We start from the raw sequence: 57,671 nt of genomic DNA, 5'->3' as shown, positions 1-57,671 counted from the left end.
TGGAACGATTCTTCCTTGCAGACCCGGATCATCGCGCGGGCATAGGGGCCGTAGGAGCAGCGGCACAGCGGGATCTGGTTGATGATGGCCGAGCCGTCGACCAGCCAGCCGATCGCGCCCATGTCGGCCCACGACAGCGTCGGGTAATTGAAGATGCTGGAATACTTGGCCTTGCCCGAATGCAGCGCCGCCAGCAGTTCGTCGCGGGACACGCCCAGCGTCTCGGCGGCGCTGTACAGGTAGAGCCCGTGGCCGGCCTCGTCCTGGATCTTGGCCAGCAGGATGGCCTTGCGCTTGAGCGTCGGCGCCCGGGTCACCCAGTTGCCCTCCGGAAGCTGGCCGACGATTTCCGAGTGCGCATGCTGCGAGATCTGGCGGATCAGCGTCTTGCGGTAGGCGTCGGGCATCCAGTCCTTGGCCTCGATCTTGACGCCTTCGTCGATGCGCTGCTGGAACGCCCGTTCCTCGGGACTGAGGTCTTCGCGGCCCTGCACCTGCTTGAGGCCGGTGTCGACCATCTGTGCATACATAGCTGTTCTCCGGTGTCGGCGCTTTGGGGCGCCTCGTTTCGCTACCGGATGCAGTATATGATACTGATCCTGGAAATCAACGTTTATTTTTGTATCGCTTTCAGGACGCTGGCCTGCCCGGCCTGTATCATTCGCCGGACCGCAAAACGCCCTGCCCGCGGCATGGAAAGCCAGAACGATGACCGAGAAAGCCACTGCCGCAGCCTGGATAGCGGCGCAGAAAAACGCCGAGCCGCCGCGCGCCAAGTCGCTGCTGATGACGCTGTTCGGCGACGCCATCGCGCCGCACGGCGGCACGATCTGGCTGGGCAGCCTGATCGAACTGATGGCCCCGTTCGGCGTGAGCGACCGGCTGGTCCGCACCAGCGTGTTCCGGCTGACCGAGGAAGGCTGGCTGGCAGCGGCGCGCAATGGCAGGCGCAGCGCCTATTCGATCACGGATGACGCGCTGAAGCGCTTCGGCAAGGCCTACCGGCGGGTCTATGCGCCGCTGGAGCCGGCCTGGGACGGCCAGTGGGTGCTGCTGCTGGCGACCCATGCCGACATCGCGCCGTCGGAGAGAACGCTGTTTCGCAAGCAGCTCGCCTGGGAAGGCTTCGGCATGATGGCGCCGGGCGTCTATGCGCATCCGGCGCCGGACGAGGACGCGATTCCCGGCCTGCTGGAGCGCTTCGGCCTGCAGGAGCAGCTGTTCGTGGTCACTGCGCGCGACCTGCCCGGCGCGGGCGGCAAGCCGCTGCGCGAGGCGGTCGGCGAAGCCTGGGCGCTCGACGAGGTGCGCGACGGCTACCTGCGCTTCATCGAGCGCTTCGCGCCGCTTGCGCGCATCGTCGACGGCGGCGCGGTCAGCCCGGAGCAGGCTTTCCGGATACGCACGCTGCTGATCCATGCGTTCCGCCGGGTGCAGCTGCATGACCCCAAACTGCCGTCCAGCCTGCTGCCCGGCGACTGGCCCGGCAATGCGAGCTACGCGCTCTGCCGCGACATCTACCGCAAGGTCTGCGGCCCGGCGGAGGAATGGCTGCTGGCCGCGCTGCGGCGCGAAGACGCGAATGCCGCGGAAGCCGCCCCCTATTTTTATGAACGCTTCGGCGGCCTGGGCCAGGCCACGGCGGCAGGCGCCGTTTCCCCGCAGGCATCGTCCGCTTCCGCGCCACTCTCGCCGCCCTGAACGCGGCATGCCGTGCGCGGGCATCCTCTGATCTGCGCCAACAAGCACAAGCGCACCGATTGACATCGCAAAGGACGGCGCGCAGGGTACTGGATGCCCGGCCGTCCTGGCCTGACCTCGTCCCTCCCGGCATTTCTGCCCTTCAACTGGAAGAGGAAAATCATGCTGCAATCGATGCGTCCCGATCCCACGTTCCATCCGTCCGCGCAATTGGCGATGGAAGCAGAACCCGAACATATCGCCTACACCGTGCTGCTGTCGCCGGACCGCTCACGTCCCGACGCGCTCGCGGTGATCGATGTCGATCCGCAGAGCGCCGCCTACGGCACCGTGATCAACCGGCTGGACATGCCCTGCACCGGCGATGAATTCCATCACTTCGGCTGGAACGCCTGCAGCTCGGCGCTTTCCCCGATGTCCGGCCATGCCTTCGTGCAGCGCCGCTACCTGGTCATCCCCGGCATCCGCTCGTCACGCATCTACATCGTCGACACCCAGCCCGACCCGCGTGCGCCCAAGCTGGTGAAAACCATCGAGCCGGAGGAAGTGATGCGCAAGACCGGCTACTCGCGGCCGCACACAGTCCACTGCGGGCCGGAAGGCATCTACATCAGCACGCTGGGCGGCGGCGGCGCGGACGGCACGCAGGGGCCGCCGGGCGTCTTCATCATGGACTGCGAGAGCTTCGAGATCCTGGGCCGGTGGGAAATCGACCGCGGGCCGCAGAAGCTGCATTACGACTTCTGGTGGAACCTGCCGCGCGACTACATGGTGTCGAGCGAATGGGGCCTGCCGCCGCAGTTCGAGAACGGCATCGTGGCCGAGGACCTGCTCGCCAACAAGTATGGCCATGCGCTGCACTTCTGGAACCTGCGCGAGCGCACGCACCTGCAGACCATCGACCTCGGCGCCAATCACCAGATGGCGCTCGAAGTGCGTCCGGCGCATGACCCGACCAAGGAGTACGGCTTCCTGGGCGTGGTCGTCGACACCACCAACCTCGAAGGCTCGATCTGGACCTGGTACCGCGAGAACGGCACCTTCCATGCGAAGAAGACGGCGACCATCCCGCCGGAACCGGCCGATGCCGGGCAGCTTCCGGCGCTGCTGAAAGGCTTCGGCGCCGTGCCGCCGCTGATCAGCGACATCGACCTGTCGCTCGACGACCGCTTCCTCTACGTCGCCTGCTGGGGCACCGGCGAGCTGCGGCAATACGATGTCACCGACCCGATGAAGCCGGCGCTGGCCGGCAGCGTGCGCATCGGCGGCATTGCGCAGCATGCGGCGCATCCGGGCGGCAAGCCCTTCGGCGGCGGGCCGCAGATGACCGAGATCAGCCGCGACGGCAAGCGCGTCTATTTCACCAACTCGCTCTACAGCACCTGGGACCAGCAGTTCTATCCCGACGGCGTGCCGGGCGCGCAGGTGATGTGCCATGTCGGCGCGCAGGGTGGCATCACGCTGGACCCGAACTATTTCGTCGACTTCGGATCGGATTACGGCGCGCACCAGATCCGCCTGCAGGGCGGCGACTGTTCGACCGATTCATTCTGCTATCCGTCGGCTTGAGCAATGCCGCGGCGCTCTGGCTGACCGTCGTCGCGCTCGGGCTGTACCACGGCCTGAACCCGGCGATGGGATGGCCGCTCGCGGTCGCGAACGGCATGACGGATAGGCGCGCCGGCTCGCTGCTGGCCACCATGCTGCCGCTGGGCGGCGGGCATTTCGCGGCGATGGCCGTGGTGCTCGCGCCCTTCGCCATGCTCGGCTGGTACATGGAATGGAACCGCGCGATCCGGCTGGTCTCGGGCGCGGCCGTGCTGCTGTTCGGGCTGTTCAGGCTGGTCAGCCGCCGGCATCCCCGGGCGATGGCCCGCATACCGCCGCGCCGGCTTGCGCTGTGGTCCTTCGTGATGGCGACCGCGCATGGCGCGGGCCTGATGCTGGTGCCGTTCATGCTCGGCCTGTGCGCGGCGCCGGTCGACGCACCCGCGCCGGAAGACGCCGGCCATGCCGCGGTGATGGCATTCCTCGCACGTGCCAACCTGGGCACCGCGGTGGCGGTTGCCGCGGTGCACAGCCTGGCTGCGCTGGTGGCGGGCATCGCGATGGCCCTGCTGGTCTACCGCTACCTGGGCCTGCGCTTCCTGCGGCTCGCCTGGCTGGACCTCGACCACGTATGGGGCGCCAGCCTGGTTGTCGCCGGCGCGGCGGGCATGCTGCTCGCCGCCTGAATGCCGGATTCCTTCCCGTTCACCACAGCGCAAGGTTGGCTCGCGGGCCGGGATGCGCGCAAAGCTTGTGCGTATCGTACCCCGCCTGCCACCCGGCTTGACACGCGTGTCGACGCCGCTAACCTTGCTCAATCGGCATCTCCTGCAGATGACGGAACGCACGATAAAACAAGGCAGTCCAACGAAACAAGGAGGCATCAATGGCATCACAAAAGCTCAGTCCCGAGATGGAGCAATGTCTCGAAAACTGCATGGCCTGTCACAGGATGTGCACCGAAACCGCCGCGCACGTGCTGCATGGCGGCCATGTGCATAGCGAGGCAAAGCACCTGGTGGCGCTGCTCGACTGTGCGCAGATCTGCCTGACCCATGCCGACTTCATGGTCCGGCGCTCGCCCCACCATGCGCACCTGGCGGGCGAATGCGCCGAGATCGCCAGGGCGTGCGCCGCGCTGTGCGAAGAGCACGAGGACCCGGACGGCGAAATGGCTGCATGCGCGAAAGCCTGCCGGGCCTGCGCGGAAAGCTGCTCCAAGATGCAGCCAGCCTGATGGTTGACGCATCAATCGATTGATCGATCGATTGATTTCTTGACTGGATTACCGAGCGACGAGTGAAAGGAGAAGATCATGCCCCAGGGCGATAAATCAGCGTACACCGACAAGCAGAAGCGGCAGGCCGAGCATATCGAGGAAGGCTATGAGAAGCGCGGCGTACCGGAGAAGGAAGCGGAACGGCGCGCATGGGCGACCGAGAACAAGATCTCCGGCGGCGGCAAGAAGTCCGGCTCAGGCAAGAAGTAAAGCCGCATCAGGGTTGAAGCGGCGCTAGTAGCCGGGAAGAGAAACGGCTTATTCCGGCTACGCCCGTCGTTCCCGCCTGACCTGCTCGGGAGCGGTCGCCCGGCAGCAGTCATTCAGCATGCCCGGGCGGTTGTTCGATGTACCGCCGCGCCGGCCACATCCCCGCATTCGGGCCGTGCGCTGGCGCGGCGATGAAATGGGGGTCCTGCGCTGCCGCAGGACGCCACGTTACCGGCTACCCGCCGTGATACCCCTTCAACACATCTTCCTCAGGCTTGTCCGGGTCGATCGTCGAGTCGTTCGTGCGGGTCGACGAATCGAGCTTCTTGCTCTCTTCCTCGGCCTTGTCGATTTTCGCCTGCGACTCTGGCGGCGGCGTTGGATTTGAATTGGTCAGATCTGACATGAAACCTCCGGTGGTTGAAATGGCATGCGGAAACTGGCGTGTCCGCGCATTAAAAATTTAGACAGGACAACACGGGCTGCGTTCTCCTGCCGGAATACTTTCAGCCGCATCAGGCCATTCCAATCAATGCATGGCGCGGACATGCGTCGCCGGTATCCACGCGCAGGGTAGCCGCTATCGTCCCTAACCCGGTCCCGCGCTGTCGCAGCGCTTGCGCGCGCTCAGTCCGCCGTGCGCCCGCTTGAGTTCGGACAGCCGGTAATGCGTGCCGCGCCATGCGATGCCGCCGCGGAATACGGCAAGCAGGCAGGCGCGCCACCAGATGGCGATTTCCATCAGCGGCACGACGGGCGCGAAGACCAGGCAGCGCAGGCGCCATTGGCGCGCATGCAGCAGGTCGACATACAGCGCCAGCGTCGCGCAGACGGTCGCCAGGTTGATCCACCAGGCCGCGCCGCCCGTGACCAGCAGCGCAAGCCACGGCCAGACCCGGACGGCCAGCATCAGCAGCGTGACGCCGGCCAGCGTGCCCAGCCGATAGTCAAAGCCGGAAAACACGTTCTTTTCCAGGCCGCGCACCAGGTCCGGCGTGCTGCGGTACCACTCGATCGAGACCATTTCGACGCCCGACAGTACATGCTGGGTATAGCCGTGCGTCTTGATGCGCCGGCCCAGCTCCATGTCGTCCAGCACCGCCAGGGGCATCGCGGCATGGCCTCCCGTGCCTTCGTAGGCGCTGCGGCGCAGCAGGTTGAAACCGCCGACGCCGACGAAGTGCCGCGCTGAGACCGCGACCTTCCACGGCTTGAACCGGGCCATGAAGGCGGCGCCGAAGCTGACGACCATCAGCCGCAGCAGGCCGCTGCGGGCCTGCAGGTCGAAGAACAGCGTCAGGTGGTCGACCGCATGCGCAGTGCAGTAGGCGACCGCGCGGGACACGGCGCTCGGCGCGAACACCGCGTCGGCATCGGTGAACAGCAGGTAGTCGCCGCTCGCAATGGCGGCGCCACGGTGCAGCGCATGGTTCTTGCCCAGCCAGCCGGCCGGCAGTTCGTTCACATGGACCACCCGCATGCGCTGCTCGCCCGCCGCCACCCGCTCGATGATGCCGGGCGTGCCGTCGGTCGAACGGTCGTTGATGACGATGATCTCGAGATCGGGATAGTCGATCGCCAGCAGCGAGCGCAGCGCCGGTTCGACGGTCGCGGCCTCGTCGAGCGCGGACACGATCAGCGACACCCGCGGCTGCAGGGCGCCGGACGGCACGGCGACATCCTTCAGGTGGCGTATGCGGCGCCAGCCCAGCGCCACCTCCAGCGACGAGAAGGCAACGGCAATGAAGGCGGCCAGCGACAGCCAGAAAGCAAAGGTCATGAAGGGCCCGGGAACACGATGGCGCCGCCATCATGGCGACGCCCCTGTGTCGGGCATTCTATGGCAATGCGCGGCCGGCTGCCGCGGCCTGCTAGATCACCATTGCGGCAACGCTACGGGCCAGGCCAAGCGCCTCCAGGTCCGCCACTGCGTCCGGTCGCGCCGATATGCCCCTGGCCTCCGCGCGGATGCGGCCCGTCAGGGGCACGGCAAGGTTGGCGTCCCATAACTGGTTTGCCATCGTGCGCACCTCGCCGGCCTGGCGGGACAGCTCCTTCGTGTTGGCTGCGCCGAAAGCCTTGGCGCGCAGGGCTTCGGCTTCCAGCAGGGTGGCCAGGGTGCAAAGGTGTTCCGAAATGGTCCTGCTGCTGATGCTGTTCATCGTGCTGACTCCTGTGTGGACCGCGCCTGGGCGTGGTGCATTCGGTGCGTGGTTCTGGCAGCGCTTGCGTCATGAAGGTACATCATGCGCGTTTGCCGTGCATAGTGGAGGCATGGTCCCGGCAGCTGCCGGGTTGCGGAACTTGGTGCAAATACCATGCCGCTTTCCCACAGGAATCTCGCCCGCCGCCGCTGCCGAATGTACCCCCGGGCACGAACCACTCAATAGGGACCATGCTTTCTGTTTGTAAAATTCCACATGCAAAATCCTCCCGTTCAAGATATGACTTCCCCAAGCACAGCAACCGTCGACCAGGCCGCAGACGACCGCAGCCGCATCTACGCCATCGTCGCCGCCTCATCCGGCAATCTCGTCGAGTGGTTCGATTTCTATATTTACTCATTTACGTCGCTTTACTTTGCCCACGCGTTTTTTCCGTCGGACAATCCCACCACGCAGTTGCTCAACACTGCCGGCGTCTTTGCCGCCGGCTTCCTGATGCGGCCTATCGGCGGCTGGATGTTCGGCCGCATCGCCGACAAGCGCGGACGCAAGACCGCGATGCTGATCTCGGTCTTCATGATGTGCGGCGGTTCGCTGCTGATCGCCTGCCTGCCCACCTACGCCACCATCGGCGCGCTGGCCCCGGCCCTGCTGCTGCTGGCCCGGCTGCTGCAGGGCCTGTCGGTCGGCGGCGAATACGGCACCAGCGCGACCTACATGAGCGAGGTCGCGCTGAAGGGCCGGCGCGGCTTCTTTGCGTCCTTCCAGTACGTGACGCTGATCGGCGGGCAACTGCTTGCCGTGCTGGTGCTGGTCGTGCTGCAGCAGCTGCTGACGACCGAGCAGCTGCGTGACTGGGGCTGGCGCATACCGTTCGTGATGGGCGCGCTGGCCGCGCTGGTCGCGCTCTACCTGCGCCGCACGCTGTCCGAAACCTCGACCGCTGAAAGCCGCGGCCGCAAGGAAGCAGGCACTTTCGCCGGCCTGATGCTGCACAAGGGCGCATTCATGACGGTCGTCGCGTTCACCGCCGGCGGATCGCTGATTTTCTATACGTTCACCACCTATATGCAGAAGTACCTGGTGAACACCGCGGGCATGAATGCGAAGACCGCCAGCCTGGTCATGACCTGCGCGCTGTTTGTCTACATGCTGATGCAGCCGCTGTTCGGCGCCCTGTCGGACCGCATCGGCAGGCGTACGTCGATGCTGTGGTTCGGCGGACTCGCGACGCTGTGCACGGTGCCCATCCTGCATGCGCTGGGCGGCGTGACCAGCCCCTATGCGGCCTTTGGGCTGGTCGTGGCGGCCCTGGCCATCGTCAGCTTCTATACATCCATCAGCGGCCTGATCAAGGCGGAAATGTTCCCGCCCGAAATCCGCGCGCTCGGCGTCGGCTTCTCCTACGCACTGGGCAATGCAATCTTTGGCGGCTCGGCGGAATACGTCGCGCTGTGGCTGAAGTCGGCCGGCATCGAGACCAGTTTCTACTGGTATGTGACGGCGATGTGCGCGATTGCCTTCATCGTCTGCATCCGGATGCGCGACCCGTCCAAGGTCGGCTACCTTCGCGACGCTAACTGATCGAGGCGTGGCCGGCGATGGCGAGGCAGCCGCTGCGACGGCTGCCTTGTACGGCCCCGCCACGATGCAACAGATCCTTCGATCGCGGCGGCATACGGCCAATGCGCGGCAGCCATTCCGCCACGTTTGCGCCGCCGCTGCGCGGCGCATCCCACGATAGCCAGGGCCCGCGCCCGGTGGCGCGGAAGCGCTAGGCGTGCGGCCGGCCCAGGTGCCGCCTGAACCAGGCTATCGTCCTGTCCCACGCCAGCTTCGCCGCGGCCTCGTCGTAACGCGGCGTGGTATCGTTGTGAAAACCGTGGTTGACGCCTGGATAGACATGCGCTTCGTAGGTCTTGCCCGCTGCTTTCAGCGCGCTCTCATAGGCGGGCCAGCCTTCATTGATGCGGGTATCGAGTTCCGCGTAGTGCAGCAGCAGCGGCGCCCTGATGCGCGGCACATCCTCGGGCCTCGGCTGGCGTCCATAGAAGGGCACGGCCGCGCCCAGCTCGGGATAGGCAACCGCTGCGGCGTTTGCCACGCCGCCGCCGTAGCAGAAGCCGGTAATGCCGACCTTGCCGGTCGTCGCCTTGTGGCGCATCAGGAATTCGATGCCGGCGAAAAAGTCGTTCATCAGCTTGCCGGCATCGACCTGCTGCTGCAGTTTCAGGCCCGCCTCGTCATTGCCCGGATAGCCGCCGACCGAGCTGAGGCCGTCCGGCGCAAGCGCGACGAGGCCGGCCTTGGCCACGCGCCGTGCAACGTCTTCGATGTAGGGATTCAGCCCGCGGTTTTCATGCACGACCACCACGCCCGGAACCGGACCGGCAACTGCCGCCGGCCGCACCAGGTAGGCCCGCACGGTCCCATGTCCATTGGGCGACGGATAGCTGATGTATTCGGCGGCGATGTCCGGATCGTTCAGGGCGACCTGCGCGGCCAGCGCATAATTCGGGCTGAGCGACGCGAGGATGGCGCCTGCGGTGAGGCCGCCGACGGCATAGCGGCCGGCGCGGTCGAGGAAGTCGCGCCGGCTGATTTTTCCATGCGCGTAATAGTCGTAAAGCTCCAGCAATTCAGGGTGGAAATCTTTCGCAGTCAGGCGGCTCATCCGTTGTCCTTGGTTTTTATCGTCGCGGTTTATTCCATGCAGACCGTGATGGAGAGCGCACAGATTAGCAAAAAGACCCGCGCCGGGTGTATGCGGGCTTTGCGCTGCCGATTTGGTGCTGCAGGTTTGGTGCTGCGGGTTTGGTGCCGCCGATTTGATGCCGTCTATTTCATGAAGTAGTTCAAGATGGCTTCAGGAGTTTTCCCGTTGTCCCGTGCCAGGTCCTGCACCGTCGCCGACGCGCCCCGCACTGTCAGGCCATCCGCTTTCATCGATGCGTAGACCCGGTCGACATCCTGGCCCAGCGTCCTGGCGACATCCGCGGCATTTGCCTGCGCGAGCTTGCGCACGATGGCCTTCGGACTGACGCCCTGCCCTTTTTCCTGGGCTGCGAATGTGAAGAACGCGACCAGCACCAGCACCGGTATCAGCAGCAGGTAGACCCGCTTGTCCTGCAGATGTCTTTTCAGCGGGCGCCAGTTCTGGAAGATGTGGAATGCCGCCGCAGCGACCATGGCCACGCCCAGCCAGCCATGGATTTCTTCAAGCAGCTTTGTCTTGAAGAAGAATTGGAAAATCACGCCGGTGGTCCCGACTACCAGGAAGGTGAATGCCACGCCGGAGGTGAAGAATTGGCGAAATTTATGCATGCTGCTCCATATGAATAACCAGGCGGAATGGTCTAGCGCCGGTTGAGGACGGACGACCCGTTTTACACGTCGTCCCTGCCGAGCACCGCTGCGGCATCCCGGCCCGATACGCTGCATGCGCGTTCGCCGGGCACTCTTCCGCGACAGGCCGCCCCTACGGGCCAACTAGAAAAACTCCTTTTTCAGGAAATCCTCAAGCCCGGCATTGTCTTCGCGTCGCGCCGACAAGGTCACGACGCGGCCGAGGCGCTTCGAGTTCCAGTTGAAATCGGCGGGCTGATACTTGCGGATAATTTCTATCATCTTGCGCACGATCGCGTCCTCGACATTGCCATTGGGACCCGCATCCACCTGCACCATTTCACGCAGTCCGGCGCGGCTGTCATTGTCCCAGCCGCGGAACAGGAAGGATGCCTCGCGTGTGCCCTTTTGCGTGATCTGGAAAACTCCTCCGGCGCCGCTTCGGCCACGGGCCTGGGCAATGCTGCGGGCAACGTTGGCACGGGCGACTTCATCTCCCTGCGGCTGCGCCGTCTCGTCACGCTGCATGTCATCCGGGGACGGGATCCCCTGCGCGCGTCGCCGCGCGCGGGATGCGGCTATCATCTCCGACATATCCGTTGCGGGAGGGGCCTTTTCGGGAGCGGCCAGGACCGGCGGCTCGGATGGGATGCGCGGCGTCTCCGATGGCCTCCGCGGAGCAGCATCCGGGCGCACCGCCGGGGTTCGGCGCGCTGGCTCCCGTTTCACGACCGGCCTGTCCGGCTTCGGCTTCTGCTTTGCAACGGGCGGTGGCGGAGCCGGCTGCGGCCTTGATTGCGGCGCAGGCGTGGGCGCCGGGACTGGCGCTGCGGCAGGCGGCGGCGCAGTTTTGGCACCCAGCGGCTGGCGGTTCAGTTCAACCACCAATGGCTGCCGGCTTTCGCTGCCGGTGGACTCCGTCGGCACAGGCATGTGGGACCGGAACAGCAGCAACAGCAAGGCGTGAAGCAGCAGCGAACAGCCGATGCCGACGGCGGTGCGACGTTGTTCCGGATTGAGATTGAGCGAAGACTTCATAGGCATAAGGCGTGGCGTGCCGGCATTGCTGCGAGAACGCCTGACGGGACGCCATTGTCGCAGCATTTGCGCGATCCATCAGGGACCTGCCCTTTTTGCTAAGCCGCATTGGCGCGCCGCTGCCGAGGTCGTGTCAAAGCCGCCGCATGCCAGATCGCCTCCAGTTCGGCCGCGCGGGGCGTCGTCACGCGCTCGCGGGAGTTGCAGGCGCGGCAAAGTGTTTGAAGACGGCCCTTGCACGTAATAAAGAATTCCGCGTCGGCCGGCCAGAATTCGCCGCATCGGCGGCACGCCTGTTCTGGTCCCAGTTCTGTGTTCAAGGTCATTGCGTGGTTGGCATCGCCAGCTTCCCGGCAAGCGGTGGCGGGTTGCGATGTGAAAAGTCCGGAAGATGCCTCGGATCTTAGCGGCGGAATGTATCGGGAATGTTTCGGATTGAGGCGACGAGGTAAGCAGATGCGTTACAGCGGGAAGGGTGCTGGATACGTTCGGATGGATCCAGTGGCCAGTGACCAGTGACCAGTGACCAGTGACCGAAGCCCGAAGCCGGAGTCCGGAGTCCGGGCACCGGTGTGGGGTATGGGGTGCGAGGAGTGGAGTGCCCACCGACTAAGCGACGGCTTTTCAACTGCGCTTCGATAGCTTTTCGCCATCTTTTCGACGACTATCGCGTGCTCGCCTACGTGGTTGCTGAACTGTTCCCTGCTTATGGATGGCCCAACATCTTCGCCGTTACCCAAAACATAAATCGGTGCTTGATAATCCCTATTATCAATATATCGATTTTTATGTCTGAAAATCGCCGCTAGTATTCGACAGCAGCCATTTTTCGAAGAAAACGCTGAAGTATCAGTGGGTTAAAGGTGCTCGCTTTTTGCGGTGCTGGGCGATGTATCGTGGAAAAACGCTTAAGCCTACTGAGTCTGATGGTTAAACTATTGGAACAGCCAGCTTACCTTTTTCAGCTAGCTATTTTCCAATCCCTGCTAAGTCTCACCTTTCGCATTCTAATTAGAGACTGATGGATATCTTGTCAGTAAGTCATAGTGAAGTGCTTTATTACATTCTTGCATCAAGGATCGATTGCCAACTTCGAACCATGGAATTTTTCACGGTGAAAAATCCTCAGGTCGAGTTATACGGTAAGCATTGTTGACGTCGTTGTACCGTTTTATAGATCTGGAAAAGCGCGCTCCCCTTCCCCTTCCACGTCGCTTTTAATGGTTGTTGATTTTCTGGCTGGACAATCCACAGATGTCATCCCGTTCTACTTGAAGTGAAGTTCATAGACCGTTATTGATTTCGCCGCCAATTCCGCGACGACGTCACACATTCAGTCGCCGTATGATTGGCTGCGATATTTTACGGCTCGGTTTTCTGGATTAGGCGGCTCGCAAGTGGAAGATTGGATTTTTATGGCGCATCTAAGTGAGACAAATTCAAAGCAGGCCAAGATCGGGTGCTTTCGCGAAAGGTGAGCTTCAACAGGAACCTATCAGGACGAAATCCTGGCGCAAGCACGAATGGGCTGGAATTTGCGAAGAGATCTGCATAGGAGCAAACCAGGAGAGGATTGGAACGGACCAGGAGTATCGATATGTTAAGTAAATGCCGGAGCTAGGGTCGATTACCAAGCTTCACACGATTACTTCCTGAGAAACAAGCTGGATCCAGAAAAAGCGTCGGCCGACATGAGCGTTCATTTATTGCCGCTCGCTGTCATGCACTGAAGTTCATTCAGGTACGCTTCACGCATCGAGAAAATTTTCCGAGCAACGTTCGACGACTACGCATGTCCGGTCCGCTTCAATTAGACGCTTCCGTCGCAAACATTGACTATTAAAGCGGCGTAATGCGGATCATACTTCGCCAGCACTTACATCGGCGCGACACTTTGCCCTGTCCCAGAGCTTCCCTGCGACCCTAAATACACGGCTGTGCTCCCCAGCCAAGATTGGACATGGCTAAATATTCTAGACCAGACCCAGCCACATATCAGCCAATTGGGTAAAGCTGGCCAGCGCAGGCCAATAGTTTAAGACGAAGCGCTTGGTTACGAAGTGTCCCCTTAGTCAATACTGACCGTAATGGATGGTCTGGTTTATCGCGTGCAACCGACTAAGCACCGGGCCACAGGGCGCTGCCATAAGCATTGACCTAATTTACGATCATCTCCCAGTAATGGTTCTGTCTCAAACAATCTAACAACCTAATTCGCGGCGTCATATATTCCAGACGGCGAGGATATCAGAAGCCATTGAACGGAGGCCATGCAAGCGTTCCATCGACCGGCGACTAAGGCGCACAAAATATCTTCATCGTTAATTCGGGATGGCTAGTCCTTGACTCTCAGGGCCGCGTGTTTTCGAGTGACATCCTGGGGGTAGGGTATCCAGCACCTGTTTGTTATTGTTTTTAATAAGCTTAGAAACGCGTCCCAAAGTGTTCGTTTATAGGGGCACGTTACAACACCGTTTGGATGATGTCATTCGCCGCGAGTTACTCGTAGCGTCCTTCATACCCATTCAAGTTAGCAGCTCTGGCATAGAAAATCGGGAATGATCTTAGCCTTTAATTGCATCATTGCAGAGCTTGTCGGTTGAAAAAGGAACCTACGGAAATCTTTGTAGAGCCAACGCGTTGCAATACACAACTTCAGCCTAGTCGATCAGCCGCAGAAGGCCGTTGTTCGACGTCTGCCCCTTTCGACGTTACGAATCTAGAGGGCCAGGCATCAAAGAGAATTCTTATCCTTCAAACTGCTTGGCGCCTGTCATGGTTCGCTACAAGAACACCGTAGGGGAATAGCCAAGCATTTAAAGCACGTTGCCCGGCTATTCCCCTCGCAAAAGAAGTGCGTTTAACCTGGCGTGACATAACTCATAGACCTCAGTTACCTTTGAAAGCTCCGTTTTCCGTTTCAACACAACTGATAAGCAGCGCCCACCTACACACGTAACTATGCAGAGCGCCCAATTTTTCACCGTGAAAAATTTCCGCCACGGATCCGAAAATTATTGCTATTTTAGCAATTCCTGCAACTTGCTAATCAGTTCATCTGGGCTAAATCCATTCTTGCAGCTGATGACTACACGGCTACCGTCCGCGACCACATCGCCGATATGCCGACCGCCGAAATTCAGTGCGACGGCTTCCCGCGCCGACTTGCTGATCTTGTTGACTTCTGCCGTTGCCCAGTTTACCCCCCCCTGTTCCGATGCGCCGTCCTGGCCGATTTTCTTCAAAGCCTGCAGCACGATTCGACCATGTCCCCGCTTCGCCAGCGTGGCCAGGATCGCAGCATTTTTTGCGCCAATGAGATTGGGCTTTGCATCCAGGAGATCGAGCGCGTCCGGGGGGAGGTCGAAAAACGCGAGGCATCTGCTTACGGTCGCGTCGGAAACGCCAATACGTTTCGCGAGCGAACCCTGCGTAATCGGCTTGCCTGTCTCGGTTTGCATTTCGAGCGCACGCTTGTAGGCTTTTCCGCGTTCGTAGTCGCAAAGCGACCTTTTTGCATCGTTGTCGGCCAATGCGCCGATTGCCGCGTCGGTTGCCGTAATGTTGGGAATGACAAACGCGGGAATCGCTTTTCGTCCAAGGATCTGATGTGCACGCAACCGTCGTTCGCCCCCGATCAACTCGTAACGGCCGTTTTCAAGTGGGCGCACGGTAATCGGTGAAATCAGCCCCGATTCCTCGATCGAACTGGCGAGCGTGTCGATCGCTTCCGGATCGAATATCAGGCGTGGCTGATGCGGACTTTTATCGATTAATTCAATCGCAATATCCTGGCCGACAGCGTTCGATTGCGGTGCTGGCAAGCTGCCTGCCTGCACATCGGCTGATGGCGCTGCGTCCTCCACCGGGGCTGCCGCGCCGCTCGGGGAAGCGATGTCTTCTGGCTGCGCATCGTAGGCCTTCAGCGACGCCAGTGGCATACGTGGGGCGAGTCTTTGCTTCATCAGGCGGCCTCCGCTTTCGTTGTCCTGGTCTTCTTCTGATTTCGGGTAACTACCGACAACAGGAACTCGGTGAATAAACGGTATTCGCTGACTGGCGCCGCGGTTGGCATCTGCAGTGTAAGCGGCAGGTAATTCTCCTGCGTCTTCGGGAAAAGCTCGCTCGTGGAAATGACGGTTGGCGACAGATTCGTCTTGTAGGCCTGAAGCTGCTGCTGCATCCGTGATACGCGGGTGATATTCGTCGAATAATGCGTCGGGAGAATCAGCAGTTGCGGACGGACTTCCGGCGACCGTTCCGACAGCCCGTTAATTTCCGAGACCAGGCGCGAAAGTCCTTTCACCGCAAATGAATCCATCCTGATCGGCGCGATAACGAGGTCGGCCGCGGCAATTGCGTTTGTCGATGAAAAAGAAATCGAAGGCGGACAATCAAAGATCACAAAATCGTAATCAGAAATGGCAAGGCCGGGGACATTCCCGGCAGCGGCATCCTTGAATAGATTCCGGAATACCAGTTCGCGATTTCCTTTTGCATAAGTGAACGCCTGCTCGAGGTCGCCAAGGAAGGTATCGGAAGGGATCAGCGCCGGGCCGTTCTTGCTGAAAGGATACTTAATAACGGCTGACACGTCCGCCATCCGGGTGCCGCGTCCGCTTTTGCTCTCCATATACTGCCCGCAGATCGTTGCGAACGTGCCGGTAACGATTGCATCCTCGTCCAGATCATTCTGGACGGCTTCATCGATCGTCAGGTCGCTTTCATAACCCATCAATTGCGTCAGGTTGGATTGAACGTCCAGGTCGATCATCAGCACCCGGTAACCGAGCAGGGAAAGCTGTATGCCCAATTCTCCGGCGGTCGTCGATTTCCCAACGCCACCCTTGATCAGGTCGACGGCAATGACGATGGGCTCGGAAGAGAGCGGTTTGACCAGTTCCTGGTCGCGACGCCAACGGGCCAGGGCAAAGACGTCCGCGATCGTGAAGAGGCGCACCGCGGGCGATGCCGGATTCTTCTTGTTCGCGCGCTGAATTTCCATCCCGCTGTCGCGCAAATGATTGCGCAAGGTATTTTCGGAAATATGTAAAAGCGCCGCTGCCGCTTTCAGCCGGTAAACCACATCGTCCAGCATCGCGAATGTCGATCGCATACCTGCTCCCATAAAGCCCACCAATCAAGGCGCCATTCTGAGAGCGGCCAATCAGTGTGTCAATCAATTTGGTAGGTTAAACCAGAATATTCGTGAAATTTCCTACCAATCTAGCGACTATCAGCGCGCACAGCATAGCCGTCAGGTAGCCGGATGGCGCGAAAGGTGAGACGGAACAGGGACCGTAAAAAGGCGCTTAGCCGGTTATAGGCACCGTGATCCGTCCTGGCCGCTTCAGGAGATCAAAACGACCGTAGTCTATGCCAGCAAAGAGGATGAAACAGGAAATGCGCCGCAAACGCGCTCCTGGGTAGTCGTAAGGTGAGCTTCTACGGGAACCGCTTGTCCTTCAAGCGCTAGCAGGCCAGCGAATGGTGAGCTTCTACGGGAATCGAATGGTTGGTAAGTGTCGCCTGGCATTGCATCCTGCCGTGAGGAGGGGGCAGTGCGACAGAAATTCCCAATGAATCAGAACGCGTCCAGGGAAAAGGTAGCGGCCAACACGGTCCAGGCATCCTAAGGTGAGCCTCAACAGAGACCAGCCTCTAGAAAGGGGCTTCAGGTGAGCTTCTACAGGGATGAAACTCGGGTCTATCCCCGTAAAACCTCACCAATCACATCGTGCCAACGGGTACGAGCACCATCAACCATCCTGTCCAGGCACTCAGGTGAGCTTCTACGGGCACCCAGGTTCGTTCCGGTCCCTGTATTCACTCACCGATCCGCTGGAAGAGCTTGCTTTACAGTAAAGGTGAGCTTTTACGGGAACTGCTTCACCGTAAATATTAAGTATCCGGCTCCAGGGTGCGGATCAACTGCTCTTCGAGGGGAGGGAAGGGGTCATCAATAATCTAAGGTGAGACTAAACAGGGATTGCCATTTGCTCTGAAGGCTTTCCTTACGGCAAACATCCTTACTGCGGTCCCAGACGCGGCTGTATTACTGGCGGTGGATAAGGTTTTGATATCCGGCACCGGAAAGGCTTCTTTGAGAGCTTAAGCAGTAAACACCTTAAAACCTTGTAAACATTGAATCCGCGAAAACCCAATGCCAGCAAGGGTTCTCAGCGATTGAGGTGAGACTTTACGGGTATCTCGGTGAGCTTATACAGGGGCACTGGTGAGACTGCACAGGGTACGCGGGTGTCGAGGGTGAGGTAGGGCAGGGACTTGGGTGAGTGGATACGGGTAGCCGCACGCCTTGAGGTGAGACTTTCCGGGGAATGGCGCTCTGGGGCGCGATGCATGGAACGGGCGAGGTCGGTGATTGCGTTCCTTTCACTTTTCGGGCACCATCCTGACGGTGAGCCTGCGAAGTGGGCCGACTCTCACCTTCGACAATCATGACCGCAAAAAAGAAAGCCGTGAAAACGGCTGCAGGTGGCACCACGGAACTCAAGGAGTTTCGCAAGACGAATGAAGCGATCGGCCTGCGCGTATCCGAAGGGCGTTTGTCGCTGTTGTCCCGCAAGATCTTCAACGTGATGGTGTATCACGCGCAGCGTATCCGCAACAAGGGTGAGAATGCGCCGATCGATACCGAAGCCGCCAGGAACTACTACTGGATCCCGCTCGCTGAACTGGCGCGGGACGCTGCCTACGACAGCCGCGACACCGAACTGTTCAAGGAGCAGGTGCAGGAACTGCAGAACATCCGCATTTTTTCCGAGGATGCGATCCAGTGGACCAGCGAGCGCCTGGTTTCGTCGGTCAAGCTGGTCAACCCGCGCGGGCTGAAGAAACAGGGCGGCATGCTGTGGTTCGGCTTTGCCTTCCCTCCGGAAGTCGAGAGCATGGTGATGGCGCCCGGCTCCTATACCAAGCTTTCCGTCTATTACCAGGCGCTGCTGCGCTCCGGCGCGAGCCTGGCGCTGTACGAGATCTGCCGGCGCTACGCGACCAACCCGTCCAAGCTGACCAACAGAGCCGAATGGTCGTGGTGGTACGGCGCGCTGACGGGCAACCCGGTCAGCGACACGATTCCCGAATACAAGTATTTCAAGCGCGATGTGCTGAAATACGCGATAAGCGAGATCAACATGGTCACCGACATCAACGTCGAGCTGATCGAACACAAGCAGGGCCGCCGGATCGGCAGCCTGCAATTCCGGGTCACGCCGGCGCAGCAGGAGTCGCTTGCGCTGTCTGCGCCGCCCATCATCGACGGCGAGCTGGTGCAGCGGATGATGACGCTTGGCCTGTCGCAGGAAGACGCGTGCAATGTGCTTGCCACCACGGAGGACGGCAAGCTGCGCGCGACGCTGGACCTGACGGAAAGCCGCGTGAAGAACACCAGGGCCGGCGTCATCGGTTCGCCGGCTGGCTACTTCAAGCAGGCATTGCGCGACGGCTATGCATCGAGCATCGACATCGCCAGGAAGAATATCCAGAAGATCGAGACGAAGCCGAGCGTCGAAGCGTCGGTCAACGCGATACGCGAACGGTTCCTGGCGGACCGCGCCAAGGAAGCGCTGGGCCTGTACAACGAAATGGCATCCACCGACCAGAGCGACTGGCTGTTCAAGTTCAAGCAGAGCGCGGCAGCCAAGGGCCTGAACCTGTCGCGCGGCCTGGCCACCGCGGTCGCCCGCTCGGCCTTCAGCATGTGGTTCGCCGCGCAGCAGTGGCCCGAACCGACGGACTCCGACCTGCTGGCCTTCGCCGCGGTCAACAGCATGCAGAAGTCCTGACGCGCATTCCCTGGCCGGGGCGCAGGTCGCAGGATGCGCGCGACTGCCGGAGCCAATGACGGCCAGACAGGGCTGTGTCGCCGGGAATCGTCCTTTAATGCAAAAGGCCCGCACGCAGCGGGCCTTACACCGGGGACAGGGCGCCGGCTAGAAGTACTTCTTGATCACCTCGTCGAAGGCTTCTTCGACCGGCTTACCTTTCTTCAGCAGCTGGTCGATTTCACCAGAGTACTCGGCGATGCGCGGCGGCAAGGTGGCGCGATTGGCCTTGAAGTAGGCATAGCGCGCAGCGGCGACCTGCTCATCCAGCCGTGCGGCTGCGGTCTTGGTCGGACCCGACGCGCTCTTGACGACGCGGCCCGCTTTCGACGCGGTGCGCGAGCTTGCGCCGTAGCCCGAGCGCGTGGCGTTGATCTGCTCCAGCGTAAGGACCGCAGTGGCGTTTGCCGCGGCGAAAAGGTCGTCCTGGGCCTGCAGCAGGCGGTGCTCACGGTCGAAGGCCATGGACTTGCCCATGTTGTTAATGACCTGGTAGCTCGGCTCTGCGCCGCCGCTGACCAGCGAAAACTGCACGCGGTCGCCGTAGGCGGCCATTTTCTCCAGCACGTTGTTCATGTACTCCGCGGGCAGGGAAGCAATGTCGCCGCTCCAGCGTTTTGTTCTGGTTGCACTCAATCTGAAAGTTCTCCGAGGGAATTGGTAAGGGGCGCCGGACCGCTGTCGCCGCAGATGATGGCATCGCTGGCGTGCGATCGAACTGGTATGACACGGATGCGGGCGCTTCGTTCTGCATGCGCCGCGAAAGCTGGCTTGCGCCGCGGCGCCTGATCGGCCGGGCCGCCGGCCCGGATCGCAGCAGCGCATCCATCATTGTACAGACCGCTGCCGGCCGCACCCGTTTCGCAGCCGCCGCGCTAGTCCGCGCGCCCGGCAGCCAGGTAGACCTGGCGCTTGAAGTCGAATGCATACGGGTGCCAGAAGGCCATCTGGCGCTGCGTCATCAGCACTGCCGCCAGGCCCGCCTCCGGCGAGATCCACCAGTGCGTGCCTGCAATGCCGCCCCACTGCATTTCCCCGGCGGAAGCGGCCGGTTCGAGCGCGGAGGGCGCGGTGGTGATCGCGCCCAGCAGGCCATGCACCTTGCCGGCCAGGCTGCCGCCGGCAAAGCGCAGCGTGACGCCGTCGGCCAGGTGATTGCGCATCGCAAGCGCAATGGTCTCGGGACGGAGCAAGGTGGGTCCGCCGGGCAGCAGGCTGCGCAGCAGCGCAACCATGTCCGGCAGCGAAGTAACAAGGCCGCCGCCGCCCGACAGCCGCGGAACGCTCTTCAGGTAGGCTTCCGGATAAGGCGATTGGTCGATCCGCGTCAGGCCAGGCTTCATCGGATTCACCGCGTCGGCGCCCTTGTAATAGGCGGTGAACCGGTCGCCTCCGCCTTCCGGCAGCACGAAGCCGGTGTCGGCCATGCCCAGCACCGAGAAGATGCGTTCGCGCAGGAAGAGATCGAAACGCTGGCCGCTGACCACTTCCACGATGCGCGCCAGCACGTCGCTTGCCACCGAGTACTCCCACGAGGCGCCCGGATGAAACAGCAGCGGCATTTCGGCAAGCACATCCATCATCTGCGACAGCGGCGTGCCGGGATGGAGCACCTTGCGCTCGACATAGGCCGTATACATCAGGCTGCCGGGGTCCAGCAGGCCGTAGCTGAGGCCGGCGCTATGGGTGAGCAGGTGGCGCACCGTGATGGGCCCGCGGGCCGGCTCGGTGTCATCGAGCGACGTGGCGCCGGGCTTCAGCACCCGCGGATGCGCAAGCTGCGGGATGTAGGGGCCGATCGGGTCGTCCAGCCCCAGCTTGCCGTCCTCCATCAGCAGCAGCGCCGCGCATGATGTCACGAGCTTGGTATTGGAAAAGGCTCTGAACAGGTGATCGACGCGCAACGGCGTTTCATGCTCCCGGTCCGCCCAGCCGACGCATTGCAGGTCCACCAGCTTGCGGCCTTCCAGCACCGCATACGACACGCCCGGCAGCACCTCCGCGTCCACGTAACGCTGCATGGCCGAGCGCACCGCGCTGAAATCGTAAGCGCTCGCGCTCACTGTCATGTCTTCCATAAGCATTCCTTCCTGTGCTTTCATTTTTTTGCGGCGCGCTGCGCGGCATTGAGCACCGCGAAGCATTGCCGGTTGAGTTCGAGCGCGCGCCTGGCGCGTGTCATTGCCACATACAGCAGGTTGATTTCCTGCTCGAAGGCCTGGGCGTCCAGCGCGCCCCTGTTCGGTTTGCCTTGCTTGTCGACCAGGTCGTGGAAGTCGTCGTCCAGCAGCACCTGGTCGAACTCCAGCCCCTTGGAGCGATGCGCCGTCATCAGCAGGATATCGGCGTCGGCTGCCCGCTCGCAGGCCGCGCCGGTGACCGTGGCGATCAGGCCGGGCAGCGCGGCCCGGTATTCCCTGACGACGGAGACCAGCGACAGGATTTCCTTGTCGCCGGTCTCGCGCCCGTGCAGCGCCAGCGTATCGATGTCGTCGAAGTCCCGGTAGAACGCGTCCTGCACCAGGTCCTTGCGGCCGCTCCAGATGTGATGCACGTCGGTCAGCTTGCCCAGCAGGTAGTTCTGCACGCCGCCGACGAAGTGCACCCTGCTCTGGTTGATGGCCCTGACCGCCTGCGCAAACACCGACGCATTGCTGCGGCTGATGATCGCGTAGGGCTGCGAACGGTCCACCTGGCCAGGCGTGGCCGACATGGCGCCCATGCCCGTGATCGCATGGGTTTCCCCTTTCATCGTCTGCAGCAGCACGTTCGCCGCCTGCGCGACAGGCGCGCCAAAGCGCATCGAGCGCGTCAGGTAGTGGGCCTCCGCACGCGGCATCATCGCCATTGCATTGATGCTGCCGCGAAAACCGTAGATGGACTGGTGACGGTCGCCCACCAGCACCTTGCCGCAGCGCTGCCGCAGCACGATGTCTGCGGTGACCGGGTTGGTGTCCTGCGCCTCGTCGAGCAGGATCACATCATGCCGCCGCCACAGCACCGGCCTGCCCAGCTGGTAGAGCTTCAGGTAGCCGTCATGCGGCAGCGGCGTGCTCTTGTCCTCGGCCTGCATGTCATTCCAGAGCCGGCGCGCGGCGGCCGCGAACTGCTGGCGGTCCGACAGCGCCAGGTCGGATGGCACATGGTCGATTTCTATGCTGTCATCGGCCGAGACGAGATAGCTTTCCATCGTCTGCACCAGCAGTTCGGCCATCGCGGCGGTTACGCCCTGGTAGAGGCGCATGATGTCGCTGGCGCGCAGCGGCCCCAGCTTGTGCCGGTACCGGTGCCCGACCGCGGTATAAGCGAGCGAATGGACCGTGCGGCAGGCGACATTGGGCGGGAAGCTGGCGGCGGCTTCGCTTGCCGTCACCTTGTTGAAGGCCAGGTAAAGCATGCGCTGCTGCGGCCGCGCCGCCGCATAGGCGCGCAGCGTCGTCGTCTTGCCGGTGCCGGCATAGGCGTTCACCACCAGTTCCGTCGCCGCGCTCTCGACCACGCCGCGCTGCTGCTCCGTCAGCGCGATCGCATCCGATACGGCGCGCCCTGCATCTTCTATCATGCGGTTCCGCAGTCAGGGCGCAAGGAAATCGAGCAGCGTCAGCGCGACGACCTTGGTGGCCGCGCGCAGGTCTTCCAGCACCAGGTGTTCGTCGGCCTGCTTCGCATTGGACTCCAGCACCGAACGCGGGCCGGCGCCGTACAGCACCGCCGGTATCCCATGTTCGCTATAAAGCCGGGCGTCGGTGTAGAGCTGCGAGCCGAGCGCGGTGATGGGTTCGCCCAGGACTTCGCCTGCATTGCGGCGCAGGCTCTCGACCAGCTTCTCCTGGCCCGCCAGCGGACGCAGCGCCTGCGCCAGCAGCAGGCGCCGGACTTCCACCCGGATGCCGGGCAGGCCATCGACCGCATCCGCGATCATGCGCCGCACGTCGGCCTCGACCTGCGCAGGGTCTTCTTCGGGGATCATCCGGCGGTCCATCTTCAGCACGACCTTGCCGGGCACCACGTTGGTGTTGGTGCCGCCGTCGATGCGGCCGACGATCATCGTCGGATGATCGATGCCGGCGATACCGGAGCGTATGGTTTTGAGTCGCGGCACTTCCGCATAGATCGCATTGAGGACCACCGTCGCCGCCTGCAATGCATCATGTCCGGTTTCCGGGATCGAGCCGTGCGTTGCCTTGCCATGCACGGTGACCTCGAACTGCAGGCAGGCATTGTGGGCATTGACCACGTTGTAGCTGAAGCCCGCGCCGATCTGGTAGTCCGGCTTCGTCAGCCCCTGGGCCAGCAGCCAGCCCGGCCCGAGCGTGCCGCCGAATTCCTCGTCATACGTGAAATGCAGTTCCAGCGCGCCGCGCAGGGGCAGGCCCAGCGCCTCGATTGCCTGCGCGGCATAGAAGAAGGTGGCGAAGTCGGACTTCGACACCGCGGTGGCGCGGCCGTACATGCGGCCATCCTCGATCTGCGCGCCGTACGGCGGCCTGGTCCATCCTTCGCCCGGAGGCACCACGTCCCCATGCGCATTCAGCGCGACCGTCGGCCCGCCTTCCGCATAGCGGCGGCGCACGATCAGGTTGGTGATGCTGGTCATGCCATAGTCGAGCACGGTTTGCCGCGGCACCGGGTAGCGTTCCACGGTCCAGCCCAGCGCTTCGATCTTTTCGGCGACTGCGTCCGCATGCGGCGCGTTGTCGCCGGGCGGCGTGTCGGTGGGGATGCGCACCAGTTCGGCGAGGAAGGCGACCTCGTCATCGAAATGAGCGTCGATCCAGTCGGTCAGCGTGGTGCGGGAAGAAGAGGCGGTCATGGCGGGTCCTGGGTAGGGCAGGGGAACGTCGAGGGCATCGTTGCCGGAAGCCCGGAAGCAGTCGCGGGTGATGGTTGGTGCAGCCATTATATAAACGTTTCCGCGGATGCAGGGGAGGCCTTCCGGGTCCGCAGCGAATGCCGGCTGGCGGCATCGTTCGATGCGCCGCCATCATCGACGTTCGCCGATTGGTGCAATGCGCTTCGCCCGTTACGGCCTACAATACCGGCCTTCCCCATCATTCCGCCGGCTATCCATCATCATGAACCTCCAGAGCACCACCCCAGCCGCCATCAGCCCGCCGGTCCGCAAGCTTTGCAGGGAAGTCGCCGGCAACGCCGAGCCGCGCTTCATCCCGGTCCGCGGCGATATCGACGATGCCGGGCTTGCGGCCGTGCCCGGCTGGGCCATCTGGCAATGCGGCGATGCGCTGATCGAGGCCGAGTTCCACGTGGCGCGGCGCACCGCGGACGGCGAACTCGTCGACATCGCCTCGCGGCCGGGCGGCGAGGAGACCATCCTCTTCGTCGAGGATCCGAGGCGCAGCGCCGGTGCGCCGGAAGTGGACCGCGAACGCCGCGCCTTGCGGCGCGACCCGCTGGTCGAGGATTTCATCACGCTCGGGCGCAAGCAGTTCCTGATGCTGCATGCCGAACAGCCGGCGGACCCATCGCTGATGCGCCGGCTCGCGGTGGCGCAGCTGATCGTCAAGAACATGCTCGAACGCGGGCTGGGCGGCGACGACGCCTGCCTGTGCAACAGCGGCAAGCGTTACAAGAACTGCCACGGCAAGGCGGTCAGGAGCCTGCGGGTCTGACCGGCGGCGCGGGCTGGGCCGCCTGCATGTCGCTGCCAGGCGGGCGCAGGTCGCCGCCGAGCGCCTTGACCAGGAACACCGACACCAGCAGCCGCTGCCCGAGCAGCTGCGCCTGTTGTCGCTGCGCATTGAGCAGGCTTTGCTGGGCGCTGATCAGGTCGAGATAACTCGCGACGCCGCCCTCGTAGCGCGCCGTGGCCAGGTCCAGCACCCTGGCTGCGCTGTCGCTGGCCCGCAGCGCCTGCGCATACGCGCGTTCGAGCGAGGCCATGCCCGTGATGCCGTCCTCGACTTCCTGCATCGCGGTCAGCACCACCCGGCGGTAGTTGGCCACGGTGGCGTCGTAGCCTGCCTGCGCGCCGGCGAGGTTCGCGCGTATGCGTCCCGCGTCGAACAGCGGCTGCGCCAGCGAAGCGCCGAGCGACCATAGCAAACTGGGCGCGTCCAGCAGCGCGCCGAGCGCGCGCGACTCGGCGCCGAGCGTCACGCCGAGGCTGATGCTGGGATAGAACGCGGCATTGGCGATGCCGACCTGCGCGTTCGCGGCAGCCATCGCGCGCTCGGCGGCGGCGACGTCGGGCCGGCGTTCCAGCAGGTCGGACGGCACGCCGACCGGCACCGACGGCACTTGCGGGACCGGGGCGTCGGGCGGGCGGGGCGCCAGCGCAAACACCGGTGCGCCCGTTCCCGTCAATGTGCCCAGCGCATGCTCGAACTGCCCGCGCTGGCGCTTTAGCAGGTCGACCTGCGTCAGCGTGTTGTCGAGCAGCGCCTGCTGCTGCGCCACGTCCAGGCCCGACACGGCGCCGAGGTCATGGCGGGAAGTCGCCAGTTCGAGCGCCCGGCGCTGCAGGGCCACCGATTGCGCCACGACGTCGAGCTCGGTATCGACCGCGCGCAGGTTGAAGTAGGCCGTCGCCAGGTCGGCGCCCAGCAGCAGCCTGACATTCTCCAGGTCCGCGCCCGACTGCTCTGCCGCGGCGGCGGCCACGGCGATGCTGCTCTGCACCCGGCCGAACAGGTCGGTTTCATAGTTCACGCTCAGCGACGCCAGCGCGTCGTTCTGGACGGTGGCGAAGTTGGGCGAGTTGTAATTGGTCAAGGGCCGGTTGGCCGAGATGCGCTGGCGCACGCCGCGCAGGTTCAGGCCCAGCTGGGGATAGCGGCCCGCCAGCGCCGCCTCCAGCGTCGACTGCGCCTGCGACAGCCGCGCACCGGCGAGCGCAAGGGTGGGGCTGTTTTCCAGCGCGCGCGCCTGCAGCGCGTCGAGCGCCGGGTCGCCGTAGCGCAGCCACCACCGGCCCTTTGCCGCGGCGTCGTCCGGCCGGCCTTCGCGCCACGGCGCCTCGGTGGCCCAGGACGCCGGCATCGGCAGCTCGGGCCTGCGGTACTCGGGACCGGTCGCGCATCCCGCAAGCAGCATCAGCGTGAGCGAGAGCGCCAGGCCGGCCCGGGGGCGCATGCCCCTCATGGCGCTGGCCGGTTGCCGCCGGCGGCCGCGGTGTTCTGCGCGGCCGGCGCATCGGGCGCGAATTCGACCTGGTCGTTTTCAGCCAGCGAATCCGGCGGATTCTGCACCAGCCTGTCGCCCGGTCCCACGCCCTCCAGCACTTCCACCGTTTGCCCGAAATTGCGGCCGATCTTCACCGGCTTCAGGCGCACCCGCCGGTCCTGGTCCACCAGCGCCACCTGCGGGCCGCTGCTGCGCAGGATCAGCGCATTGGTCGACATCGTCAGCGTCGAGCCCGCGGCCCCCGGCAGCGACACCAGCACATAGGCGCCCGGCAGCAGCGCATTGTCCGGGTTGGCGAGACCGACCTCGACCTGCATCGTGCGCGTGCTCGCATCGATCGAGGCGGCAGTCCGCGCAATCCTGCCTTCGAAGCTGCGGCCCGCCAGTTCCGGCTGGCTGATCTGCACCGCCTGCCCGGCCTTGACGACCTGCGCATACGACTGCGGCACATTGACGTAGATGCGCAGCGGGTCGGTCTGAGTCAGCACGAACAGCGCGCGGCCGCTGCCGCCGCCCGCATCGATCAGGTCGCCGACGTCGACATTGCGGCGGGTGATGACGCCGGCGAACGGCGCCGTCACCCGCTTGAATGCGCCGAGCTGGCGCAGCCGCTCGATGTTGGCGTCCACCGAGGCCAGGTTGGCCTGCGCCTGCGTATAGGCGCTGCGGCGTTCGTCGAGATCCTGCTGCGATACCGCGTCTTTCTTGCGCAGCGCTTCCCAGCGCTCCATCGTGCTGCGGGCCAGCCCGAGGCTGGCCGACGTCTGCGCCCGCGCCGCGACGGCCTGCGACAGCTGCTGGTCGATTTCAGGCGTTTCGATTTCCGCCAGCAGGTCGCCTTTCTGCACGCGGCTGCCGATGTCGGTGGTCCAGCGCTTCAGGTAGCCGCTGGCGCGCGCCGCCACCGGCGACTGCGTATAGCCCTGCAGCGTGCCCGGCAGCACCAGCGCCTGCCCGCCGCCGCCCGCGGCCTTGGGCGTGGTGGTGCGGACATAGGTCTTGTTGGCGGTGGCGGCGACGCTCTCCAGCGTGTTCGCATTGGCCATGCGGCTGACGATGGTGCGCGCGGCGCCGGCGCCCAGCAGCACCAGCACCACCACCACGCCGATGCGCGCGCGCCGCAGCAGCTGGCGACGCTTCAGCAGGTCGCCGTCGCTGTCGGCATGCGGCAGTTGCTGGCCGAGGCCGGAATGACGTTCGTCGGACATTGCTTGCTTCTCCTAATGCGTTTATTCGGTGACTGCAAGCAGCCGGGCGCGGGACGCCTTGCGCGCCGCCAGCCGCTGGTGCACGGCCGCATACACGACCGGCACGAAGAACAGCGTCGATACCGTGGCGAACAGCAGGCCGCCGATGACTGCGCGGCCCAGCGGCGCATTCTGCTCGCCGCCTTCGCCCACGCCCAGCGCCATCGGGATCATGCCGATGATCATCGCCAGCGCCGTCATCAGCACCGGCCGGATGCGGGTGGCGCCTGCTTCCAGCGCGGCCGTCAACACCGGTATGCCTTCGGCTCGCCGCTCCCGCGCGAAGTCGATCAGCAGGATGCTGTTGGCGGTGGCCACGCCCACCGTCATGATGGCGCCGGTCAGCGCCGGCACGCTCAGCGTGGTGCCGGTGATGAACAGCATCCAGGCGATGCCCGCCAGCGCCGCGGGCAGCGCGGTGATGATGATGGCCGCATCGATCCACGACTGGAAGTTGACCACGATGAGCAGGTAGACCAGCACGATGGCCATGGCCAGGCCGATCAGCAGGCCCGCGAACGAGGACTGCATGGTCTCGACCTGGCCGCGCACGGTGACCTGGCTGCCGCGCGGCAGCTTCGCGCGTATTTTATCGACCTCGGCATTGACCCGCTTGGCGACGCTTGCCAGGTCGGTGCCCTGGACGCTGACGTAGAGGTCGACCACCGGCACGATGTTGTAGCGCGAGACGATGGGCAGCGACTGCGCGGGCCGGGCGGTGGCCAGGTTGCCGAGCAGCTGCGGCGAATTGCCGGCGGCGCTGCCCTGGCTGGCCGCGACCGGGATATTGAGCAGCGCGTCGAGCGAGTCGACCCGGTATTGCGGCGCCTGCACCGCGACGTTATAGACCACGCCGTTCTGCGGATTGAGCCAGAAGGCCGGCGCCGTCTGCGAGCTGCCCGACAGCGCGATCAGCAGGTTCTGGCCGACGTTGGACGCCGAGAGGCCCAGCTGCTGGAGCCGCGAGCGGTCGACCTGCAGGTCGACGGTCGGGTTGTCGAGGCGCTGGTGGACATGCGCGTCCACCGCGCCGGGTATGCGCCGCAGGGTCTTCGCGAGTTCGCCCGCCAGCGCCGCGTTCGCAGCCAGGTCATTGCCGGAGAACTGGACATCGATGGCTGCCGGCAGGCCGAAGTTCAGGATCTGCGTGATGATGTCGGCCGGCTGGAAGAAGAACTCGATGCCGGGAAAGCGCTTGGGCAGCTCGGCCCGCAGCTTCGTGACGAACTGCTCGGTCGGGCGATGGCCCTCGCGCAGCGACAGCAGGATCTCGCCGTCCATCGCGCCTATGGTGCCGGCATTGCTGTAAGAGAGGTTGATGCCGCTGTTGGGCACGCCGAGGTTGTCGAGGATGGTCTCGAGCTGATCCGGCGGCACGATCTCGCGGATCGCCGCTTCCACCCGGTCGGCCAGCAGCGCGGTCTCCTCGATCCGGGTGCCGGTCGGCGCGCGCATGTGCAGCCGGATCTGGCCGGCGTCGACGGTCGGGAAGAAGTCGCGGCCCAGCACCGGGTAGAGCAGGCTGGACAGCAGGCAGAAGCCGAGGAACAGGAACAGGAAATTGCGCCGGCGCGACAGCAGCGCGGACAGGATCAGCATGTAGGCGCGCCGCACCCGCTCGAACTGCCGGTCGAAGCCGCGGTACATGCACTGCAGCAGGCTGGGCGGGCGCGTGCTGTCGGCCGCATGCGCGCCGCCCATCAGCAGCATGACCAGCGTCGGCACCAGCGTGCGGGAGAGCAGGTAGGAAGCGGCCATCGCGAAGACCACCGCCTCGGCCAGCGGCACGAACAGGAAGCGGGCCACGCCGGACAGGAAGAACATCGGCACGAACACGATGCAGATGCACATGGTGGCCACCAGCACCGGTATGCCGATCTCGCCGGCGCCGGTCAGGATCGCGTCTTCCAGGGTTTTGCCCAGGTGCAGGTGGCGCTCGATGTTCTCGATGGTGACGATGGCCTGGTCGACCAGGATGCCGACCGACAGCGCCAGCCCGCCCAGCGTCATCAGGTTCAGCGTTTCCCCGAGCATGTACAGCATCAGGATGGAAGCCAGGATGGACAGCGGTATGGTCGCGGCGATGATCACCGTGCTGCGCCAGTTGCCGAGGAAGAGCAGCACCATCGCGGCGGTCAGGCCGGCGGCGATGACGGCCTCGGCGACCACGCCCTTGATGGCGGCCTTGACGAACACCGACTGGTCGAACAGCGGGGTCACCTTGATGTCCGCGGACATGGTCTGCATCGCCACCGGCAGCATCGCGCGCACATTGGCGACGATGTCCAGCGTCGACGCGCCGCCGTTCTTGAGCACCGACAGCAGCACGCCGCGCTCGCCGTCGCGGCGCACCACGTTGGTCTGCGGCGAGAAGCCGTCGCGCACCTGGGCGACGTCGCGGACATAGGTGGTGGCGCCGGCCGCGGTGCGCACCGGCAGGTCGTTGAGGCCGCTGATGGCGTCCGGCGAGCCGTTCATGCGCACGTTGAATTCCGTCTCGCCGAACTTCGCGGTGCCTGACGGGAGCACCAGGTTCTGCGTATTGATCGCATTGACGACATCGACCGGCGCCATGCCGCGCGACTGCAGCGCCTGCACGTCGAGGTCGACCGAGATCAGGCGGATCTTGCCGCCATAGGGGAAGGGGATGGCGACGCCCGGTATCGTCACGAGCTGCGGCCGCAGCTGGTTGACCGCGGCGTCGAACACGGTCTGCTCCGGCAGCGTCGGCGACGACAGCGCGAGCTGGACCACCGGGATGCTGGACGCCGAATACTTGATGACCAGCGGCGGCGTGATCCCCGGCGGCAGCTGGCGGACCTGGGTCTGCACCGATGCCACGGTCTGGGCGATCGCGGTCTGGATGTTCGCGGTGGGCTGGAAGAAGATCTTGATGATCGACACGCCCGACAGCGACTGCGACTCGATGTGCTCGATGTCGCTGACGGTCGTGGTCAGTCCGCGCTCGGTCTGGGCCGCCACGCGCTGCCCCATCTCCTGCGCCGACAGGCCGTTGTAATTCCAGATGATGCTGATGACCGGGATATTAATTTCGGGGAAGATGTCGGTCGCCATATTGCGCAGCGCGAACGGCGTGGCGAGCAGGATCAGCAGGGCCATCACCAGGAAGGTGTACGGCCGGCGCAGCGCAAGTTGGACCATGGACATGGGAAGGCGGTCTGACCAAAAATCAGATGATTATACTTAGTCTCGCCATGATTGAAATTCGGCATCGATGGCCTTTAATGCGGCGGCGCAGCGCCATCCCGACAGCCCTGCGGCGCTTGTAACCATCAGGCTAGGGCGCGTGTTTACCAATTGGTAAAAACTTGTCGCATCTTGCGCGCATGGCGCGGCTTCGCGTCAATGAGCGCTGCACTTTTCCAAAGCGAGGCGTTATCATTCGGAAAAGTTAAATTCTTTCCCCAGGGGATCTCACATTTGGCCGCGACCTTGCCCGCCTACCGCTGATGCGATTCATACCGACCAGGCCGCTTCCCTTCAGCCGTGCCGAGAAACTGCGTCATCTGGCCAACAACTTGCGCACCCTGCTGCTATGGCCGGCGGTGTTCGGCCTGCTGGCGGCGGCGCTATGGAGCTGGGCCTGCTGGACCATGGAGAACGAAAGGCGCGCCATCGGCGAACGCGCCTATGCAAGCGCGGCGGCGCAGTCGCGGGCCTACGCGGACCAACTCGACCGCATCATCGGCCAGGTCGACTACATCATGCTGAGCCTGAAGTACCACTGGCAGCAGTCGGCCGGCGGGGTAAAGCTGGAGGACCAGGTGCGGCAGGGACTGGTGCCGGTGTCGCCCGCGCTGGCCGTCTCCATCTTCAACCGCCGCGGCGACCCTGTCACCAGCACCCAGCCGCTGGGCAGCGCGCGCTTCAACATCGCGGGACGCGCCTACTTCATCGCACATCGGGACGACCCTACGCTGGGCCTGCAGTTTTCCCGGCCCATGCCGGGGCTGCGGTCCAGTCGCCCGGTCCTCATCCTGTCGCGCCGCCTCGACGATAGCCAGGGCGGATTCAACGGCCTCGTGGTGGTCGCCATCGAGCCGGCCTACCTGTCCTCCTTCGTCGACGACACCAGCCTGCGCGACGGCGACTTCATCGCCGCCCGGCGCAGGGACGGCGCCTTCTTCGCCGCCCGGCGCAGGGACGGCGCCTTCTTCGCAGCGCGCTCCGCCGGCAGCGGCAGCGCCAGCCACCCGGTGCTGAAAGACGACCCGGCGTTCGACCGGCCGACCGGCCTGGCCCTGATGGCGGGCGACCGCTTCATCGACGGGCGCGCCCGCTACACCGGCTGGCACAGCGTCCCGAACTATCCGCTGGTCGCGCTGGTGGGGCTGGCGGAAGACGGGCTGACGGCTGCCTACCAGCCGCGCGAAAGGGAGCTGCGCCTGATCGCTCTGGCTGGCAGCGCGCTGCTGATGCTGCTCACCGGCGTCAGCATGAGCCTGGCGAGCTGGCGGATCTGGCGCACGCAGTACGAGCGCGAGGTCCAGGCCACCTACCGGCTTGCCATCGACAGCGCGCGCGAAGGCTTCTACATGCTCCGGCCGCTGTATGACAAGGGCAGGCAACTGGCGGACTTTCTGATCGAGGACTGCAATGAACGCGGCGCGATGTATCGCGGCCTGCCGCGTGCGCAGCTGCTTGGCAACCGGCTGTCGGCCATGGTGCCGGCGCTGTTCGAATCCCACATGCTGCCGGCCTGCCGGATCGCGATGGAGACCGGCTTCTACGAGGACGAGATGCACCTGCCCGCCCGCGAGGGGCGCGACGTGCAGTGGCTGCAGCGCAGGCTGGTCCGCTCCGGCCTCGGGCTGGCGGTGACGTTGCGGGACATCTCGGACCAGAAGGCGCACGAGGACGCGCTGGCCCACCTTGCCAATGCCGACCCGGTGACGACGCTGCCCAACCGGCACTGGCTGATGCGCACGCTTCCGGCTGCGATCGAGCGTGCGCGCGACAGCGCGTCGATGCTGGCGCTGCTGTTCGTCGACTTCGACGACTTCAAGAACGTTAACGACACGCTGGGACACGGCGCCGGCGACGACCTGCTGCGCGCGGCGGCGCTGCGGCTCAAGGCGCTGGTGCGGCAGGGCGACAGCATTGCCCGGCTGGGCGGCGACGAATTCACCATCGTCCTGGAGTCCGCGGCCAACGAGGCCGAAGTGCTCGCGGTGGCCGGGCGCATCATCGACACGCTGGGCGACCCGTTCGTCATCGGCGCGGGCAGCAGGCACACTGTGCGCGCGTCGATCGGCATCAGCCTCTATCCGCGCGACGGCGCCGACGGCGAGACGCTGCTCAAGCATGCGGACATTGCGATGTATGCGGCCAAGGCCGAAGGCAAGAGCCGTTACCGCCTGTTCCAGCCCAGGCTGTCCGAACTGCTGATAAGCCGGCTGACGCGGCAGGCGGAGCTGCGACTCGCAATCGACACCGGCCAGCTCGAGCTGCATTACCAGCCGCGGGTGCTGGGCGATAGCGGCGAAATGAGCAGCATGGAAGCGCTGGTGCGCTGGCGCCATCCGTCGCGCGGCCTGATCGCGCCGGACGACTTCATTCCGCTGGCGGAAGAGAACGGGCTGATCGTGCCGCTGGGCGAGCAGGTCATCGCCGCCGCATGCGCGCAGCTGGCGCAGTGGAAGGCCGAAGGCCTGCCGGTCGTGCCCTTGTCGATCAATGTGTCGGCGCGCCAGATCGACGATGCGTCCGTCAGCGGCTTCCTGGCCGGCTGCATGGCCCGGCATGGCCTCGACGCCGCGCTGATCGAGGTCGAGATCACCGAGTCGGCGACCATGGCCGCGGAGGGCGCCGGCTGCGGCGAGCTCGCCGCGATCCGGGCGCTGGGCGTGAAGCTGTATGTCGATGATTTCGGCACCGGCTATTCGTCGCTGTCGCAATTGAGGAGGCTGGACATGGACGGCCTGAAGGTGGACCAGTCCTTCACCGCGCAGCTGGCCGGCGGCCCCGAGGACCTTGCCTTCTTTACCGCGATCGTCTCGATGGCCCATGCGATCGGCATGCGGGTGGTGGCCGAGGGCGTCGAGACCGTGGAACAGCTGCGCATATTGCAGGCGCTTCGCTGCGACGAGGTCCAGGGCTACTACGTGTCGCCGCCGGTGCCGCCCGCCACGGCGGCGCTGCTGCTGCGCAAGCGCTTCCTGTTCCCGGCGTAACAGATCGCGCATGCCGCAGGGGGCATCGCGCGTCAGACCTGGGCGGTGGTACGGATGACGGTGACCCGCGTGATCAGGAACGCGTCTTCCACCACGGACCGGAATGGCACGCCGGTGACATTGAAGCCGGGGCCGCCGTCGTCCAGCCATTGCTGGGCGAGACGGTCGAATTCCTCCGCTTCCATGCGCAGCATCTGCGCGCTGATGACGAACTGCGCGCCCGTTTTCTGTTTCCTGACAAAGTCGTCTAGTGCTGCCACGATGGCCTCTTTTTCTGCTTAAGGACCGACATGGTAAGCCGTGCCGGACATGAAGGTTGATTCGGTTCAAATAACACGTAGGCGCCGCTCGTTATGACGCCACAGCGAAGTAGGATAGAATTCGCGGCGTTCCGGCTGTTCCGGCGCTTGAAGCGCACACCCCGCCAGAGTCCCAGCCCGCGGGGTTTCGCGTTTTTACATCACTGAATCTTGGAGTATTCCATGGCAACTGCAGCAAAAAAAGAGAGCAAGCCCAACGCGGGTTTCATGAAGCCGGTAACGCCGTCTAAAATCCTGGCCGAAGTGGTTGGCACGGAGCCGATGCCGCGCACCGAAGTCACCAAGAAAGTATGGGACTACATCAAGAAGCATGATCTCCAGGACGCGGCCAACCGCCGGATGATCAATGCCGATGCCAAGCTCGAAGCTGTCTTCGACGGCAAGAAACAGGTGTCGATGTTCGAGATGACCAAGCTCATCTCCAATCATCTGAAGGCCTGACAGGCCCCCCGGCGCGGCCATGCACGCCAGGCCGCGCCGGCAACGATTGCCGAAGAAGCGCCCATGCGTTACCCGGTAACGCCCGACGGACGATATTTCGTCGTGCGCGGCCGGCTCTGGCGCACGACGAATCCCGCATTGCCCGAACAAACCCGAGCGCAGCTGACCAGCGAACTGATGACGGCGCGGCGCGCGGTGCAGACGGCAAACCGCAGCGGCGACGCGATCGCGCTGCGCGCCGCGCGGGCGGCAGTCGACGCCGCGAAGGTCGCGCTGGGCGAACGCGGACCCGTATGGTGGTCCGACGGCGCAGCCGACTATAACCGCCATCTTGCCAGAAACACGCCCTACGCTTCCTGGTACGCCGGGCTCGACGGCTCCCCCTAGCCCCATTCCAACGCTATCCAAGACCATGCCCACCGCATTGCTGGCCGACCTGGTGCTGCTGCTGCACGTGGGCGTGGTGCTGTTCGTCGTCGCCGGCCTGCCGCTGATCGTCGGCGGCAACCTGGCCGGCTGGCGCTGGGTCAACCACTGGTGGTTCCGGCTCGCCCACCTGCTGGCGATCGCCATCGTGGTCGCCGAAAGCTGGCTGGGCATCGCCTGCCCGCTGACCACGCTGGAAGCCTGGCTGCGTTCGCGCGCCGGGCAGCCCGTGCAGGTGGAGAGTTTCATCGGCTACTGGATGCGGCGGCTGCTGTATTACGACCTTCCGCCGTGGATGTTCATTGCCGCATACACGGCCTTCGGGCTTGCCGTGCTGCTTGCCTGGCGACGCTTCCCGCCTAGCAGTCGTCGCAGGCCGCGTGCGCCAGCTCGAAAAGACGGGCGAGGTTGACCGGCTTTCTTAGTATCGTGCAGCCATACTGCCGCTGCACGTCCGCCATGTCCGCCGCCGCGGACACCACCGCCACCTGCGTCTGCGCAAGCGCCGGCGGGCAGTCCCGCTTCACCGCTTCGAGGAATTCCCAGCCGTTCATCACCGGCATCATCATGTCGAGCAGGATCAGGCAGGGCGGGCCGCTGCGCTCGATCAGGCTCAGGCCTTCCTGGCCGTTCTCGGCGGTATCGACGGTGAAGCCTTCGATCTCGAGCAGTTCCTTCATCGTCTCGCGCAGGTCGGCATCATCTTCGATGACGACGATATTCAGGTGCGGCATTTGTCGCTCTCCATTCAGGACAGTTGACCGGACATGCCGGACGGCGTGGCAGGCAGGCGCACGGTAAAGGAACTGCCTTTTCCCGGTTTGGAAACGATCTCCACTTTTCCCCCGAGCGCGCTGACAATCTGGTCGACCAGCGCCAGGCCCAGGCCGACGCCCGGGACGCTCTTGCGCTGTACCGGGGCCAGCTGCTCGAAGGGCATGAAGATACGCGCAATGTCGGCGTCCTCGAGCCCCGGCCCGGTGTCCTGGACGACGAAGGCCAGCGATCCCGGCTGGACGGCAAGCGCTACGCGGACGCTGCCATGCGTGGTGAACTTGAGCGCATTCGACACCAAGTTGCCGAGCACCACCCGCAGCAGGCGGCCGTCGCTGACCAGCGCCGGGATAGCCTGCGCAGGCGTGTCGAAAGCCAGCGCGACGCTGTCGCCGGCCTGGTCGGCATGCGCGGCAACGACTTCGCGGGCAATCGCGGTCGCGTCCAGCGGCTCCATGTGCACGTTGACCTTGCCGCTTTCGAAGCGCGCATATTCCAGCAGGCCTTCCACCAGCCCGGCGATCTGCCTGGTGGCCCGGCCCAGGCGTTCGACCCGATGCCACTGGTATTCCGGCAGGCTGGTCTCGCGGCTGCGCTGGAGCATCTGCACATTCATGTCTATCGTGGCGATCGGCGTGCGCAGCTCGTGCGAGACCATGCCGAGGAACAGGCTCTTGACCTGGCTGGCCCGTTCGGCCTGTTCGCGCGCCACATCGGCCGCGTCGAGCGCCGCGCGCAGTTGCCCGTGCTTGTCGACCAGTTGCGAAGCAAGCGCCTCGAGGTCGCCCGATGCGCCTGCCAGCGCCGCGCGCAGTTTGTCGCCGGCGCGCTTGGCGCTGATCAGGTTGGCTGCGCGCGCCTTCAGTTCGTGCGGCTGGAACGGCTTGGTCAGGTAGTCCTGAGCGCCGCCGCGCAGCAGGCCGACCCGCATCTCGTCGTCGGCACGCGCGGTCAGCAGCAGCACCGGCACGTCGGCCATCGCGGCGGATTCGCGCAGCGCCTTCACCATCTGGTCGCCGCTCATCACCGGCATCATGATGTCGGTGATGATCAGGTCCGGGCGCAGCGCATGCGCGCGCTCCAGTCCCTGCCTGCCGTCCACCGCGGTGGTGACGCTGCAGCTTTCGCTTAGCAGCCCGGCGATGAATTCGCGCATGTCCGGGTTGTCTTCCACTACCAGCACCGAAGGCTGGCCGGCCACCGCGGGCGCGGACGACGCCGGCTGGTCCGGCGCGGACAGGTCGCGCAATGTGCTTTCCAGCGCAAGCCGGGTTGCCGGCGCCGCTGCCTGTTGCGTCGCGTCGGTCCGCACGAGCGGGCCGGCCGACTGCGGCAGGCGCACCACGAAGGCGGCGCCGCCCGCAGCCGATACGCCGGCCTCGACCGATCCGCCATGCAGCGACACCACGTCCCTGACGATTGCAAGTCCGAGGCCGCTGCCGCCATGCTTGCGGGTGATGCTGCCGTCGGCCTGCCTGAAACGCTCGAAGATGATCTCCCGGTCGGCTGCATCGATGCCGGGCCCGCTGTCGGATACGCCGATCTCGACCCATCCGTTCAGCGACTGCAGCGCGACCTCGATCGAGCCGCCGGCCGGGGTGAACTTGATTGCGTTCGACAGCAGGTTGATCAGCACCCGTTCCAGCATGTCGGGATCCACCTCGGCCATCACCGGTCCGGTAGCGGTCATCTGCAGCCGCAGGCCGCGCTGCTCGGCCGCGACGTCGAACTGCGCGGCGATCCGGCCGACCCAGGGGCCCAGGTCCAGCCTGGCGTAATGCAGATCGAGCTTGCCTGCCTCCAGCCTGGTCAGGTCGAGCAGGTCGTTAATCTGGCGCAGCAGGCTGTCGCCATTGCGCTTGATGCTGTCCAGCGCCCGCCGCTGCTGCGGCGTCAGGTTGCCGTCGTCGCGCATGTTCTGGGCGGGGCCGACGATCAGCGCGAGCGGCGTGCGGAGTTCATGCGAGAGGTTGGCGAAGAACTGGGTCTTCAGCTCGTCGAGTTCCTTGACCTTGCGATAAAGGCCTTCGAGCTCGGCATGGGCGGCTTCGAGCCGGATGCGCCGCTCTTCCGACAGGCGGGCGGCCGTGATGGTTTCCACGATCTGCGGACGCACATAGAGCAGGCCAATGGCCGTGGCGACCGAAGCGGCCGCGGTCGCGACCTTGATCAGCCCGTCGAGGAAATAGTCCGGATGCCACACCGTCCAGATCTTCATGAAATGGGTAATGCCGCACAGGCCGATGAACAGGCCGAATGCGATGAACACGGGGCTGAAGGGCAGGCGTATCGAGCGCACCAGCAGGTAAAGGATCAGCGAGATGCCGAGATAGGCAATGCCGATCAGCGCATCGGAAACCACATGCATCCACAGCAGGCTGGGTATCCACAGGTAGCAATGCCCGTGCGGCATGAAGCTGCCGCTCTGTTCGGTAATTTCTCTTAGCCAGCCTGGCATCGGAGTCTCCATGAGGGTAGAAGGTGGCGGTGCGCCTGCGCGAGCCTGTAGGCCGAGGGCGATGGAGACGAATGCCCGGCCTGATTATAGAGGGGATCGGGTCGAAAAAAAACAGAGAGTCGGTTGTCATGCCGGCTCCCTGCTCGATGCTGCAGCGCATCCTGGCCGGCACAGTGCCCGGCCCGGACGCATGTTGCGGTGCGCCGGGGGCGCACCGCCTGCCGGCTTACTTGCGTTCCGCCTTGACCTTCAGGCGCCACGCATGCAGCAGCGGCTCGGTATAGCCGCTCGGCTGCGACAGGCCCTTGAACACCAGGTCGCGCGCGGCGCGGAATGCATACGACGACTCGAAGTCCGGCGCCATCGGCGTATAGAACGGATCGTTGTCGTTCTGCGCATCGACCACGCGCGCCATCCGCTGCAGCGTCTCGTTGACCTGCGCTTCGGCGACAACGCCATGCAGCAGCCAGTTGGCGATGTGCTGGCTGGAGATGCGCAGCGTCGCGCGGTCTTCCATCAGGCCGACGTTGTGGATGTCGGGCACCTTGGAGCAGCCGACGCCCTGGTCGATCCAGCGCACCACGTAACCGAGTATGCCCTGCGCATTGTTGTCCAGCTCCTGCTGGATCTCTTCCTTCGACCATTTGGCTTCGGCCACTACCGGGATCTGCAGCAGCTCGTTGCGCAGCCGGTCGATCTCGGCTGCGGTCGCGTTTTTCTCCAGTCCCTGCTGGATCTCCGCGACATTAACCTGGTGGTAATGCAGCGCATGCAACGTGGCGCCGGTCGGCGATGGCACCCATGCCGTGTTGGCGCCGGCCTTCGGGTGGGCGATCTTCTGTTCCAGCATCGCCGCCATCAGGTCCGGCATCGCCCACATGCCCTTGCCGATCTGCGCACGTCCGCGCAGCCCGCAGGCCAGGCCGGTCAACACATTGCTGCGCTCGTAGGCGGTGAGCCAGGTGCTGGTCTTCATGTCGCCCTTGCGCATCATCGGGCCGGCATGCATGGCGCTGTGCATCTCGTCGCCGGTGCGGTCCAGGAAGCCGGTGTTGATGAAGGCCACGCGGCCGGTCGCTTCGCGGATGCAGGCCATCAGGTTGACGCTGGTGCGGCGCTCTTCATCCATGATGCCCAGCTTGACGGTCTCCGCCGGCAGACCGAGCAGGCTTTCGACGCGGCCGAACAGCTCGCTGGCGAACGCGACTTCGGCCGGTCCGTGCATCTTGGGCTTGACGATGTAGACCGAGCCGGTGCGCGAGTTGCCTATCTTCTGGCCCGGCTTGCGCTTCAGGTCATGCAGCGCGATCGCGACAGTGACGACCGCGTCCATGATGCCTTCCGGGATTTCCTTGTCGCCGTCGTACAGGATGGCCGGGTTGGTCATCAGGTGGCCGACATTGCGCAGGAACAGCAGCGAGCGGCCATGCAGCGTGACCACGCCATCCTTCGCATCGGTCGCGCCGGGGCCGGCCGTGTACTCGCGGTCCGGGTTCAGGCTGCGGGTGAACGCATTGCCGCCCTTGGTGATGGTTTCCGACAGCGTGGCCTGCAGGATGCCCAGCCAGTTCGAGTAAGCCAGCACCTTGTCCTCGGCGTCGACCGCTGCGACCGAGTCCTCGAGGTCGAGGATGGTGGACAGCGCGGCTTCGATCACGAGGTCGGCGACGCCGGCCGCATCGCTCTTGCCGATCGGCGTGTTGCGGTCGATGATGATGTCGATATGCAGGCCATTGTTCTTCAGCAGCACCGAGCTGGGCGCATCGGCGCTGCCCTGGTATCCGACGAACTTGGATGCATCGGCGAGGCCGGTGCTGGCGCCATCCTTCAGGCTGACTTCCAGCGCGCCACCGGCGACACGGTAGCCGGCGGCGTCGGCGTGGCTGCCCTTTGCCAGCGGCGCGGCCTGGTCCAGCAGATTGCGGCCAAAGGCGATCACTTTCGCGCCGCGCACCGGGTTGTAGCTCTCGCCGCCGGGGCCGGCGCGGGTGGCGCCGTCGGTCTCGGCAATCGCGTCGGTGCCGTACAGCGCATCGTAGAGGGAACCCCAGCGGGCGTTGGCGGCATTGAGCGCATAGCGGGCGTTCAGGATCGGCACGACCAGCTGCGGGCCGGCCTGGATCGCCAGTTCGGCATCGACATTGTCGGTGGTGATGGTGAAGTTTTCCGGCTGCGGCTGCATGTAGCCTATGGATTCCAGGAACGCGCGGTAAGCGGCGATATCGCTGACCGGTCCCGGGTTGGCGCGATGCCAGTTGTCCAGCTCGGTCTGCAGCCGGTCGCGCTCGGCCAGCAGCGTGATGTTTTTCGGCGCCAGCTCATGGACGATGGCGTCGAAACCCTTCCAGAAGCTGGCGCTGTCGACGCCGGTGCCGGGCAGCACCTTGTCTTCGATGAAGCGGTGCAGCGGCGTTGCAATCTGGAGCCCGTGGACGGTGGTGCGTTCGTTCATGTTCTATGCCTCTTGGTTCGTCGTTATGAATAAGGTTGAAGGTCCGCGGGCGCTTATTGCGCCCGCCGGGTGGCCGGCGGCGCCATGTTGGCTTCGATGAAGGGCGGCAGGTCCGACAGGAGCCGGCCCTGGCCGTGCGGCGTCACGCCCAGTTCCTCCATCGGCGCGCCGGCGCGGTTGACCCAGAATGTACGGTAGCCAAACCAGCTCGCGCCGCAGACATCCCAGCCATTGCTGGAGACGAATACGATGTCGCGGGCAGCGGCTCCCAGCAGGTCGGTGCCGAGCTGGTAGGCCTCGGGCGCGGTCTTGAATTTCTTGACGGTGTCGACCGACATCACGTGGCTGAACAGGTCTTCCATCTGCGCATTGCCGACCGCTGCCGCCAGCATGTCCGGATTGCCGTTGGAAAGGATGGCCAGCTTCATTCCGCCGGCCTTCAGCCCGCGCAGCACCGCCAGGTTTTCGGGGAAGGGCTGCAGCTTCGCATACTGCCCCATCATCATGTTCTGCGCTTCCAGGCCAAGCTCCAGCCCGAGCTTGCGGCAGCTGAAGACCAGCGCATCCTGGGTGACTTCCCAGAACGGCTTGTAGGTGCTGCAGAGCGTGCGCAGCTGGCTGTACTGGATCTGCTTGTCGCGCCAAAGCTCGGCCAGCGCATTGCCCTTGCCAGGGAACAGGCGGTTGGCAAGCGCGCTGATCGAATAGACATCGAACAGGGTGCCGTACGCATCGAAGATGATGGCTTTCACCGCCATGAACTCACCTGGAAAATTGGGATGGGGCGAGTATATCGAATACAAAAGTCAATAGCGCTAATGTTTTGTCGATACACTTGTGCATTCTGGTTAAAAGCAAATGCGAGTATCCGTGCAGCTATTGACGGAGGGACAGGTTCAGGGTGGTATTGCGTGCCGCGCGCCGGTGCGGCTTTCGACAGGGGGGCCGGCACAGCCGCGGGCCGTGCCGGGAACGTTGCCAGGCGAACGGCCGCAGGGCCGAGCAGGGAAGGGCAGCCGCGCGACGGCTGCCCTGACGGCTGGCTTATGCGCCCGCCGCATCCCCTTTGGACGCCAGCAGCGCAGTGCGCTCGCGGTTGATCTCGCTGCGGGTACGCATGCCCAGGTGGCGCAGCACCGGCACCGGCGGCGCCCAGCCGCGCAGGCTGAAGTTGAGCAGCAGCGGCAGGATCACGCCCGGCACGATCAGCCATTTCTTGTTGACCGTGGTGCCCAGCACCAGCCCGGCCAGCGCCGCGCCGACGCCGTTGACTTCGAGCGTGCGTTCAATATCCCATTCGCGGTCCAGCTCCTCGATGCGCTCCTCGATGACGTCGGGCAGCGCGTTGGCATAGTGCAGGATGTTGGCGTCGGTCTGGCGATCGATCTGCTGGTTCAGTTCCGGCGCGGTGGCGCGGCGGATACGGTCTTCGGCAACGCCCTTGCTGGAAACTGCGGTAAGGGAATGACTCATAGGTACTTCTCCTTTTCTTGATAAAAGAATGACAAGGCAACTTGGACGTTGCGCAGAGAAAAAAGTGCCCGGCAAAACATGCCGGATGGTACTGCAAGGCGATACGAGGCCGTTTCGGTCGACGGCATCACTGCTGCGCCAGCGCCAGCAGGCTGGCATTGCCGCCGGCTGCCGCAGTGTTGACGCAGAGCGCACGCTCCGCGACAAGCCGCCACAGCGCGATCGGCTGGGTCCCGTCGGTCTGGACCACGGGAACCAATGGACCGTCGCGCGCCGCAAGGACCGGCAGCAGCCCGCCGCAGCATGGACTCTCGCACAGCGCCACGGCCATGCCGGCCGCCGCCGCCGCCGCGTCGTCCGCGACGCCGACGCGGTCCAGCACCGCGGCGGGCAGGCCGGAGGGGAGCAGCGCGGCCTGGTCCCGGCCGATGACGGCCCGGTTGCCGGTGGCCAGCACCGCCGCCAGCTGGTTCAGCAGCGCGGCGCGCCCGGCGGCGACGCACAGCGCCTGGCCCCGCGGTTCGAAGCGCAGGCTGTTTGCCTCCCCGGTCGGTCCGGGCAGCGCAAGCCGGCGGCCGGCCAGGCTTTCCTGCGCATACAGGCCGGCCACGGCCTGCAGCACCGGATCGCCATGTTCGGCGGCCCAGGCGCGCAGCGACAGCAGCGCCGGGTCGGCGGGCTCGCCGTCGGTGCGCGGGCCGAGGCCGCTGTCGCTGCCCTGCTGCAGCCGGCGCAGGTAGACCGGCCCGCCTGCTTTCGGCCCCGTACCCGACTTGCCTTCGCCGCCGAACGGCTGTGCGCCCACCACCGCGCCTATCATGTTGCGGTTCACATAGACATTGCCGACCCGGGCCTGCGACACGACCGCGTCCACGGTCTCGTCGATGCGGGAATGGATGCCCAGCGTCAGGCCATAGCCGCTGCCATTGATCTGATCGACCAGGCGCGACAACCGGGCGCGCCGGAAACGCAGCACATGCAGCACCGGGCCGAACACTTCCTGCCCGAGCACGCCGAAGTCGGGGATGTCGATCAGCGTCGGCGGAACGAAACAGCCGTGCCGGCAGCTCTCGTCCAGCGGCAGCTGGAATACCGGCCAGCCGCTGGCGCGGGCCCGGTCGACTGCCGCGTGCAGCGCCGCACGGGCGTCGTCGTCGATGACAGGGCCGACATCGGCGTCGAGGCTGTCCGGCGGGCCGATGCGCAGTTCGCGCATTGCGCCGCGCAGCATCTGCAGCACGCGGTCGGCAATATCCTCCTGCAGGCACAGCACCCGCAGCGCCGAGCAGCGCTGTCCCGCGCTGTCGAAGGCTGACATCAGCACATCCTGGACCACCTGCTCCGGCAGCGCCGACGAATCGACGATCATTGCATTCTGGCCGCCGGTCTCGGCCACCAGCGGCAGCGCCTGCCCTTCGGCGGCGCCACGGCCGGCCAGCGTGCGATTGATCGCCTGCGCCACCGCGGTCGAGCCGGTAAACAGCACGCCGCGTATGCGCCGGTCCGCCACCAGCGCCGCGCCGACCGTTTCGCCGCTGCCGGGCAGCAGCTGCAGCGCGGCAGCGGGTATGCCGGCTTCATGCAGAAGCAGCGTGGCCAGGTGCGCAACCAGCGGCGTCTGCTCGGCCGGCTTGGCGATGACGACATTGCCTGCGGCCAGCGCGGCGGCCACCTGCCCGATGAAGATCGCCAGCGGAAAATTCCACGGGCTGATGCAGGCGACCGGCCCCAGCGCCGGTCTGGCCGGCTCGCGGCCGGACTGCGCCGCGTAATACCGCAGGAAGTCGACCGCCTCGCGCACTTCGGCCAGCGCATCCGGCAGCGTCCGGCCCGCTTCGCGCACCGTGAGCGCCATCAGCGACAGCCGGTCGCGTTCCAGCAGGCAGGCCGCGCGTTCCAGCAGCGCGGCGCGGGCCGCGGGCGCGACGGCCTGCCAGTGCGGCGCATGAAGCTCGGCCGCCGCTAGCGCCGCTTCCAGTTCGGCCTTGGTCGCCTCCCGCACCGTGCCGACCAGGTCGCGGCGGTCGGCGGGGTTCGCGCATTGCCGCGGCAGGCCGGCAGCCGCGACGGGCGCGGCGAGCAGCGCCTGCGCGTGCCGGGCTTCCTGCCCGGATGCCAGCAGCGCCGGCGCGATGTCGAGCCGGGTGGCCGGGTCGCCAAAGTCCATGCCGGACGAATTGCGCCGGCCCGCGCCAAACAGGGCGGACGGCAGCGGTATGCCCGGATGCGGCGCGCCGCCGAGTGCGCGCGCGCCCCCCACCGGGTCGGCCAGCAGCTGCCCGAGCGGGATGCCGGCGTCGACGATCTGGTGAACGAAGGAACTGTTCGCGCCATTTTCCAGCAGCCGGCGCACCAGGTAGGCCAGCAGCGTCTGGTGCGAGCCGACCGGCGCGTAGATGCGGCACGGAACGCCCAGGCTGCCATCGGCCAGCACCTGGTCGTACAGGGTCTCGCCCATGCCGTGCAGGCACTGGAACTCGTAGGCTGTCACGCCCATGCGCGTCGCCTGCGCATGGATGCTGGCCAGCGTCAGCGCATTGTGCGTGGCGAACTGCGGATAGACGGTGTCGGCCGCGGCCAGCAGCCGTTCGGCGCAGACCAGGTAGGACAGGTCGGTGTGGATCTTGCGGGTGTAGACCGGATAGCCGGGCATGCCGTCGACCTGGGCGCGCTTGATCTCGGTGTCCCAGTAGGCGCCCTTGACCAGCCGCACCATCAGCCTGCGGCCGCTGCGCCGGGCCAGGTCGATCACGCAGTCGACCAGCATCGGGCAGCGTTTCTGGTACGCCTGCGCGACAAAGCCGATGCCATCGAAGCCGGCGGTGTCCGCATCCATCGCCAGCGCTTCGAGCAGGTCCAGCGACAGTTCGAGCCGGTCCGCCTCCTCCGCATCGATATTGATGCCGATGTCATATTTCATGGCCAGCATCACCAGCCGCTTGAGACGCGGCAGCAGCTCCGTCATCACCCGCCTGCGCTGCGCTTCGCCGTAGCGCGGGTGCAGCGCAGAGAGCTTCACCGAGATGCCCGGGCCGCCGCGCACGCCGCGGCCGGCGCTGGCGCGGCCGATGGCGTGGATCGCCTGCTCGTAGTGGCTGTCATAGGCATCTGCGTCGGCCATCGTCATCGCGGCTTCGCCCAGCATGTCGAAGGAATACCGGTAGCCCCGCGCCTCGTTGGCGCGCGCATGCTCCAGCGCTTCCCCTATGGTCTGGCCGGCGACGAACTGGTTGCCCAGCATCCGCATCGCAATATCGACGCCGCGCCGGATCAGCGGCTCGCCGCCGCGGGCAATCAGGCGACCGAGCGCCGCCGCCAGCCCGTGCTGGTCGTGGGACTGGTCAGCCATTACCTTGCCGCTGACCATCAGCGCCCAGGTGGCGGCATTGACGAACAGCGAGGGCGAACCGCCCAGGTGGCGGCGCCAGTCGCCGCGGCTGATCTTTTCGGCGATCATGCGATCTGCGGTCTCGCGGTCGGGAATCCGCAGCAAGGCCTCGGCCAGGCACATCAGTGCGACGCCTTCCTGCGACGACAGCGAAAACTCCTGCATCAGCGCGTCGACCCCGGACGCACGGCTGCGCTCGCTGCGCACGGTGGCGACCAGGCGGGCGGCCAGCGCGCCGGCGGCCCGCCGCTCGGCGTCGCTGCTTCCAACTTCGGACAGCAGCCATTGCACGGCTTCCGTTTCATCCCGGCGGAACGCGGCGCGCAGCGCCTGCCTGAGCGGGTCGGACGCCGGCCGGGCGTCCGCTGCGAAGCTTGCGAACGGCGTGCAGCCTGCCTGCGCCGACACGTTTGCAAGGTCGTTCATCGTCCCGGCCCTCCTCAGGTAATGGAAGCATGCAGGCGCCTGCCCGTTGACGGTCATTTTAGGGGATAAGGACGGCGCCGGCGCTGTGCCGCAGCAATGCTTCAGCCCCTTGCCGGAAAGGGCGCCCGCCGGCCCGGCGTGCAAAAACTTAAAGAAATGCAACATCCAGCCGTTAAGGACAGTGCGTGCAGATTGCGCCCAAACCTGGTTTTCCACTATTCCATTAGGTACGCTGCTCATGAATGTCTTCTCCAACTTTCGCATAGGGACCCGGCTCGCGGCAGGGTTCGCCGTCGTTATCGTGCTATCGGTCGTGTCAACGCTGATCGGGATCTGGCAACTGCATGCCGTCTCCGAAACGGCCCGCCAGCTGATGGAAAAGCCGCTGGTCAAGGAACGCATGGCGGCCGACTGGTATCGCAATACCTACGCCTCGATACGCCGCACGTCGGCCATCGCCAAGAGCAGCGACCCGTCGCTTGCGGCCTTCTTTGCCGAAGACATCGCCGTGACCACCAAGAGTTCCAGCGATTTGCAGAAGGCGTTCGGCGACATGCTCGCCAGCGACGACGAAAAAGCGATCTACGACAAGATCGTCGCGGCGCGGAAGAAATATTCGGTGGCGCGTGACAGCGCGATCCGGGAAAAGGCCGCCGGCAACGCGGAAGAATCGGCCCGCTTGCTGGAAAAGGAGTACCTGCCGCTGTCCAGGGTCTACGAAGGACTGCTGCGGGACCTGGTGGCGCATGAACGCGCATCGATCGACGGCCTCGCCGTCCAGATGAACGAGGCCGCGAGCAAGAGCCAGGTGCTGATGGCAGCGCTCGCCGCCTTGCTGGTCGCCTTTGCGGTCTGCTGCTCGACCCTGATTGCGCGCAGCATCACGCGGCCACTGCATGCGGCGGTGGCTGCGGCGCGGCGCGTGGCGGACGGCGACCTGAGCGTCATCCCCGCCGCCCGTTCGCGCGACGAGGTCGGGCAGCTGATGACGGCCTTGCGGGACATGACGGGCCAGCTGAGGGAGACCGTGACGGAAGTGCGCAACGGCTCGGAAATGATCGCAACCGCCTCGGGCCAGATCGCCGCCGGCAATGCCGACCTGTCGTCCCGCACCGAGCACCAGGCGTCGTCGCTGGAAGAAACTGCGTCGTCGATGGAAGAACTGACCGCGACGGTGAAGCAGAATGCCGACAATGCACGCCAGGCCAACCAGCTGGCCCGGACTGCATCGGAAGTGGCGGTGCAGGGCGGCGAGGTGGTCTCCCGGGTGGTCGACACCATGGGCGAGATCAATGCGTCGTCGAAGAAGATCGTCGACATCATTTCGGTCATCGACGGCATTGCCTTCCAGACCAACATCCTGGCGCTGAATGCGGCGGTGGAAGCGGCGCGGGCCGGCGAGCAGGGCCGCGGTTTTGCGGTCGTGGCGACCGAGGTGCGTAGCCTGGCGCAGAAGAGCGCCGCGGCGGCCCGCGAGATCAAGAGCCTGATCGGCGACTCGGTCGACAAGGTCGACGCCGGCAGCGCGCTGGTGGAGCAGGCCGGCTCGACCATGCAGCAGGTGGTGCTGAGCGTGCAGCGGGTGACCGACATCATGGCCGAGATCAGCGCCGCCAGCGGCGAACAGAGCGCCGGCATCGAACAGGTGAACCAGGCGATTTCGCAGATGGACCAGGTCACCCAGCAGAATGCGGCGCTGGTGGAGGAAGCCGCGGCCGCCGCGGAGTCGATGCGCACGCAGGCGGCGAGCCTGGTGCGGGTGGTCAGCGGCTTTCAGGTAGGCGAAACGGACGCGCGCCATCCGGTAGCGCTGATCCGGTAGAACGGCGGCATTGGGACGGCGCCGCCCGGACCAACGCCGAGGCGGGAACGCAGGTCCGGGTCCTGGCGAAGGAAAAATCCCGGACAGTCGGGGACCAATCCTACCCGTGTCCCCGGCACCGCCCGCGAGCAGCCAAAGAAGCAGCCAAAGAAAAAGGGAGCCGCACTTGCTGCGGCTCCCTTTTTTCCTTGGCGGCTCGATCGAGCCGCGCGACGGCAGGCGGTGTGCCTGCCGTGCCGCCGCTTACGCGGTCGCGGCTGCGCCGGGCGCTACCGGGCCGGACTTCGGCAGGTTGCGCTCGCGGACGCCGTACTTCGGCGGCTGCGGCTCCTTGCCGTTCATGATGTCCCGCACCTGCTCGGCGTCGATGGTTTCCCAGTCGAGCAGCGCCTTGGTCATCGCTTCGACCTTGTCCCGGTTCTCTTCCAGCAGGCGGCGCGCCAGCGCATATTGCTGGTCGAGGATGCTGCGGATCTCGGCGTCGACCTTCTGCTGCGTCTCTTCCGAGACGGTCGAGCCCGGCATGCCGCCCATGCCCTGGCCGTCTTCCACGTAGACCATGGTGCCCAGCGCTTCCGACATGCCGTAACGGGTCACCATCGCCCTGGCCATCTTGGTCGCACGTTCGAAATCGTTCGATGCGCCGGTCGATTTCTGGTGCATGAAGATCTCCTCGGCGATACGGCCGCCGAACAGGATCGCGATGTCTTCCAGCATCTTGGTCTTGTACAGGTTGACCCGGTCATGCTCGGGCAGCTGCCAGGTCAGGCCCAGCGCCATGCCACGGGGCATGATGGTGACCTTGTGGACCGGGTCCGCCTTCGGCAGCAGCGCAGCGATCACCGCGTGGCCGGACTCGTGATAGGCGGTGTTGCGCCTTTCCTCTTCGCGCATCACGGCCGACTTGCGTTCCGGTCCCATGATGATCTTGTCCCTGGCGTCCTCGAAATCCTGCATGTCGACCCGGTCCTTGCCGCGACGCGCCGCGAACAGCGCGGCTTCGTTGACCAGGTTGGCCAGGTCGGCGCCCGAGAAGCCGGGCGTGCCGCGGGCCAGCACATTGGCCTCGATGTCGGCGGCGGTCGGCACCTTGCGCATGTGGACATTCAGCACCTGCTCGCGGCCGCGGATGTCCGGCAGGCCGACCATCACCTGGCGGTCGAAACGGCCCGGGCGCAGCAGCGCCTTGTCCAGCACGTCGGCGCGGTTGGTCGCGGCAATCACGATAACGCCGGAGTTGGCCTCGAAGCCGTCCATCTCGACCAGCATCTGGTTCAGCGTCTGCTCGCGCTCGTCGTTGCCGCCCCCCATGCCGTTGCCGCGCGCACGGCCGACCGCGTCGATCTCGTCGATGAAGATGATGCACGGCGCATGCTGCTTGGCATTCTGGAACATGTCGCGGACCCGGGAAGCGCCGACGCCGACGAACATCTCGACGAAGTCCGAACCGGAAATGGTGAAGAACGGCACCTTGGCCTCGCCGGCGATTGCGCGCGCCAGCAGGGTTTTGCCGGTGCCCGGCGGGCCGACCATCAGCACGCCGTGCGGCACGCGTCCGCCCAGCTGCTGGAACTTGCGCGGGTCGCGCAGGAACTCGACGATTTCGCCAACTTCCTCCTTTGCCTCGTCGCAGCCGGCGACGTCGGCAAAGCTCACGTTGTTGGTCTTCTCATCCAGCATGCGCGCCTTGGACTTGCCGACCGACATCATGCCGCCCATGCCACCCTTGCCTTGCGATTTTTTCATGAAGAAGATCCAGACGCCGATCAGCAGCAGCATCGGGAACCAGGAAATGAACACCTGGGACAGGAAGGACGGCCGCGCCGGCGCCTTGATGTCGAACTTGACGTCGTTGTCGCGCAGGTCGCCGATCAGGCCGCGGTCGAGCGAAGTCGTGTTGGCGGTCAGGACCGTGCCATTGTTCGTCAGCGCGATGATCTTCTCGCCTTCGATGGTTGCTTCCTTGATATTTTTGGACTGGATCTGCGCCAGCATTTCGGAGTAGGTCGTGGGCGTACCGCGCACCCCGCCCTCGTTGGCGCCGAACTGGCCGAACACCATGACGAGCACGAAGACCACGGCAGCCCAGATCGCGGCTTGGGAATACTTTCTATTCACGTAACTTCCTTTACTTGAACGGCGCCTGAATTACCGGATGCAAGACGTCAGCCTGGCAGATGCCGACAGAACCTGCACATCGGGTTGCAGTCCAGACAATGACCGGACTGCAAATTTAACGAAACCGAGGGACAATTGCGGCCACTTTCCGGAATCTAAAGTGTTAATTGGGACGGTTTTCGCAAGGAAATCCGCCAAAAGGGTACTGGAACACCGCATGCACTACAATCCTGCCCAATCAAGGCAAGCGACTTCCCATGAACCTGTCCCGCGTCGACCTCAACCTTTTCGTCGTGTTCGAGGCAATTTTTACCTCCGGCGGGATCACGCCCGCTGCCAGCAAGCTTAACCTGTCGCAGTCGGCAGTCAGCCATGCGCTGGGACGCCTGCGCTCGCTGTTCGACGACCCCTTGTTCGAACGCAATAGCAAGGGCATGGTGCCGACGGTCCGGGCCCGGGCGCTGATAGGCGACGTGCGGGTGGCGCTGCAAAGCATGGAGGGCACCCTGCAGCGCAGCGGCTACTTCGACGCCGGCAGCGCCCAGCGCACCTTCACGCTGGCCATCGGCGACCCGATCGATTCGCTGCTGCTGCCGGCGCTGGTCGAGCGGATCGAGCGCTCGGCGCCGAACATCGAGATCGCCACCGGCTACAGCAACCGCCAGCGCATCGAAAACGCCTTGCGCGAGGGCTCGCTCGACGCCGCGGTCGACGTGCTGATGCCCATGCCCGCCGACATCACCCACGAACCGGTGTTTTCCGACCCGATGGTGGTGCTGGCGCGCCGCGGCCACCCGCTGGTGCAGGGCGGCATCGACCTGCAATCCTACCTTGCGCTCGAGCATATCCAGGTGTCCTCGCGCCGCCTCGGCACCGGCATCGCCGACATGGCGCTGCGCCGCCTCGGGCTGGACCGGCGCATACGGGTGCGCTGCCAGCATTACGCGGCTGCCTGCCGCATCGTCAGCCGCAGCGACCTGCTGGCGACGATGCCGCTGCATTTCGCGTCGATCTTCAATGATGCATTCCAGAACCAGCTGCTGCAGCCGCCGTTCGAGGTGCCGGCCTGCGAATGGTTCCTGTATGCAGAAAAAGGCGCGGCCAACGACGGCGGCCGACTGTGGTTCCGGGAAAGGCTGCTGGAAGCCATCGGCGACATGCACGCGATCGATCTTCTGCCTGCGAAAAACCCGTCGCCCTGAATGCCTTTGAACGCCTCCCGAATGACTGTCAAGGCAGCATTTGGCTGGGCAGCCATGGGACCGGGCCGCTAACCGGCACCTTTATGCACGGAATGCATAATGGCTTATCCAATAAAATCATTGGATTTCGTTTAGTCTGAACCTTAGCCTAGCGCTGACAAAAGTCGGCAATGGCAGTTGCTCCGGCAACCCGCCTGCGTTTTCCGGTTTCCGGTGCGGAATGCCGACATCATCAGGAGACCCGCCCTATGCCCGGTACGAGCATGAACACGCCGCCCGCCGCAGGCAGCCGCCCGTGGCTGCGCAATTACCCGCCAGGGGTGGACTGGCATGCCCCGCCCGCGAAAAGCCCGGTCCATCGTCTGCTCGATGAAACGGCGGCGGCCTGCCCCGACCATGTGGCGATCGAATTCGAAGGCAAGACGTACAGCTACCGCGCGCTGCGCGAGCTGGCCGACCGCGCTGCCGCCGGATTGCAGCGGCTGGGCGTCAGTCCGGGCGTGCACGTCGGCCTCTACCTGCCCAACACGCCGCACTATGTCGTGATGTTCTTCGCCGTCCTGAAAGCCGGCGGCACCATCGTCAATTATTCGCCGCTCGACGCGGTGAATGTCATCCGGCACAAGATCGCCGACAGCGAGACCGACATCATGGTCACGCTGGACCCGGCTTCGCTCTACCCGCTGATGGACGACATGCTGCGCACCACCCGCCTGCGCTGCCTGGTGGTCGGCAACCTGGCGGAAATGGCGGGCAGCGGCTTTTCCGCCGCCAGCGAGCGGGTCGTGGACGTCGGCTGGAACGATGCCCGGCTGCGCTTCCAGGACCTGGTCGCCGCGGACGCGGCGCCCGTCCAGGCCGCCGCCATCGATGTCGATACCGCCATCGCGGTGCTGCAGTACACCGGCGGCACCACCGGCATGCCCAAGGGCGCGGTGCTCACGCATGGCAACCTGTCGGCGGCGGCGAGCCAGGCGGTGATGAATACCGGCGGCAGCGACGGCCTGCGGCCGGGCGGCGAAATCTTCCTCTGTGTGCTGCCGCTGTTCCATATCTATGCGCTGACCTTCAACCTGCTGCTGGCGGTGCGGCTGGCCGCGCGCAGCGTGCTGCACCTGCGTTTCGACCCCGAGCGCGCGATTGCGGAGATCGCCGCGAAGCGGGCCACGGTATTTTTCGGCGTGCCCACCATGTTCACCGCGCTCAATGCCTGCGCCAGCCTCGACCGGGCCGACCTGTCGTCGCTGCGTTTCTGCAATTCCGGTGGCGCGCCGCTGCCGGCGGAGATCAGCGAGCGCTTCCGCCGCATTACCGGGCAGTTTGTGCTGGAAGGCTGGGGCATGACGGAGATGTGCGGCGTCGGCACCGTGACGCCGCGCGGCGCGGCCAGTCCGCCCGGCGCCTGCGGCATACCGCTGTGCGGCGTCGACATCCGCTTTATCGACGTCAACGACCCGCAGCGCTATGTCGCCTACGGCGAGCGCGGCGAGATCTGCGTGGCCGGCCCCAACGTGCTCAAGGGCTACTGGAACAAGCCGGACGCCACGGCGGAGTCGATGACCGCCGACGGCTACTTCCGCACCGGCGATGTCGGCAGCATGGACGAAAACGGCTTCCTGTATATCGCCGACCGCATCAAGGACATGCTGCTGTGCAGCGGCTTCAATGTCTATCCGCGCGCCATCGAGGAAGCCATCTACCGGCATCCCGATGTGGCCGAAGTCATCGTGATCGGCATTGCCGACGCCTATCGCGGACAGCATCCGAAGGCCTACATCCGGCTGCGGGACGGCGCATCGCCGTTTTCGCTCGACGAACTGAAACTGTTTCTCAGGGATGCGCTGGGCAAGCATGAAATGGTGCAGGCAATGGAGTTCCGGGACGCATTGCCGAGGACGCCGGTCGGCAAGCTGTCGAAAGTGGCGCTGTACCAGGAAGAGCAGGACAGGGCGGCATCCGCTGCAAAAAACACAACGAAGGAGACGACATGAAACAGTACTCGGCAGCAGGCGCAATGGCCCTCGCGGCAGCGGCAATCTGCGCGGCGCCCGCCGCTTCGGCGGAAAACGTCAGGATCGCATTCATCGACGCGCTGACCGGCGCTTTCGCGCCGCCGGGCCAGACCGCGCTGAAGAACTTCCAGATGGTGGCGGAGGTGGCCAGCCAGCAGAAATGGGCGGGCCCCGGCAATACCATCGAGGTGGTCGGCTTCGACGGCAAGGGCAGCCCGCAGGATTCGGCCTCGCAGCTGAAGACCGCGATCGACCAGGGCTACCGCTATGTCGCGCAGGGCGGCGGCTCGGGCGTCGCCTTCGCGCTGATCGACGGCATCAACAAGCACAACGAGCGCAACCCCGGCAAGGAACTGGTCTACCTAGACTACGCGGCGCTGGACCCGGACCTGACCAACAGCAAGTGCAGCTTCTGGCATTTCCGCTTCGAGCCGAATTCCGACATGCGCATGGAAGCGGTGACCAGCTACATGGCGAAGGACCAGTCGATCAAGAAGGTGTTCATCATCGGGCAGAACTATGCGCTCGGCCACCAGGTCAGCCGCGCGGCGAAGGAATACCTGAAGCGCAAGCGCCCGGACATACAGATCGTCGGCGACGACCTGCACCCGATCGCCACGGTCAAGGACTTCTCGCCCTACATCGCGAAGATCAAGGCGTCGGGCGCGGACTCGGTCATCACCGGCAACTGGGGCAATGACCTGGCGCTGCTGATCCGCTCGGCCAAGGAAGCCGACCTCAAAGTCAACTTCTACACCTATACCGCCTACACGACGGGCGTGCCGACCGCGATGGGCGCAGCCGGCGCGGACCGGGTGAAGAACGTCAGCCAGTGGAATCCGAACAACGAGACCTTCGCCGGCGCGGACCTGATCGAGGCGACCCGCAAGAAGTTCGACGAGGACTACTGGCTCATGTCCAGCCACAGCGCGATCGCGATGCTGTCGAAGGCGATCAAGCAGGCCGGCACGGCCGACCCGGTCAAGGTCGCGTTCGCGATGGAAGGCATGACGGTCAAGAGCCTGAACGGCGACGTCGAGATGCGCAAGTCCGACCACCAGGCGCAGCAGCCGATGTACATTGCCACCTGGACCAAGACGAATGGCAAGGACGTGCGCTTCGACCAGGAAAAAACCGGCTATGGCTGGAAGACCGACCAGAAGATCGAGACCTTCGTCGCGACCCAGCCGACTTCGTGCCAGATGAAGCGTCCGGCCAGCCAGTAAAGGAGAAAAACAGTAATGAAGATCAGCAACCGCGTCACCGAACTGCTCGGCGTTGACTACCCGGTCATCCAGGCCCCGATGGGATGGATCGCCCGGGCGCAGCTGGCGTCGGCCGTGTCGAACGCCGGCGCCATGGGCATCATCGAAACCTCGTCCGGCGACCTCGACGCGATCCGCGGCGAGATCCGCAAGATGCGGGAACTGACCGACAAGCCCTTCGGCGTCAACATTGCGCTGGCCTATGTGCGCGACCCGGGCATCGTGCAGTTCGTGGTCGACCAGGGCGTGAAATTCGTCACGACCTCGGCCGGCGACCCCAGCCGCTACTGCGCCGACCTGAAGGCGGCAGGGCTGACGGTGTTCCACGTCGTGCCGACGCTGGCCGGCGCATTGAAGGCGGTCGCGGCGGGCGTCGACGGCCTGATCGTCGAGGGCAGCGAAGGCGGCGGCTTCAAGAACCAGCGGGACGTGGCATCGATGGTGCTGCTGCCGCTGGTGTGCTCGAAAGTCGATGTGCCCGTGATCGGCGCCGGCGGCTTCAGCGACGGCGCGACCATGGCGGCTGCGTTCGCGATGGGCGCCGAAGGCATACAGATGGGCACGCGGATGCTGTCGGCGTCCGAGTCGCCGGTGCATGACAACTGGAAAAAGGCCATCGTCGAGGCGCAGGAAACCGACACCGTGTTCCTCAACCGCGGCGGCAAGGGCCCGGCCCTGCGCGCATTGCGGACCGCGCGCAGCACGCGTGTCGAGCAGCAGGTGCCGGAGAGCATTATGAGCGAATTCGCCGGCGTGCAGGCGCTCTATTTCGGCGGGGACATGGAAGCGGCGATCGCGCTGACCGGCCAGGTCTGCGGCCGCATCGATGCGGTGCGGCCGGTGCAGGACATCATCGAGGAAACCGTCCGCGATTTCCATGCGACCGTCGCGCGTCTCGCCGCGCGTTATAACCGCGGGTAAGCGCCGGCGCACGCCGGCGCAACGCCGGCCGGACGCGGCGCATTGCGCATGACGGCCGGCCGGCCCTAGATCTTGCCCTGGTTCTTCAGGCGGCTCAGCGTCTCGGGCGACAGGTTCAGGTAGGATGCCAGCTCCTTTTTCGGCAGGCGCTCGAACAGGTCCGCGTGCTTGCGCACGAAGCGATGCACGCGGCCGGGCGCATTGAGCAGGTGCAGCGTGATCGTGTGCGCCATGATCTCGCTCATCAGGTGCATCACCTCGAACTCAAAAGCCTGTTTCACTTCGGCATGACTCTCGATGAACAATACCCATTGCGGCAACGAGAGCTTGGCCACGCGCGCCTTGGTCACCGACACGATGCTGTACGGCGTCGGCGTCTTCAGGCGCCAGGCCGCATAGCTCGTTTCAATGTCGCGCTCGGCGCCGAAGCGCAGGATCATTTCCTTGGCGTTCTGGTTCGTCACCGCGCGCTTGAGTATGCCGTCGAGAATGAAGTACTGTTCCATATCGTAGATGCCCTGGTGCAGCAGGCATTCGCCTTTCTGGCAGTCGACGATAGTAAGATAAGGCTCAAGCGCGGCCATCTCGCTGTCCCTCAGGTTCTTGAGAACGGTGTTCTGCTTGAGCTGGACGCGGATGATGTTTTTTTCTGGATGGCTTGCTACGGAAGACATGGCAATTTGCGGTTGTCGAAGCGGATGGACATCATGCGGCGAAAATTGACCCCGGTCAATGAGGAAAACCGGGGCTGATCGTTATGATAAATCATCAGCCTCCCGGGCCGCAGAAACAAAGCGAAATCAAGGAGTTGGCGGTATGAACGACGATGCGGGCACAGGCCGGGAACCCTCTCAGCAAGCGCTGGCGCGATGCGCCGGCCTGAACGGGATCGTCCCCATGACCCCCGGCCTTCCTGACCGCGATGCCGCCAGAGACGGGCGCCACAGAACACCATAATCAGGAGACAGCAATGAGTAAAGCGCTTGATGGCGTCCGTATTCTGGACTTCACCCATGTCCAGTCCGGCCCGACCTGTACCCAGCTGCTGGCATGGTTCGGCGCGGACGTGATCAAGGTCGAGCGCGCCGGCGAGGGCGACGCGACCCGCGGCCAGCTGCGGGACGTGCCCGACGCCGACAGTTTGTACTTCACCATGCTTAACCATAACAAGCGCTCGATCACGCTGGACACGAAGAAGCCGGCGGGGAAGGAAGTGCTGGAGACCCTGATCAAGCAGTGCGACGTGATGGTCGAGAACTTTGCGCCGGGCGCGCTCGAGCGCATGGGCTTTGGCTGGGAACGCATCCAGGAACTGAACCCGCGCATGATCGTGGCCTCGGTCAAGGGCTTCGGCCCCGGCCCCTATGAGGACTGCAAGGTCTACGAGAATGTCGCGCAGTGCGCCGGCGGCTCGGCCTCGACCACCGGCTTCGACGACGGTCCGCCGCTGGTCACCGGCGCGCAGATCGGCGACAGCGGCACCGGCCTGCACCTGGCGCTGGGCATCGTCACCGCGCTGTACCAGCGCACGATGACGGGCCGCGGCCAGAAGGTGCTGACCGCGATGCAGGACGCGGTGCTGAACCTGTGCCGCGTCAAGCTGCGCGACCAGCAGCGGCTGGAACGCACCGGCGTCATGGAAGAGTATCCGCAGTTCACCAGCGGCGCGAAGTTCGGCGATGCGGTGCCGCGCGCCGGCAATGCGTCCGGCGGCGGCCAGCCGGGCTGGATCCTGAAGTGCAAGGGCTGGGAGACCGACCCGAATGCGTATATCTACTTCATCGCGCAGGCGCCGGTCTGGGCGCCGATCTGCAGGGTGATCGGACGCGAGGAATGGATCACCGACCCGGACTACGCGACGCCCCGCGCGCGGCTGCCGCGCCTGATGTCCATCTTCGCGACGGTGGAGGAGTGGACCAAGACCATGACCAAGTTCGAAGCCATGGATGTCCTCAACAAGTTCGACATTCCCTGCGGACCGATCCTGTCGATGAAGGAAATCGCGGAGGAGCCTTCGCTGCGCGCGACAGGCACCGTGGTCGAGGTCGACCATCCGGTGCGCGGCAAGTACCTGACGGTGGGCAATCCGATCAAGATGTCCGACAGCCCGACCGATGTCACGCGCTCGCCGCTGCTGGGCGAACATACCGAAGAGGTGCTGGCGCAGCTCGGATATTCGGCGGAAAAGATCGCCGCCCTGCGCGAAGACCGCGTGATCTGAACGAACGGTTGTCAGGCGGCGGGCGACGGCGTCGTCCGCTTGCGGCCGCCCGCCGCATCGACCGGTCCATCGACCGGCGCCGCGATCCTGACGCATAACGTCGCATAACGTACCGCATGAGACAGGCTTAAACCATGAACAAAGTCGTCATTCCCATCCTCGCGCAGGGCGCAACCCGGCAACGCAAGCGCGAGGCGCCCAAGGGCCGCCGGGTCGACCCGGATGCGCTGGCCGAAGT

44 protein-coding genes (1 of these 44 running past the window's edge) are annotated in these 57,671 nt (G+C 64.8%); 18 read left to right on the top strand and 26 right to left on the bottom strand.

The window, feature by feature from the left end:
* On the bottom strand, nt 1-530 hold the 5' portion of the coding sequence (paaA, locus tag QOL82_RS26260) for a 1,2-phenylacetyl-CoA epoxidase subunit PaaA (RefSeq protein WP_283445278.1). The gene continues 472 nt to the left of window position 1, outside the view; the window shows 530 of its 1,002 coding nt (coding positions 1-530); the start codon lies at nt 528-530; the stop codon falls past the left edge of the window.
* Nucleotides 531-708: 178 nt separating this feature from the next.
* Between paaA and paaX the strand changes: the two genes are divergently transcribed.
* The 5 genes from paaX (at nt 709) to QOL82_RS26235 (ending at nt 4,738) form a co-directional block, all read left to right on the top strand.
* The gene (gene paaX / locus QOL82_RS26255; protein WP_283445277.1) at nt 709-1,701 is read left to right on the top strand and encodes a phenylacetic acid degradation operon negative regulatory protein PaaX; all 993 of its coding nucleotides are present in this window, start codon (nt 709-711) and stop codon (nt 1,699-1,701) included.
* Nucleotides 1,702-1,863: 162 nt separating this feature from the next.
* Nucleotides 1,864-3,270 carry a selenium-binding protein SBP56-related protein gene (locus tag QOL82_RS26250; protein WP_283445276.1) on the top strand — a complete coding sequence of 469 codons (1,407 nt, stop codon included), beginning with the start codon at nt 1,864-1,866 and terminating at the stop codon, nt 3,268-3,270.
* Nucleotides 3,267-3,935 (top strand): hypothetical protein, encoded by a 669-nt coding sequence (locus tag QOL82_RS26245; protein ID WP_283445275.1) that lies wholly within the window; start codon nt 3,267-3,269, stop codon nt 3,933-3,935. The genes QOL82_RS26250 and QOL82_RS26245 overlap by 4 nt, the downstream gene beginning before the upstream one ends.
* A gap of 200 nt (nt 3,936-4,135) precedes the next feature.
* On the top strand, nt 4,136-4,486 hold the full coding sequence (locus tag QOL82_RS26240) for a four-helix bundle copper-binding protein (protein ID WP_283445274.1): 351 nt from the start codon (nt 4,136-4,138) through the stop codon (nt 4,484-4,486).
* A 78-nt stretch (nt 4,487-4,564) separates the two neighbouring features.
* On the top strand, nt 4,565-4,738 hold the full coding sequence (locus QOL82_RS26235; RefSeq protein ID WP_283445273.1) for a hypothetical protein: 174 nt from the start codon (nt 4,565-4,567) through the stop codon (nt 4,736-4,738).
* Between the two features lie 235 nt (nt 4,739-4,973).
* Here the strand turns inward: QOL82_RS26235 and QOL82_RS26230 are convergent, their stop codons facing one another.
* The 3 genes from QOL82_RS26230 to QOL82_RS26220 form a co-directional block, all read right to left on the bottom strand.
* The gene (locus tag QOL82_RS26230) at nt 4,974-5,144 is read right to left on the bottom strand and encodes a hypothetical protein (RefSeq protein WP_283445272.1); all 171 of its coding nucleotides are present in this window, start codon (nt 5,142-5,144) and stop codon (nt 4,974-4,976) included.
* Nucleotides 5,145-5,327: 183 nt separating this feature from the next.
* Nucleotides 5,328-6,518, bottom strand: a complete 1,191-nt coding sequence (locus tag QOL82_RS26225; protein WP_283445271.1) for a glycosyltransferase family 2 protein — start codon at nt 6,516-6,518, stop codon at nt 5,328-5,330.
* 91 nt (nt 6,519-6,609) lie between these two features.
* The gene (locus QOL82_RS26220) at nt 6,610-6,900 is read right to left on the bottom strand and encodes a hypothetical protein (protein WP_283445270.1); all 291 of its coding nucleotides are present in this window, start codon (nt 6,898-6,900) and stop codon (nt 6,610-6,612) included.
* A gap of 282 nt (nt 6,901-7,182) precedes the next feature.
* Here QOL82_RS26220 and QOL82_RS26215 point away from each other — a divergent pair, with 282 nt between their 5' ends.
* On the top strand, nt 7,183-8,487 hold the full coding sequence (locus QOL82_RS26215) for an MFS family transporter (protein ID WP_283445269.1): 1,305 nt from the start codon (nt 7,183-7,185) through the stop codon (nt 8,485-8,487).
* A gap of 190 nt (nt 8,488-8,677) precedes the next feature.
* Here QOL82_RS26215 and yghX read toward each other — a convergent pair whose 3' ends face one another.
* The 6 genes from yghX to QOL82_RS26185 all read right to left on the bottom strand — a co-directional run bounded on the left by yghX (nt 8,678) and on the right by QOL82_RS26185 (nt 16,402).
* The gene (gene yghX, locus QOL82_RS26210) at nt 8,678-9,577 is read right to left on the bottom strand and encodes a YghX family hydrolase (protein ID WP_283445268.1); all 900 of its coding nucleotides are present in this window, start codon (nt 9,575-9,577) and stop codon (nt 8,678-8,680) included.
* Nucleotides 9,578-9,741: 164 nt separating this feature from the next.
* Nucleotides 9,742-10,227 (bottom strand): DUF4405 domain-containing protein, encoded by a 486-nt coding sequence (locus QOL82_RS26205; RefSeq protein WP_283445267.1) that lies wholly within the window; start codon nt 10,225-10,227, stop codon nt 9,742-9,744.
* Nucleotides 10,228-10,392: 165 nt separating this feature from the next.
* A complete protein-coding gene (locus tag QOL82_RS26200; RefSeq protein ID WP_283445266.1) occupies nt 10,393-11,286 on the bottom strand; it encodes a hypothetical protein in 894 nt (297 codons plus the stop codon).
* Nucleotides 11,287-11,384: 98 nt separating this feature from the next.
* Complete coding sequence (locus QOL82_RS26195; protein ID WP_283445265.1) at nt 11,385-11,606, bottom strand: hypothetical protein; 222 nt, start codon at nt 11,604-11,606, stop codon at nt 11,385-11,387.
* Between the two features lie 2,700 nt (nt 11,607-14,306).
* A complete protein-coding gene (locus QOL82_RS26190; RefSeq protein ID WP_283445264.1) occupies nt 14,307-15,251 on the bottom strand; it encodes a ParB/RepB/Spo0J family partition protein in 945 nt (314 codons plus the stop codon).
* Nucleotides 15,251-16,402, bottom strand: coding sequence for a ParA family protein (locus QOL82_RS26185; RefSeq protein WP_283445263.1), 1,152 nt, complete (start codon nt 16,400-16,402; stop codon nt 15,251-15,253). The genes QOL82_RS26190 and QOL82_RS26185 overlap by 1 nt, the downstream gene beginning before the upstream one ends.
* Nucleotides 16,403-17,744: 1,342 nt before the next feature.
* Here QOL82_RS26185 and QOL82_RS26180 point away from each other — a divergent pair.
* Nucleotides 17,745-19,091, top strand: a complete 1,347-nt coding sequence (locus QOL82_RS26180; RefSeq protein ID WP_283445262.1) for a replication initiation protein — start codon at nt 17,745-17,747, stop codon at nt 19,089-19,091.
* Between the two features lie 147 nt (nt 19,092-19,238).
* Here the strand turns inward: QOL82_RS26180 and QOL82_RS26175 are convergent, their stop codons facing one another.
* The 4 genes from QOL82_RS26175 to QOL82_RS26160 all read right to left on the bottom strand — a co-directional run bounded on the left by QOL82_RS26175 (nt 19,239) and on the right by QOL82_RS26160 (nt 23,943).
* Nucleotides 19,239-19,766: a hypothetical protein gene (locus QOL82_RS26175; RefSeq protein ID WP_283445261.1), complete on the bottom strand. Its 528-nt coding sequence runs from the start codon at nt 19,764-19,766 to the stop codon at nt 19,239-19,241.
* A 239-nt stretch (nt 19,767-20,005) separates the two neighbouring features.
* On the bottom strand, nt 20,006-21,208 hold the full coding sequence (locus QOL82_RS26170) for a serine hydrolase domain-containing protein (RefSeq protein WP_283445260.1): 1,203 nt from the start codon (nt 21,206-21,208) through the stop codon (nt 20,006-20,008).
* 20 nt (nt 21,209-21,228) lie between these two features.
* Nucleotides 21,229-22,692, bottom strand: coding sequence for a UvrD-helicase domain-containing protein (locus tag QOL82_RS26165; RefSeq protein ID WP_283445259.1), 1,464 nt, complete (start codon nt 22,690-22,692; stop codon nt 21,229-21,231).
* 12 nt (nt 22,693-22,704) lie between these two features.
* Nucleotides 22,705-23,943 (bottom strand): M20/M25/M40 family metallo-hydrolase, encoded by a 1,239-nt coding sequence (locus QOL82_RS26160; RefSeq protein ID WP_283445293.1) that lies wholly within the window; start codon nt 23,941-23,943, stop codon nt 22,705-22,707.
* 262 nt (nt 23,944-24,205) lie between these two features.
* On the opposite strand from QOL82_RS26160, the gene QOL82_RS26155 reads away from it, so the two are divergent.
* The gene (locus QOL82_RS26155) at nt 24,206-24,760 is read left to right on the top strand and encodes an SEC-C metal-binding domain-containing protein (RefSeq protein ID WP_283445258.1); all 555 of its coding nucleotides are present in this window, start codon (nt 24,206-24,208) and stop codon (nt 24,758-24,760) included.
* Here QOL82_RS26155 and QOL82_RS26150 read toward each other — a convergent pair.
* From QOL82_RS26150 to QOL82_RS26140, 3 genes are read right to left on the bottom strand one after another with little or no spacing between them, the layout of a single operon-like run.
* Nucleotides 24,741-26,222, bottom strand: a complete 1,482-nt coding sequence (locus QOL82_RS26150; protein ID WP_283445292.1) for an efflux transporter outer membrane subunit — start codon at nt 26,220-26,222, stop codon at nt 24,741-24,743. The genes QOL82_RS26155 and QOL82_RS26150 overlap by 20 nt on opposite strands.
* Before the next feature lie 5 nt (nt 26,223-26,227).
* On the bottom strand, nt 26,228-27,481 hold the full coding sequence (locus QOL82_RS26145) for an efflux RND transporter periplasmic adaptor subunit (protein WP_283445257.1): 1,254 nt from the start codon (nt 27,479-27,481) through the stop codon (nt 26,228-26,230).
* A 21-nt stretch (nt 27,482-27,502) separates the two neighbouring features.
* Nucleotides 27,503-30,688, bottom strand: coding sequence for an efflux RND transporter permease subunit (locus QOL82_RS26140; protein WP_283445256.1), 3,186 nt, complete (start codon nt 30,686-30,688; stop codon nt 27,503-27,505).
* A 302-nt stretch (nt 30,689-30,990) separates the two neighbouring features.
* On the opposite strand from QOL82_RS26140, the gene QOL82_RS26135 reads away from it, so the two are divergent.
* The gene (locus QOL82_RS26135) at nt 30,991-33,714 is read left to right on the top strand and encodes a bifunctional diguanylate cyclase/phosphodiesterase (protein ID WP_283445255.1); all 2,724 of its coding nucleotides are present in this window, start codon (nt 30,991-30,993) and stop codon (nt 33,712-33,714) included.
* 32 nt (nt 33,715-33,746) lie between these two features.
* Here QOL82_RS26135 and QOL82_RS26130 read toward each other — a convergent pair whose 3' ends face one another.
* A complete protein-coding gene (locus QOL82_RS26130) occupies nt 33,747-33,974 on the bottom strand; it encodes a hypothetical protein (protein WP_283445254.1) in 228 nt (75 codons plus the stop codon).
* Between the two features lie 222 nt (nt 33,975-34,196).
* Between QOL82_RS26130 and QOL82_RS26125 the strand changes: the two genes are divergently transcribed.
* The 3 genes from QOL82_RS26125 to QOL82_RS26115 all read left to right on the top strand — a co-directional run bounded on the left by QOL82_RS26125 (nt 34,197) and on the right by QOL82_RS26115 (nt 35,313).
* The gene (locus tag QOL82_RS26125; protein WP_283445253.1) at nt 34,197-34,475 is read left to right on the top strand and encodes an SWIB/MDM2 domain-containing protein; all 279 of its coding nucleotides are present in this window, start codon (nt 34,197-34,199) and stop codon (nt 34,473-34,475) included.
* Between the two features lie 63 nt (nt 34,476-34,538).
* Complete coding sequence (locus tag QOL82_RS26120) at nt 34,539-34,862, top strand: hypothetical protein (RefSeq protein ID WP_283445252.1); 324 nt, start codon at nt 34,539-34,541, stop codon at nt 34,860-34,862.
* Between the two features lie 25 nt (nt 34,863-34,887).
* Nucleotides 34,888-35,313 carry a DUF2784 domain-containing protein gene (locus QOL82_RS26115; protein WP_283445251.1) on the top strand — a complete coding sequence of 142 codons (426 nt, stop codon included), beginning with the start codon at nt 34,888-34,890 and terminating at the stop codon, nt 35,311-35,313.
* Here the strand turns inward: QOL82_RS26115 and QOL82_RS26110 are convergent.
* The 6 genes from QOL82_RS26110 to putA all read right to left on the bottom strand — a co-directional run bounded on the left by QOL82_RS26110 (nt 35,261) and on the right by putA (nt 45,872).
* Nucleotides 35,261-35,635 carry a response regulator gene (locus QOL82_RS26110; RefSeq protein ID WP_283445250.1) on the bottom strand — a complete coding sequence of 125 codons (375 nt, stop codon included), beginning with the start codon at nt 35,633-35,635 and terminating at the stop codon, nt 35,261-35,263. The two genes, QOL82_RS26115 and QOL82_RS26110, sit on opposite strands and share 53 nt — an antisense overlap.
* A gap of 14 nt (nt 35,636-35,649) precedes the next feature.
* Complete coding sequence (locus QOL82_RS26105) at nt 35,650-38,133, bottom strand: ATP-binding response regulator (protein WP_283445249.1); 2,484 nt, start codon at nt 38,131-38,133, stop codon at nt 35,650-35,652.
* Nucleotides 38,134-38,359: 226 nt separating this feature from the next.
* Nucleotides 38,360-40,585 carry a malate synthase G gene (locus QOL82_RS26100; RefSeq protein WP_283445248.1) on the bottom strand — a complete coding sequence of 742 codons (2,226 nt, stop codon included), beginning with the start codon at nt 40,583-40,585 and terminating at the stop codon, nt 38,360-38,362.
* Nucleotides 40,586-40,638: 53 nt separating this feature from the next.
* A complete protein-coding gene (locus QOL82_RS26095; protein ID WP_283445247.1) occupies nt 40,639-41,343 on the bottom strand; it encodes a haloacid dehalogenase type II in 705 nt (234 codons plus the stop codon).
* 286 nt (nt 41,344-41,629) lie between these two features.
* The gene (locus tag QOL82_RS26090; RefSeq protein ID WP_283445246.1) at nt 41,630-42,058 is read right to left on the bottom strand and encodes a hypothetical protein; all 429 of its coding nucleotides are present in this window, start codon (nt 42,056-42,058) and stop codon (nt 41,630-41,632) included.
* Nucleotides 42,059-42,185: 127 nt separating this feature from the next.
* A complete protein-coding gene (gene putA / locus QOL82_RS26085) occupies nt 42,186-45,872 on the bottom strand; it encodes a bifunctional proline dehydrogenase/L-glutamate gamma-semialdehyde dehydrogenase PutA (RefSeq protein WP_283445245.1) in 3,687 nt (1,228 codons plus the stop codon).
* 238 nt (nt 45,873-46,110) lie between these two features.
* On the opposite strand from putA, the gene QOL82_RS26080 reads away from it, so the two are divergent.
* Nucleotides 46,111-47,694: a methyl-accepting chemotaxis protein gene (locus QOL82_RS26080; protein ID WP_283445244.1), complete on the top strand. Its 1,584-nt coding sequence runs from the start codon at nt 46,111-46,113 to the stop codon at nt 47,692-47,694.
* A 243-nt stretch (nt 47,695-47,937) separates the two neighbouring features.
* Here the strand turns inward: QOL82_RS26080 and ftsH are convergent, their stop codons facing one another.
* Entirely contained in the window at nt 47,938-49,812 is a 1,875-nt protein-coding gene (ftsH, locus tag QOL82_RS26075; protein ID WP_283445243.1) for an ATP-dependent zinc metalloprotease FtsH, read from the bottom strand.
* 257 nt (nt 49,813-50,069) lie between these two features.
* On the opposite strand from ftsH, the gene QOL82_RS26070 reads away from it, so the two are divergent.
* The 4 genes from QOL82_RS26070 to QOL82_RS26055 all read left to right on the top strand — a co-directional run bounded on the left by QOL82_RS26070 (nt 50,070) and on the right by QOL82_RS26055 (nt 55,212).
* Nucleotides 50,070-51,014, top strand: a complete 945-nt coding sequence (locus QOL82_RS26070) for a LysR family transcriptional regulator (protein WP_283445242.1) — start codon at nt 50,070-50,072, stop codon at nt 51,012-51,014.
* A gap of 248 nt (nt 51,015-51,262) precedes the next feature.
* The gene (locus QOL82_RS26065; protein WP_283445241.1) at nt 51,263-53,005 is read left to right on the top strand and encodes an AMP-binding protein; all 1,743 of its coding nucleotides are present in this window, start codon (nt 51,263-51,265) and stop codon (nt 53,003-53,005) included.
* On the top strand, nt 53,002-54,252 hold the full coding sequence (locus QOL82_RS26060) for a branched-chain amino acid ABC transporter substrate-binding protein (RefSeq protein ID WP_430438554.1): 1,251 nt from the start codon (nt 53,002-53,004) through the stop codon (nt 54,250-54,252). Before QOL82_RS26065 ends, QOL82_RS26060 begins: the two co-directional genes overlap by 4 nt.
* A 15-nt stretch (nt 54,253-54,267) precedes the next feature.
* The gene (locus QOL82_RS26055) at nt 54,268-55,212 is read left to right on the top strand and encodes an NAD(P)H-dependent flavin oxidoreductase (RefSeq protein ID WP_283445240.1); all 945 of its coding nucleotides are present in this window, start codon (nt 54,268-54,270) and stop codon (nt 55,210-55,212) included.
* A 65-nt stretch (nt 55,213-55,277) separates the two neighbouring features.
* Here the strand turns inward: QOL82_RS26055 and QOL82_RS26050 are convergent, their stop codons facing one another.
* On the bottom strand, nt 55,278-55,886 hold the full coding sequence (locus QOL82_RS26050) for a Crp/Fnr family transcriptional regulator (protein ID WP_283445239.1): 609 nt from the start codon (nt 55,884-55,886) through the stop codon (nt 55,278-55,280).
* Nucleotides 55,887-56,182: 296 nt separating this feature from the next.
* Here QOL82_RS26050 and frc point away from each other — a divergent pair, with 296 nt between their 5' ends.
* The gene (gene frc / locus QOL82_RS26045) at nt 56,183-57,433 is read left to right on the top strand and encodes a formyl-CoA transferase (RefSeq protein ID WP_283445238.1); all 1,251 of its coding nucleotides are present in this window, start codon (nt 56,183-56,185) and stop codon (nt 57,431-57,433) included.
* Nucleotides 57,434-57,671 lie beyond the last annotated feature (238 nt).

It is taken from the genome of Noviherbaspirillum suwonense, from assembly GCF_900182955.1.
Classification (GTDB): Bacteria; Pseudomonadota; Gammaproteobacteria; order Burkholderiales; family Burkholderiaceae_D; genus Noviherbaspirillum_A; species Noviherbaspirillum_A suwonense.
This window is presented reverse-complemented; position numbering and strand designations above follow the sequence as displayed.

What these genes read in the sequence shown, in the direction of transcription:
- paaX (WP_283445277.1), top strand. Translation starts at nt 709, where the DNA reads ATGACCGAGAAAGCCACTGCCGCAGCCTGGATAGCGGCGCAGAAAAAC.
- QOL82_RS26250 (WP_283445276.1), top strand. Translation starts at nt 1,864, where the DNA reads ATGCTGCAATCGATGCGTCCCGATCCCACGTTCCATCCGTCCGCGCAA.
- QOL82_RS26240 (WP_283445274.1), top strand. Translation starts at nt 4,136, where the DNA reads ATGGCATCACAAAAGCTCAGTCCCGAGATGGAGCAATGTCTCGAAAAC.
- QOL82_RS26235 (WP_283445273.1), top strand. Translation starts at nt 4,565, where the DNA reads ATGCCCCAGGGCGATAAATCAGCGTACACCGACAAGCAGAAGCGGCAG.
- QOL82_RS26230 (WP_283445272.1), bottom strand. Translation starts at nt 5,144, where the DNA reads ATGTCAGATCTGACCAATTCAAATCCAACGCCGCCGCCAGAGTCGCAG.
- QOL82_RS26225 (WP_283445271.1), bottom strand. Translation starts at nt 6,518, where the DNA reads ATGACCTTTGCTTTCTGGCTGTCGCTGGCCGCCTTCATTGCCGTTGCC.
- QOL82_RS26220 (WP_283445270.1), bottom strand. Translation starts at nt 6,900, where the DNA reads ATGAACAGCATCAGCAGCAGGACCATTTCGGAACACCTTTGCACCCTG.
- QOL82_RS26215 (WP_283445269.1), top strand. Translation starts at nt 7,183, where the DNA reads ATGACTTCCCCAAGCACAGCAACCGTCGACCAGGCCGCAGACGACCGC.
- yghX (WP_283445268.1), bottom strand. Translation starts at nt 9,577, where the DNA reads ATGAGCCGCCTGACTGCGAAAGATTTCCACCCTGAATTGCTGGAGCTT.
- QOL82_RS26205 (WP_283445267.1), bottom strand. Translation starts at nt 10,227, where the DNA reads ATGCATAAATTTCGCCAATTCTTCACCTCCGGCGTGGCATTCACCTTC.
- QOL82_RS26200 (WP_283445266.1), bottom strand. Translation starts at nt 11,286, where the DNA reads ATGAAGTCTTCGCTCAATCTCAATCCGGAACAACGTCGCACCGCCGTC.
- QOL82_RS26190 (WP_283445264.1), bottom strand. Translation starts at nt 15,251, where the DNA reads ATGAAGCAAAGACTCGCCCCACGTATGCCACTGGCGTCGCTGAAGGCC.
- QOL82_RS26185 (WP_283445263.1), bottom strand. Translation starts at nt 16,402, where the DNA reads ATGCGATCGACATTCGCGATGCTGGACGATGTGGTTTACCGGCTGAAA.
- QOL82_RS26180 (WP_283445262.1), top strand. Translation starts at nt 17,745, where the DNA reads ATGACCGCAAAAAAGAAAGCCGTGAAAACGGCTGCAGGTGGCACCACG.
- QOL82_RS26170 (WP_283445260.1), bottom strand. Translation starts at nt 21,208, where the DNA reads ATGGAAGACATGACAGTGAGCGCGAGCGCTTACGATTTCAGCGCGGTG.
- QOL82_RS26165 (WP_283445259.1), bottom strand. Translation starts at nt 22,692, where the DNA reads ATGATAGAAGATGCAGGGCGCGCCGTATCGGATGCGATCGCGCTGACG.
- QOL82_RS26160 (WP_283445293.1), bottom strand. Translation starts at nt 23,943, where the DNA reads ATGACCGCCTCTTCTTCCCGCACCACGCTGACCGACTGGATCGACGCT.
- QOL82_RS26155 (WP_283445258.1), top strand. Translation starts at nt 24,206, where the DNA reads ATGAACCTCCAGAGCACCACCCCAGCCGCCATCAGCCCGCCGGTCCGC.
- QOL82_RS26150 (WP_283445292.1), bottom strand. Translation starts at nt 26,222, where the DNA reads ATGCGCCCCCGGGCCGGCCTGGCGCTCTCGCTCACGCTGATGCTGCTT.
- QOL82_RS26145 (WP_283445257.1), bottom strand. Translation starts at nt 27,481, where the DNA reads ATGTCCGACGAACGTCATTCCGGCCTCGGCCAGCAACTGCCGCATGCC.
- QOL82_RS26140 (WP_283445256.1), bottom strand. Translation starts at nt 30,688, where the DNA reads ATGTCCATGGTCCAACTTGCGCTGCGCCGGCCGTACACCTTCCTGGTG.
- QOL82_RS26135 (WP_283445255.1), top strand. Translation starts at nt 30,991, where the DNA reads ATGCGATTCATACCGACCAGGCCGCTTCCCTTCAGCCGTGCCGAGAAA.
- QOL82_RS26125 (WP_283445253.1), top strand. Translation starts at nt 34,197, where the DNA reads ATGGCAACTGCAGCAAAAAAAGAGAGCAAGCCCAACGCGGGTTTCATG.
- QOL82_RS26120 (WP_283445252.1), top strand. Translation starts at nt 34,539, where the DNA reads ATGCGTTACCCGGTAACGCCCGACGGACGATATTTCGTCGTGCGCGGC.
- QOL82_RS26115 (WP_283445251.1), top strand. Translation starts at nt 34,888, where the DNA reads ATGCCCACCGCATTGCTGGCCGACCTGGTGCTGCTGCTGCACGTGGGC.
- QOL82_RS26110 (WP_283445250.1), bottom strand. Translation starts at nt 35,635, where the DNA reads ATGCCGCACCTGAATATCGTCGTCATCGAAGATGATGCCGACCTGCGC.
- QOL82_RS26105 (WP_283445249.1), bottom strand. Translation starts at nt 38,133, where the DNA reads ATGCCAGGCTGGCTAAGAGAAATTACCGAACAGAGCGGCAGCTTCATG.
- QOL82_RS26100 (WP_283445248.1), bottom strand. Translation starts at nt 40,585, where the DNA reads ATGAACGAACGCACCACCGTCCACGGGCTCCAGATTGCAACGCCGCTG.
- QOL82_RS26095 (WP_283445247.1), bottom strand. Translation starts at nt 41,343, where the DNA reads ATGGCGGTGAAAGCCATCATCTTCGATGCGTACGGCACCCTGTTCGAT.
- QOL82_RS26090 (WP_283445246.1), bottom strand. Translation starts at nt 42,058, where the DNA reads ATGAGTCATTCCCTTACCGCAGTTTCCAGCAAGGGCGTTGCCGAAGAC.
- putA (WP_283445245.1), bottom strand. Translation starts at nt 45,872, where the DNA reads ATGAACGACCTTGCAAACGTGTCGGCGCAGGCAGGCTGCACGCCGTTC.
- QOL82_RS26080 (WP_283445244.1), top strand. Translation starts at nt 46,111, where the DNA reads ATGAATGTCTTCTCCAACTTTCGCATAGGGACCCGGCTCGCGGCAGGG.
- QOL82_RS26070 (WP_283445242.1), top strand. Translation starts at nt 50,070, where the DNA reads ATGAACCTGTCCCGCGTCGACCTCAACCTTTTCGTCGTGTTCGAGGCA.
- QOL82_RS26065 (WP_283445241.1), top strand. Translation starts at nt 51,263, where the DNA reads ATGCCCGGTACGAGCATGAACACGCCGCCCGCCGCAGGCAGCCGCCCG.
- QOL82_RS26060 (WP_430438554.1), top strand. Translation starts at nt 53,002, where the DNA reads ATGAAACAGTACTCGGCAGCAGGCGCAATGGCCCTCGCGGCAGCGGCA.
- QOL82_RS26055 (WP_283445240.1), top strand. Translation starts at nt 54,268, where the DNA reads ATGAAGATCAGCAACCGCGTCACCGAACTGCTCGGCGTTGACTACCCG.
- QOL82_RS26050 (WP_283445239.1), bottom strand. Translation starts at nt 55,886, where the DNA reads ATGTCTTCCGTAGCAAGCCATCCAGAAAAAAACATCATCCGCGTCCAG.
- frc (WP_283445238.1), top strand. Translation starts at nt 56,183, where the DNA reads ATGAGTAAAGCGCTTGATGGCGTCCGTATTCTGGACTTCACCCATGTC.